Genomic DNA, 56853 nt, shown 5'->3' on the forward strand with positions numbered 1-56853 from the left:
ACCGCGCCTGGGACACCGGCCCGGTGTTCAGCGCCGACGGCAGGACCCTGTACTACCGCGCGATGAAGCGTCCGGGCTTCGAGGCCGACCGCTTCGGCCTGATGGCGCGCGACATGGTCACCGGCGCGACCCGCGAGATCGCGCCGGACTGGGACCGCAGCGCCGACGGCATCGTGTTGTCGGCCGATGGCCGCACGATCTACACCACCGCGCAGGACACCGGCCAGCATCCGCTGTTCGCGGTGGACATCGCCGACGGCAAGGTGACCCGCGTGGTCGGGGACGGCTCGGTGACCTCCTTCGACGTGGCCGGCGACACCGTGGCGATGACCCGCAACACGCTGCGCACGAACGACGTGCTGGTGGTGGCCTCGCTGCGCGAGCACGCCGAGACCTCCGCACAGCGCGCCGATGGCCAGCACGTGGCCGGCGCGCTGCGCGCGATCACGCCCGAGGCCGGCGACCTGCTCGGGGACGTGCGCTTCGGCGAGTTCGAACAGTTCACCTTCGCCGGCTGGAATGGCGAGACCGTGCACGGCTACGTGGTCAAGCCGTGGAACTACGAGGAAGGCAGGCAGTATCCGGTCGCGTTCCTGATCCACGGCGGCCCGCAGGGCAGCTTCGGCAACGGCTGGAGCTACCGCTGGAATCCGCAGACCTATGCGGGCCAGGGCTACGCGGTGGTGATGATCGACTTCCACGGTTCCACCGGCTACGGCCAGGCCTTCACCGATGCGATCAGCGGCGACTGGGGCGGCAAGCCGCTCGAGGACCTGCAGAAGGGCTGGGCCGCGGCGCAGCAGAAGTATCCGTTCCTGGACGGCGACAGGGCCTGCGCGCTGGGCGCCAGCTACGGCGGCTACATGATCAACTGGATCGCCGGCAACTGGTTCGACGAAGCCGGCAACGCGCCGTTCAAGTGCCTGGTCAACCACGACGGCGTGTTCGACACCCGCTCGATGGGCTACGTGACCGAGGAGCTGTGGTTCACCGAGTGGGAGAACCGCGGCACGCCGTTCCAGAATCCGGAAGGCTACGAGAAGTTCAACCCGGTCAACCACGTCGCCAAGTGGCGCGTGCCGATGCTGGTGGTGCAGGGCGAGAAGGACTACCGCGTGCCGGTGGACCAGGGCCTGTCCACGTTCACCGCGCTGCAGCGCAAGGGCATCGAATCGAAGCTGCTGTACTTCCCCGACGAGAACCACTGGGTGCTCAAGCCGCACAACAGCGTGCTCTGGCACGACACGGTCAACGCCTGGCTCAAGCAGCACATCGGCCAGTAACGGCGACACCATGCAGTCCGGGGCCGGCCCAGCGCCGGCCCCGTCGTTTCAAGCCCCTGGAGAACACCCCTCGATGGCGATCGAATCCACCGCTCCCGCCGATCCGGCCCTGATCAGCAACGACATCGTGCTGTTCGGCCTGATCGCCGCCACCCTCGGCCTGATCTTCTGGCTGTCCAGCGGCCCCACGCCGTTCTGGAAGAAGGTCTTCACCTGGGTGCCGGCGCTGCTGCTGTGCTACTTCGTGCCGGCGTTCTACAACACCGTCGGCCTGATCGACGGCGAGAACAACAGCCTCTACAACCCCATCGCCAGCCGCATCCTGCTGCCGGCGGCGCTGGTGCTGCTGACGTTGTCGGTGGACCTGAAGGGCATCCTCAAGCTCGGCCCGCGCCTGCTGTTCGTGTTCATCGCCGGCACGGTGGGCGTGGTGCTCGGCGCGATCGTCTCGTTCCAGATCATGGAATGGGTGCACCCGCCGGCGGTGGCCGGCGACACCTGGAAGGGCATGGCCGCGCTGTCGGGCAGCTGGATCGGCGGCGGCGCCAACATGGTCGCCATCCGCGAGGTCTACGGTGTCGACGCGACCCTGTTCGGCCAGTTCGCGGTGGTCGACGTGGCCTTCGCCAGCCTGTGGATGGCCACGCTGCTGTTCCTGGCCAACCGCTCGGCGCAGATCGATGCGCGCAGCGGCGCCGACACCCGGGCGCTGGACGAGATGAAGGAGCGCATCGCCGCCTACGAGGCGGCCAATGCGCGCATTCCCACGCTGACCGACCTGATGGTCATCATCGGCCTGGCGTTCGGCGTGGTCGCCGCCGCCCACGCCATCGCCGCGCCGCTGGCCGCCTGGTTCGGCGCCAACGTGGCCAATGCCGCGCAGTTCAGCCTGGACTCGGCGTTCGTCTGGGTGGTGGTGCTGTCGACCGCTGCCGGCCTGGGCTTGAGCTTCACCCGCGTGCGCAAGCTGGAAAGCGCGGGTGCCTCGAAGCTGGGCACGGTGTTCCTGTACTTCCTGATCGCCTGCATCGGCATGCAGATGGACTTCATGAAGCTGGCCAGCCGGCCGGAGCTGCTGGCCATCGGCGGCATCTGGATGGCGGTGCACGTGCTGGTGATCTGGGCGGCGGCGAAGATGGTCAAGGCGCCGATGTTCTATTTCGGCGTCGGCTCGATGGGCAACATCGGTGCGGCCGCCTCGGCGCCGGTGATCGCCGCCGCCTTCCATCCCAGCCTGGCGCCGGTGGGCGTGCTGCTGGGCACGGTCGGCTATGCGACCGGCACCCTGATCGCCTACGGTATCGGCCAGATCCTGAGGGTGATGGCCGGGCAGTAGGCCGGCCGACCGCGGCGCGCCGGCCCGATGCGGCGGCGCGTGGCGGGGATGCACGTTCCAGCATGTTCGTTGTGTTGTGTCCCCGCCACCGACCGAGCCCCACATGGCCGCACCTGCCGTAGAACCGTCCGCCGCACTGATCGACAACGACATCGTCCTGTTCGGCCTGATCGCCGCCACCCTGGCGGCGATCTTCTGGACCGCCGCGCGCCCTTCGGGTCCGTGGAAGCGCTTCTACGGCGTGGTCCCGCCGCTGCTGCTGTGCTATTTCATCCCCGGCCTCTACAACACGGCCGGGCTGATCGACGGGGCCTCCAGCGCGCTGTACAACCCGGTCGCCAGCCGCGTGCTGCTGCCGGCCGCGCTGGTGCTGCTGACCCTGACCATCGACCTGCGCGGCGTGCTGCGGCTGGGGCCGAAACTGCTGGCGATGTACGCCGGCGCCTCGCTGTCGGTGATGGCCGGCGCCTTCGTCGCGTTCTGGGCGATGCGCCTGATCCATCCGGAAACCGTGGCCGGCGACACCTGGGCCGGCATGGCCGCGCTGGCCGGCAGCTGGATCGGCGGCGGCGCCAACATGGTGGCGATGAAGGAGATCTTCGCGGTCGACGAGACCACCTTCGGCCAGTTCGTCGTGGTCGATGTCGGTGTCGGCTATGTGTGGATGGCGGTGCTGATCTTCCTGGCCGGGCGCGCGGCGGCGATCGATGCGCGCAGCGGCGCCGACACCCGGGCGATCGAGGAACTGCGCGCGCGGCTCGCCAGCTACCAGGCCCAGCACGAGCGGGTGACCAGCCTGACCGATCTGATCCTGATCGTCGGCCTGGCCTTCGGCGTGGTCGGCCTGGCGCATGCGCTGGCCGGACCGGCCTCGGCCTGGTTCGGCGCCAATGTCGACTGGGCGCGGCGGGTCAGCCTGCACGAACCCTTCGTCTGGGTGGTGGTGCTGTCGACGCTGGCCGGCCTGGCCCTGAGCTTCACCCGCGCCCGCACGCTGGACGGGGCGGGCGCCTCGAAGATCGGCACCCTGCTGCTCTACATCCTGATCGCCTGCATCGGCATGCAGATGGACATCCTCGCGCTGGCCGACCGGCCCTGGCTGCTGCTGCTCGGCCTGATCTGGATCGGCGTGCACATCGTGCTGCTGTGGGGGCTGGGCCGGCTGCTAAAAGTGCCGTTCTTCTATCTGGCGATGGGCTCGCAGAGCAACATCGGCGGGCCGGCCTCGGCGCCGGTGGTGGCCTCGGTGTTCCATCCGGCGCTGGCGCCGGTCGGCGCGCTGCTCGGCGCGCTCGGCTACGCGACCGGGACGGTGGCCGCGTATCTGGTGGGGATCGGTCTGCGGGCGATGGCGACCTAATAGCCACATCGACGCGACGGCGCAATCGGGGGATTCCCGACGCCGCATGCCGGAAACACGGCTGTAATGTGAATGGAATCACGTGCTTGCCGCGACATCGGTCGGGGCAGGCCGCATAATTCGCGCCCTCGGATCGGCGCGCATGCCATCCAACGCATGGAGTCGGGTGTGCAGCGCGATACGGTGCAGAAGGTGGTCAACGCGATGGGCGACGTGCAGCGCGAGCGCGCGCTGGTCGACCAGCAGGCCGTGGCCGCCGAATTCGCCCGCGCGGTCGAGCGCACGCCGGGCATCTCCATGCTGCTGCTGACCACGGCCGATGGCCGCGCGCTGGCCGACTGGTCGACCCTGAGCGCCGATCCGCGCCGCCTGTCGGCGATGACCAATTCCTTCCTGACGCTGGGCGAGACCGTGGCCAAGGAGCTCGGTCTGGCCTCGGCCGATTACGCGACCATCGCCACCCGGCAGGGCAACATGGTCCTGATCCGGATCGAGCACGCCCGGCCGCTGACGCTGGCGGCGATGGCGACCTTCGATACCAACGCCGCGGTGCTGCTGTTCGCCGCGCGCGACTGCGCCGCGCGCATCAAGGCGCTGCTGCCGGCCTGACGCCGGAACGCGCTGGTACGCAGGTGCGGCGCGGTACCCACTTCTTTTCAACCATAAGCAGGAAACGCAGGGCCATGGCAAAGCTGGATCTGGACGGACTGAAAGACATCGCCGGTTTCGTCGGCGCGGCGCTGGTCGACGGCGACAGCGGCATGGCGATGGCCATCACCGCCGGCGGTGTGCTGAACCTGGAAGTGGCCGCGGCCGGCAACTCCGACGTGCTGCGCGCCAAGCGCCGCGTTGCCCAGCAGCTGGGCCTGGACGACCGCATCGAGGACGTCCTGATCACGCTGGGCAAGCAGTACCACCTGATCCGCCCGCTGGAAAGCAACGAGCTGCTGTTCCTGTACGTGGTGCTGGATCGCGCGCGCGCCAACCTGGCGATGGCCCGCCACGAGCTGAAGTCGTTCGAGAAGACGCTGGACTTCAGCTGATCGCTGCTGCGCCCCGGCATCCGCAGGATGCCGGGCGCACTCCGCCTCCCCCCATCCGGTGACCGGAGGCCGCGACTGCGGCCTCCGACGCCCCTGCATGCATTCCGATGACCCGCCTGCCTCCGACCCGCGTGCGTATCGCCACCGCCGGCCTCGACCTGCTGTCCGCCACCCGGGTCAAGGTGGCGTGTTCGCTGCTGATGGCCGAACGCCTGGATGTCGAGCTGGTCGAATGGGATGCCACGCCGGTGTCGGCGCTGATCGCCCATGACGCGCAGCTCGCCGGCCGGTCGGCGATGGCCTGGGCCGAGCGCGAGGGGATCGCGGTGCTGGCGATCAGCCGCCAGCCCGCCGTAAGCGCGGTGCAGGTGCTGTCGCATGGCGCCACCGTGCGCGAGATCGCCGATGCGCTCAGGCCGCTGCTGCAGTCGGCCCCGCAACCGGCGCGCACCGCCCTCGAGGAGGGCCTGCGCCTGCCACCGCTGCTCGACCGCATGCGCCTGGACCGCCGTCACCCGCTGCCGGTGCTGATGGAAAACGGCCTGCTGCGCGTGGTGGTCGATGCCCGCAACGGCACGCTGCACATGCTGCGCCGCATGCCGCTCGAGCAACTGCTCGATGCGGCGGCGGATGCCAGCTGGTATGCGACCGAGCTGACGCTGGCAGAATGGGAGACCCGTTACCGCCCCGATGTCACCGTGTCGCATGTGATCGAAAGCCTGTGGTGGCAGCTCGCGGCACGCGAGCAGTGCGCCGTGCCCGGCCATGCCGAGGGGGCGCTGGCGCTGTCGGCCTGGCCGGACCTGGACCCGCTCACCGCCGATCCGCAGTGGCTGCTGGTGCTGGCCCATCTGCAGCAGAAGGCCTGGCTGCCCGGGGCGCTGTCCACCACGACCGGCATGCCGCTGGAGCTGGTGCGCAGGGTGATGGCGGTGCTGCGGTTCAGCGGGCTGTCGGTGGACGAGGTCGGCGCGGCACGCGTGCGTTCGCGCAGCCAGACGCCGGCGCAGGCGGGTTCCTTCCTGCGCGTCGCCAAGCGTTTCGGGATGAAGCTGCTGGGGTTGCAGCATGGATAACTACAGCAACAAGCTGGTGTTCGTCGGCAACATGGGCGCGGGCAAGTCGACCGCGATCCGTGCGATTTCCGACATCGAGCCGGTCAGCACCGACATGCCGATCAGCGCCGATGCCGACGCGATGGACGGCAAGACGCTGACCACGGTCGCGCTGGACTACAGCTCGGTCGAGCTGGAGGGCGGCGAGCTGCTGCACGTGTACGGCGTCCCCGGCCAGCGCTATCTCGACTTCATGTGGCCGATGGTCTGCGAAGGCGCGATGGGCATCGTGGTGCTGGTCAATGCCTGCGAGGGCATGGCCATCGACGGCGTCGCCGACCTGCTGCTGGAGTTCGGCCGGCTCGCACCAGATGCCAGCTTCGTGGTCGGCGTGACCCGCACCGACCTGGCGCCCACGTTCGAGCTGCTGCGCTTCCGCGATGGCCTGAAGGCGCGCGGCTTCACCGTGCCGGTGCTGAAGGTCGACGCGCGGCAGACGCTGCAGGTCGAGTTTCTGGTCAAGGCGCTGCTGTCGTGCCAGCACGCCGGCGCGCAGCTGCAGCAGGGTACTGTCCGCTGAGGGCGCGTCGCGTCGGGCGCGTCCACGTCCATGCCGGGCAGAAGGCGGATTCCTTCGGATGCCCGGCCGCCTCCGGGCGCTGAGTCGTTCGTCCGCTGCGGCCGTGCGCAACTGCCGGGCCGGCCATGCAGCGATGCCGACATCCGTGCCGTCGCGGAGCGGCGGTAGCCGCTGGGTGCCGGCAAAGGCATCAGCGGCCTGGTCCACCTGGTCCTGATCGACCGCTCTGCTTTCCGTGTATGGACGTTCTGGCGCGGGCAGGTCGGCGACGGTGCAGGTCCGATTCCTGCACCGTGCGGCCCCTCCGGCACGCGAGGCTCAGCGCGTCCATGCCTCGAAGTGCGTGGCCGCATGCGCGTCCCGGGTGGTGACGAGGTAATCGAACCCTTCCAGAAGGAAACGCGAGCCGGCCGGCAGCGTGGCGCGCTGCTTCACGGTGAGCCGGTAGCGGAGGTTGGTCAGCGGGATCAGGACGTAGCCGGTGGCGCCGATGCGTCCTTCGTCGATCCCGGCCGCTGCCAGCAGCGGGGCGATGCTCGTGTCCTTGTGAGGCACGACGACCGTTGCGTGCTCCTGCGTGGGATCGAGGCTGCGCATCTGTCCGGCCATCGGCATGAAGGCCACGTGCAGCGATGTCATGCCGTTGGCCGCGGCGAGACCGGGCAGCAGCGAGCCCAGGTCGTAGATCCCGGTCGCTGTCGTGCCGCGTCCCAGGTGGTTGGCGCCCATCTTGAGCAGCACGCGCGGCGCCGGACCGGCGGCCCTGTATGCATCGAGGAAGTATCTGCGCATCAGCGCCCCGCGCGCCTCGTTCGACGCACCGGAAGCGCCGGCGACGTTGAACCGGTAGATGCCGGCGCTCTCGGACAGGGCATCGATCACCGCGCCCGCCGCCGCGTCGTCGTGGTAGCGTGCCGACAGCGCCTGGAAGTCCGCCGGGGTCGCCGTCGGCAGCCACACGTCGCCAAGGGCCACCGGGGCCTGCGGCGCCGACGCGGGTGCGTCGCCGACGTCCTGGGCCAGGAGCGCGGCAGCGCCGACGAATTCCTGGTCGATGCCCCAGAGCCGCGGTGCACCATCCACATCGGGGAAGCCGGCGGCCAGGCGTGCGTCCTCGACGTAGCTGGTGAACGGCATCGACAGACGTGTCCCGGCCAGGCCGCGCGCGACGGCGTCGAGGCCGCCATCGCCCGGTGCCGACTGCAGGCGCCGGGCCAGCCAGCGCGCCGAGAACGGACCGATCTCGACGGCGTGGTGGAGCCGCGGATCGATGCGGCGCAGGTCGCGGGCCAGGGCCAGCCCAAACTCCGGCACGTCGGCGAAGCCGTGGCTCTCGCCCACGGCGACGAACTGCGCATTCGCCAGCTCCGCCCGCAGGCGCTCGCCGCCTGTGTCCGACAGTCCGTCAGGCGAGAAGGCGATGGGCAGGACCTCGACCGGGAAGGCGGACGTGGTGTCGCTCGCAGCGAGCGGGAACGTGCAGGCCAGCAGCAGGGGGGCAAGGAGAGCGAAGGTACGACGGATCCGGTTCATCGAGCGGTTCGTCCGAGGCATGGAAAGAAAAACACCCCGCGGCGCCTGTGGCGCGCGCGGGGCGCAAGGGGTACTGCAGTGGATCAGGAGCTCAGCAGCAGCGGAAGCCGCTCCTGCCGCCGAAGCGGGCTTCCTGGCGTTCGCGGAAGAACGTCTTGTAGTCCATCGGTTCGCGGTCCGGGTGCTTTTCCAGCATGTGCCGGACGTAGTTGTCGTAGTCCGGGATGCCGCAGCAGAGCCGGGCGGTCTGGACCAGCCTCCGCCACACACGCTTGTGTGTGGCGAAGTGGTCGAGCGGAACGAGCTGGTTGCCCATGTCGTCCGCCCCCGCCTTACAGCCAGGCCTTCTGCTGCTCGTCGCTCAGTGCGACGAACGGCGTTTCGCGGTCGGTCCGTGCCGGGCTACGACGCGCCTTGGCGATCGCGCGGACCGCATAGACCAGCACCGCCGCGACCACGATCAGGAACAGTACCGTCAGGCCGGTGTTGACGTAGCTGTTGATCACGACCTGCTTCATCTGGGCCATGGTCTTGGCCGCGCCGAGCAGTTCGCCGTTGGCGATCGCGGCCTGGTAGTGCCTGGCCTGGGCGATGAAGCCCACCGCCGGCTTGGGATCGAAGATCTTGATCAGGCCGGCGTAGGTGGTGCAGATCAGCAGCCAGATGGTCGGCACGATGGTGACCCAGGCGTAGCGGTCCTTCTTCATCTTGAACAGGACCACGGTGCACAGCATCAGGGCGATGCCGGCCAGCATCTGGTTGGCGATGCCGAACAGTGGCCACAGCGTGTTGATGCCGCCCAGCGGATCGACCACGCCCTGGTACAGGAAGTAGCCCCACAGCGCGACGCAGCCTGCGGTACCGATGACGTTGGCGCTCCACGAGTCGGTCTTGCGCAGCACCGGGATGAAGTTGCCCAGCAGGTCCTGCAGCATGAAGCGACCGGCGCGGGTACCGGCATCCACCGCGGTGAGGATGAACAGCGCTTCGAACAGGATCGCGAAGTGGTACCAGAACGCCATCATGCTGTCGCCGCCCGGCAGGGCGTCGTGCAGGATCACCGCGATACCGACCGCCAGCGTCGGCGCGCCACCGGCACGCGAGATGATGGTGTGTTCGCCGATCTGCTGCGCCTTGAGTTCCAGCGCCTCGGGCGTGATCACGAAGCCCATGTTGCTGACCGCGGCGGCGGCGCTGTGCACGTCGGTGCCGAGCACGGCGGCGGGGCTGTTCATCGCGAAGTAGATGCCCGGATCCAGGATCGAGGCCGCGACCAGCGCCATGATCGCCACGAACGACTCCATCAGCATGCCGCCGTAACCGATGTAGCGGGTGTGGGTCTCGTTGGCCAGCAGCTTGGGCGAGGTGCCCGAGCTGATCAGCGCATGGAAGCCCGAGACCGCGCCGCAGGCGATGGTGATGAACAGGAACGGGAACAGGTTGCCCTTCCAGACCGGGCCGTCGCCGGTGGAGGCGAACTCGGTCAGCGCCGGCATCTTCAGCGAGGTCACTTCCGGGCTGGCGATGACGATGCCGATGGCCAGGGCGACGATCACGCCGATCTTGAGGAAGGTCGAAAGATAGTCGCGCGGAGCGAGCAGCAGCCACACCGGCAGGACCGCGGCGACGAACCCGTAGCCGATCAGCATCCAGGTGATCTGGGTGCCGGTGAAGGTGAAGGCCGGGCCCCAGGTCGGATGTGCGCCGACCTTGCCGCCGAACCAGATCGCGGCCAGCAGCAGGATGATGCCGACGATCGAGATCTCGCCGATCTTTCCTGGCCGGATGTAGCGCATGTAGATGCCCATGAAGATCGCGATGGGCATCGTCGCGATCACCGTGAACATGCCCCACGGGCTTTCGGCCAGCGCCTTCACCACGATCATCGCCAGCACCGCGAGGATGATGATCATGATCAGGAACGCGCCGAACAGGGCGATGGTGCCGGCGACCGGCCCCATTTCCTCGCGGACCAGGTCGCCCAGCGAGCGGCCGTCGCGGCGGCTGGAGATGAACAGGACCATGAAGTCCTGCACCGCGCCCGCCAGCACCACGCCGGCGATCAGCCACAGCATGCCCGGGAGGTAGCCGAGCTGGGCGGCCAGGACCGGGCCGACCAGCGGACCGGCGCCGGCGATCGCGGCGAAGTGGTGTCCGAACAGGACGTGCTTGTTGGTCGGGACGAAGTCCAGACCGTCGTTGTGGATGTGCGCGGGCGTGGCGCGCCGCGGATCCAGGCCGAGCACGTTCCTGGCGATGTAGAGGCTGTAGTAGCGATAGGCGACCAGATAGATCGACACCGCCGCCACGACGATCCACAACGCGCTGATCTGTTCACCTTGGCGCAGTGCCACGGTGCCCAGACAGAACGCGCCGAGCAGCGCGAGGGCTGCCCAGCCGACTTGAGATAGAGCTTTCATGGGGACCTCCCGGGTGGGTTCGCCAAGGGTCGTCCCATGCGCGTGCGAGGTCAATGTACGCAGCGGCCGTGGCGCTAACACTTTGGTCGTATGTGCGACCGCAGCATTCCACGCACGCCCTGTCACATTCCCGTGAGCGGGCTCAGAGCCAGCGCGCGCGCTTGAACGCCCGGTACAGGCCCACGCAGACGCCGCCGACCAGCACGATCAGCACCGGGTAGGCCCAGACCGGCGCCAGTTCGGGCATGTGTTCGAAGTTCATCCCGTACCAGCTGGTGACCAGGGTCGGCGCCGCCAGCAGCGCCGCCCAGGCCCCCAGCCGCTTGACCGTCTCGCCCTGGGCCAGGGTCACCAGCGACAGGTTCACACTCAGCGCGGTACCGAGCATGTCGCGCAGGGTGTCGATGGCGTCGTTGATCCGCAGCACGTGGTCGTGCACGTCGCGCAGGTACACCCGCACGCCCTCCGGAATCAGCTGGCCCTGCAGCGCCTGGCTGCGCATCAGCGTCGCCAGCACGTCCTGCAGCGGCGACACCGCCACCCGCATGTAGGTCAGGTCGCGCTTGAGGTCGTACAGGCGCACCACGATCGCGCGGCGGTAGGTGTCGGAAAAGATGTCCCGCTCGAGCGTGCGCAGGGTGTCGCGGTGTTCGTCCACGATCGGCGCGTAGTTGTCGACGATGAAGTCCAGCACCGCGTACAGCGCCATCGCCGGACCCGCGCGCAGCAGTTCGGGCTCGCGCTCCATGCGTGCGCGGACCGGCGCGTACGACAGCGAGCCGCCATGGCGCACGGTCAACAGGAAGCGGGTGCCGAGGAAGGCATGGGTTTCGCCGTAGTGGATCTGGCCGTCGAGCATCTGCGCGGTGTGCACGGCGACGAACAGCGTGTCGCCGTAGGCCTCGACCTTGGGACGCTGGTGCGCGTTGCGCGCATCCTCGACCGCCAGATCGTGCAGGCCCAGTTCTTCCTGCAGCAGAGCCAGGATCGGGTTGGCCGGCTCGTACAGGCCGACCCAGGCGAAGCCGGGCGCGTTCTCGGCCAGCTTCTCGCTGAGCTGCTCGAGAGTCAGGTTTTCGCGTTTGCCGCGGTCGTCGTACCACGCGCAGGCGACGACGCAGGAAGGATTGGCGGGGACGGCCGGTGCATTCATCCGCCGCATCCTGCGCCGGATCGCCCGCGCGCGGCAAGCGGCGCTGCACCGCACCGGCGGCCAGGTGCGCTGCCGCGAGTGCGGACCGATGGCGCCGCGTCGCGATACCGCGGTGGAGTCGCTGCCGGCCGCCGGAGGAACCGCTCAGTCCACCACGCGCGCGCTGTCCGGAACGCGCTCGCGTGGCAGCCGGGTGCCGCACCAGGGGCAGAAGTCGATGCAGGCCAGCTCCGGCCCGGCCAGCCAGTAGACCAGCTGCTCCGGCCCCAGCCGTTCCACGCTGACCACCAGCGGCGGTGCGGGATCGTCGGCGGCGCGGAACATCGCCTGGCAGCAGTACTGGCGCGCGCGGGCCAGGTAGGCCACGTCGAGCGGGGCGAACTCGGTCGATCGCCAGCGCCCGCAGGCCGCACAACCCTGGACGTGGTGGATCGCGGCGCGGACGCGTGGATCAGGGAACGCGTCCTCGTCGATCTCGATGCAGTCTTCGAATGCCAGCTCGAAGATGCCGGTCCCTTCCTGCGCGCGTGCGGCCAGCAGGTGGCCACGTGCCGCCGTGCAGTGGGAATCCGGCGGCGACGGATGGCCGCTGCCGCCTGCGGTCACGTGCGACGACGGCCGAAGGCGAGGGCCAGTGCGGCGTGCAGCGGCAACAGCAGCGCGATCCACGGCAGGTTGTACTGCGGCTGCAGCGACAGCCATTGCAGGATCCAGCCCAGCGTGGCGATGCCGGCCACCACCCACAGCGCGATCCGGAACAGGCGGCCGGGCTGGCGCCCCCGCAGCAGCGCGATCGCGCCCGGCAGCAACAGCAGGCACAGCGGATCGAGCAGGCTCAGGTTGCGGTTGGCCCAGCCGGCCTCGTGCGCGGTGAACCCCCACAGGTACACCAGTACGGCGCCGCCGAGCCCGCACAGCAGCCACAGCGGCAGCGCGGCCGCGGCCACCGCACGCGGCGCGCGGCGCGCACCGACCAGGACCAGGGTGGCGCCCGCCAGGCCGGCAACCAGCCACGGCCACCAGCGGCGCGGTTGTTCGGACGGTTCGGCGGCGATGCGATGCGGCAGGAGTTCCTGCTCGGCCTGGACCAGCGGCCGGCCCTCGCTGTTGCGCGCCTCGCGCAGGCTGTCGGCCAGACGCATCGGCACGAAGGCTTCGTCCCAGCGCGACAGCGGCCGGTCGGCATAGGGCCCCAGGCCCAGATCGAAGCCCAACCACATCCAGGTCGCCGGCCGTGCCAGGCGGACCGCCTCGCTGCGGTAGGTGTTGCCGCGCGAGCGCCCGGCCAGCTGCGATTTCAATGCGCCGCCCATCGCCGCGTCGAGCGCGTCGCGCACCTGCGTGGCGCAGTTGGCGGTGAAGTACTCGTAGCGGTAGCGCGCGTTCTCGGGCCTGGCCCGTTCGGCCAGCGCGTCGGCCAGCGCCTGCGCCTGTGCGGTGGGCAGGTCCAGCCACTGCACGCTGACGCCACGGCCGGCATCGCGGTACTGGGCCAAATCCTGCTCGACCGGCAGCGCCACCAGGTAGTACTGCATGTCGCCGGCGACGAAGCGGCCGATGAAGTCCTCTTCGGTCGGGTCGAAATAGCCGAAGTTGTAGGACAGCGCGGTCCCGGTGTCCGGGTCGGCCACGACGATCGCGTCATGGCCGAAGCGCTCGAAGAACACCTCGCCCGGCTGCATCGTCAGCACCCCGATCCGCGGTGCGGCCGAGGCCGCGACCGCGTACAGCAGGGCGAACAGGAGCAGCAGCCAGCGCGATCCGCGCGCGCCGCGCGCCGCGCGGATCGCCGGCATCAATGCGCGTCCTGTGGATCGTGCGCGAGCACGCCGACCTGGAAGGCGATCACCCGGCGCGCGTCGGCCCGGATCACCCGGAACGCGAAGCGGCCCAGGGTCAGCTCCTCGCCGGTCTCGGGCAGGTGGCCGATCGCCTCGGTGACCAGGCCGCCGATGGTGTCGTACTCGTCGTCGGCGAAATCGGCGCCGAAGCGCTGGTTGAAGTCGCCGATCGGGGTCAGCGCGTCGACCACGAACTGGCCGTCGGCCTGGGCCGCGATCAGCGCGCTGTCGTCCTCGGCCTCGTCGTGCTCGTCGTCGATCTCGCCGACGATCTGCTCCAGCACGTCCTCGATGGTGACCAGGCCGGCGACGCCGCCGTACTCGTCCACGACGATCGCCATGTGGTTGCGCGAGAGCCGGAACTCCTTGAGCAGGACGTTGAGCTTCTTCGACTCCGGGATCAGCACCGCCGGGCGCAGCAGCGCGTGCACGTCGCCTGGCCCGTTGTCGGCGACAACGCCGCGCAGCAGATCCTTGGCCAGCAGGATGCCCAGGATCTCGTCGCGGTCCTCGCCGTGCACCGGGAAGCGCGAGTGGCCGGACTCGACCACCTGTTTCATCAGGTCGATGAAGCGCGCGTCGGCCGGCAGCGACACCATCTGCGAGCGCGAGACCATGACATCGCCCACGGTGAGCTCGGACACGGAGAGCGCGCCCTCCATCATCCGCAGCGTATCGGTGTCGATCAGGCCATCGCCCTGCGCATCGCGCATGATCGCGAGCAGGTCTTCGCGCGTGTCGGGCTCGCCGGAAAAGGCGGAACTGATCCGCTCCAGCCACGTGCGCCGGCGTTCGTGCGACTCCGGCGCGGAGGTACTACTGTCGTCTTCTGACATCCGTCTGTGGAAATGCGACCGGATCCCGGTCGTTGCCGGCAGTCTAGCGCGGTTGCCGCGCCGGGGGCGAGGCCGGGGCGTCCGGCTGGCCGGATGCGGCCTCGTCCGCCGCCTCGGGCGGTTCCAGCCCGTAGCTGCAGCCGGCCAGGGTCTTGCCGGGGTGGGAGTCGACGTTGGACACGTTGATCACCGCCGATTCCAGCCAGCCGGGCGTTCCATCCGGGCCGTCCACCTCGTCGGCGCGCACTTCCAGCCCGAACAGGGCCTTCTGCGGCGTATCCACGCCGGTTTCGAGCTTCAGCGCACGCGCCAGCGGCCGCGGGTCGGCCAGGTCCAGCACCGCCAGCACCGCGTCGCCGGCGAAGGCGATATGGTCGGTCTGCACGCCGTGCACGGTGATCGGCTGGTTGAGCCGGTACTCGAGCATGAACGGGTTGGCCTGCGGCTGCGGGCGCCAGCCCAGGGCGACGGCCTGCAGCGGGTCCTGCAGGACCGGGGTGAAGCGCATGAAGCTGGCGTAGCCCAGCCGGCATTCGATCAGCGCGGCCAGGTCGATCGCGGCGGGAGCGGGAGCGGCCTGTGCCGGCAGGGCGGCGGCGCAGAGCACGAGCACGGCGGCAGGCAGACGGCGCATCGGTTCAGCGCTCCCCGGCATAGGGGTCGTCGAGGCCGAGGTCGGCCAGGATCTCGCGTTCGAGCTGCTCCATCGCCTCGGCTTCCTTGTCGTCCTCGTGGTCCCAGCCCAGCAGGTGCAGCACGCCATGCACGGTCAGGTGCGCGTAGTGCGCGGCCAGTGCCTTGTCCTGCTCGGCCGCCTCGCGTGCCACCACAGGCGCGCAGATCACCAGGTCGCCGAGCAGCGGAAACTTCACGCCCTTGGGCAGGCCTTCCGGCAGTTCGGCCGGGAAGCTGAGCACGTTGGTCGCGTAGTCCTTGCCACGGTAATGGTGGTTCAGCGACCGCCCCTCCTTGGTGTCGACCAGGCGGATCGCCAGATCGGCCTCGCGGATGCGGCCCTTCAGCGCGGCCGCGACCCACTTGCGGAAGCTGACCGCGGCCGGCAGACCGGCGCGGGGCAGGGCGTAACTGACGGCGACATCGAGACGGACGGGGCCCTTGGTCATGGCGGCTTCCGGTGTTCAGGCAACAGAGGCGCACAGTATCGCTCCGCAGCCATCCCATCGCGACACCGGGCCATGCCCGGCATCGCCGGGCGGGCATCACGCCAGCGCGGGTCAGCCCTGTTCCTGCCGGGCCTGCTGCTCGCGCCGCTCGTAGGCGCTGACGATCTTCGCCACCAGCGGATGGCGGACCACGTCGCGGGCCTCGAAGAAGGTGAAGCTGACCCCGTCGACCCCGTTCAGTACCTCGATCGCGTCGCGCAGGCCGGACTTGATGTGCCTGGGCAGGTCGGTCTGGGTCAGGTCGCCGGTGACCACCGCGGTGGAGCCGAAGCCCAGCCGGGTCAGGAACATCTTCATCTGCTCGATGGTGGTGTTCTGCGCCTCGTCCAGGATCACGTACGCATCGTTGAGCGTGCGCCCGCGCATGTAGGCCAGCGGCGCGATCTCGATGACGTTCTTTTCCAGCAGCTTGACCACCTTCTCCACACCGAGCATCTCGTACAGGGCGTCGTACAGGGGGCGCAGGTAGGGATCGACCTTCTGGGTCAGGTCGCCGGGCAGGAAGCCGAGTTTCTCGCCGGCCTCCACCGCCGGGCGCACCAGGATCAGCCGCTGCACCCGCGACTCGTTCAGTGCCTCGACCGCGCTGGCCACCGCCAGGAAGGTCTTGCCGGTGCCGGCCGGACCGATGCCGAAATTGATGTCGTGGGTGGCGATCTGGTGCAGGTAGCGCGCCTGGTTCTCGCCGCGGCCGCGGATGGTGCCGCGACGGACCTTGATCGCCACGTCCTGGGCCGCGTACTCGCGGTGCGCGCTGCGCTCGACATTGGCATCGCCCAGGCGCAGGTGGATGGCGTGGCTGTCGAAGGTGGTGTCGGTGGTCTCGGCGTACAGCGCGTGCAGCAGGCGCTCGGCCTGCTCGGCGGCCTCGCGCGGGCCGGTCACCCGGAACACGTGGCCGCGGTTGGCGATCTCCACGCCCAGGCGCAGTTCGATCTGGCGCAGATGCGCATCGAACGGGCCGGCGAGGTTGGCGAGCCGTTCGGTGTCGGCCGGCTCGAGGGTGAAGTCTCGGTAGGGGAGTGCGCTCATGCGCCAATTCTAGTCGCCCGGAGTGAAGGCGGCTGCAGTGCGCGACGCCGGCCTGCGGCCCGCGGCAGGGCGCGGAGCGGGCGGTGTTCAGCGTTTGCTGCGGCAGGGGACTTCCCGGAACTCGTCGAAGCAGCGGCGGTTGTCGCGGATGCAGTTAGGGCAGTCGCGCCCGTGCGGCCGGGCGGTCGCCGGATCCAGGTCGTCGCGGCGGATGCCGCGGCTGTCGAAGACCTGCATGCGGTCGGCCGCGTACTGGCTGCTGATGATCCTGAACGAGGCGCGGTCGAGCGGCTCGATGCGGATGAAATGCTGGTCGTACACGCAGCGGTCGTCCACCAGCCAGCCGCGCTCGTGGCGGAGGCTGCCGGCATCGCAGACATCGTCGATGACGCGCAGTCCGTAGCGGTGGTCGGTGGGCGTGCCGATCGGCGAGAGCAGGCTGTAGCCGTACCTGGCGTCGCTGGCATGGGACGCGCTCAGCGGGCGGAAGCTGGCGCGGTCCGCCTCCTCGATCCTGGCCAGGTTGACCGGGCTGTAGACGCAGTGGCGGTCGGTGTACCAGCCATGGGCATCGGTCGCCAGCGATTCGATGGCGCACAACGGGCGCGGGGTGGCGCCGGAATAGGCGCGATGCCGGTCGATGCCGAACCGGCCCATGCGCCGGAACGAGGCCACGTCCGCACCGGGAACCAGGAGGGTCTGCGCGTAGACGTTGCGCCCGTCGTGCGCGTACTCGCTGCCATCGATGCGCTGCAGCGTCGCCGGTGCCGCGCCGGCGATGGGGCGGCCGCGGAAGTAGGCGCGGCTGCGATCGGCGGCGTACTCGCGGTCGATCCTGCGAAAGCTCGCCGGATCGGCGCCGTCGATCTTCTCGACGTTGAACCAGCCGGCCTGCCGGTAATAGACCGCATCCTTCTCGACGACGTAGTCGCCGCAGCCGCCGAGCAGCACCACGGCCAGCAGCATGAAGATCCGGCGAAGCAGCGTCATTCCCTGATTCCTGCGCGACGGCGGCCGCGGTCTGGCTGCCTTGCTCCGATCCTGCCCGAGCCGTGCTGTGGGGTCCATCCGATGGCGTCAGCACCGGTGTGGACGCTGTCCGTTCGATCCAGTGACTTGGCTGCGTCACTGGGGCCGGCAGAGAGCCGGCATTCGTGACACGGTGCATCCGGATCCGGGGCATGTCTGCTCCGCGGCGCGGGCCGTCACGCGATGTGCGGCCGGCCCCGCGCGCAGGCTCAGTCTTCGCTGGTCCTGATCCGTCCGCGCAGCGAGTTGGTCAGCGCCTCGGTGATCACCACGTCGACGAACTGGCCGATCAGGCGCGGGTGGCCGGGGAAGTTCACCGAGCGCATGTTCTCGGTCTTGCCGGTCAGCTCGTTCGGGTTCTTCTTCGACGGGCCCTCCACCAGCACCGACTGCACGCTGCCGACCATCCGCTGCGAGATGCCGGCCGCGTATTCGTTGATGTGCGTCTGCAGGCGCGACAGACGCGCGTGCTTTTCCGCGTCGCCGATCGTGTCTTCCAGGTCGGCGGCCGGCGTGCCGGGGCGACGCGAATAGATGAAGGAGAACGACTGGTCGAAGCCCACGTCCTCGATCAGCTTCATCGTCTTCTCGAAGTCGGCCTCGGTCTCGCCGGGGAAGCCGACGATGAAGTCCGAGCTGATCGAGATGTCCGGGCGCACCGCGCGCAGCTTGCGGATCTTGGATTTGAACTCCAGCGCGGTGTAGCCGCGCTTCATCGCCGACAGCACGCGGTCGCTGCCCGCCTGCACCGGCAGGTGCAGGAAGCTGGCCAGTTGCGGCACGTCGCGGTAGGCGTCCACCAGCGAATCGCTGAACTCCAGCGGGTGCGAGGTGGTGAATCGGATCCGGCCGACGCCGTCGATCTGGGCGATGGTGCGGATCAGCATGCCCAGGTCGGCGGTCTCGCCGTCCTCGCCGTACGGGCCGCGGTAGGCGTTGACGTTCTGGCCGAGCAGGTTGATCTCGCGCACGCCCTGCGCGGCGAGCTGGGCGACCTCGACCAGCACGTCCTCGAACGGGCGGCTGACCTCGGTGCCACGGGTGTAGGGCACCACGCAGAACGAGCAGTACTTCGAGCAGCCTTCCATGATCGACACGAACGCCGACGGGCCTTCGGCGCGGGGCTCGGGCAGGCGGTCGAACTTCTCGATCTCCGGGAAGCTGATGTCGACCTGCGGCCGGTTCTGCTCGCGCCGGGCGCGGATCAGCTCGGGCAGGCGGTGCAGGGTCTGCGGGCCGAACACCAGGTCCACGTACGGGGCGCGCTTGACGATGGCCTCGCCCTCCTGCGAAGCGACGCAGCCGCCGACGCCGATGATGACGTCGCGGCCACCGTTCTTCAGCGCCTTCCAGCGGCCGAGCTGGCTGAACACCTTCTCCTGCGCCTTCTCGCGGATCGAGCAGGTGTTGACCAGGACGACGTCGGCGTCCTCCGGGTCGTCGGTCAGCTCCAGGCCCTCGTGCTCGGCCAGTACGTCGGCCATCTTGGCCGAGTCGTACTCGTTCATCTGGCACCCGTGGGTCTTGATGTAGAGCTTGCCGCGGACGCTGCCTTCCGGCAGGCGGCGGGCCTGCCCGGGCAGCGGCAGCAGGGTGGTCTGGGAAGCGATGGCGGCGTCCGGAGCGGTCTCCGGCGTGGCGGTCATCCCGGTCATGGTGGTTAGTCCAGGCGGGCAAGGGGCGCGTAGTCTAGCGTCCGGCTTCCCGTCCGTGGAGCTTTTCCGCTTGTCGGACAATGGCTTGGCAAGGCCGCACGACTCTGGGACACTCCGCGCCATGAAGGGGATGCCGGGGATACTGCTCTTGTCGCTGCTGCTGGCGGGCGCCGCCGTGCCGGCAGCCGCCAGCACGCTGTATCGCTGCGTGGACGAACAGGGCGTCGCCAATTACGTCAACCGCCGCATCGCCGGCGCCGACTGTGCGGTGTTCAGCCGCTACACGCCGGACCGCCGGCAGTCGCCGGCACCGCGGGCCACTCCTGCGGCCGTGACCGCGGCCACGCCGGCCGAGCAGCCGGCCAGCCAGATGCGGGTCTCGCCCGCGCCACTGCCGCCGGGCCCGCTGAAGTCGCCCTCCAACGCGCCGCAACGTCGCGTCACCGGCCAGGTCTATGCCTACACCCGAGATGGCGTACGCCACTTCAGCAGCCGCCCGCCCGCAGGGCTGGCCAGCGGCGAGGTCCGCACGATCGCCTACAGCTTCATCGAGACCTGCTACGCCTGCGGGGTGCGGCCGGGCGTGAGCTTCGCGACGGTCCACCTCAATACCGACGCGTACCGCAACGAGATCGCCGCGGCGGCCCGCGAGTTCGGGGTGGAGGAGGCGGTGGTGCGGGCCATCATCCATGCCGAGTCCGCGTTCAACCCGACCGCGCTGTCGCATGCCGGCGCCCAGGGGCTGATGCAGCTGATGCCGCCGACCGCGCGCCGCTTCGGCGTCACCGACAGTTATGACGCAACGCAAAACATCCGCGGCGGCGTGCAGTACCTGGCCTGGCTGCTGCGTCGTTTCAACGGCGACCTGACCCTGGCGGCTGCCGGCTACAACGCCGGCGAAGGCGCGGTCGACCGGCACAAGGGCGTGCCCCCGTACAGCGAGACCCAGCGTTACGTGCAGCGGGTCGGGGTGCTGGCCGAACGCTATCGGGGCGTTCTTGCATCGGCGCACTGAGCATGCTGCGGAGGCCTTGCAAGGCTTGCAGCATGGTCAATTTGTGCCATTGTCCGCTGAACGAAGCTTCCCTTACACTTCTTTGGTCTTATGCGGCCGGGGACGACCGCAGGCAGCCAACGCTACCAATCTGAAGATTCTCGGAGTGCCGGATGGCAAACGATGAGGTCAAAGCGCCCGTGAACACGGGACGCCGCCGGTTCCTGACCGCGACCACAGTAGTGGTCGGGGCCGTAGGTGCCGGATTTGCCGCTGTTCCTTTCATCAAGTCTTGGAATCCCAGCGCACGGGCCAAGCTGGCCGGCGCGCCGGTGACGGCCGACATCAGTGCCCTGCAGGAAGGCCAGCGCCTGATCCTGGAGTGGCGTGGTCAGCCGATCTGGATCGTCAAGCGCTCCAAGGCGATCCTCGACGCACTGCCGACGCTGGACAGCCACCTGCGCGACCCCAAGTCGGAGAACGCGGACCAGCAGCCCGCCTACGTGCAGCAGGCCAACCCCGAGCTGCGCTCGATCAAGCCCGACATCTCGGTGCTGGTCGGCCTGTGCACGCATCTGGGCTGCTCGCCGGAAATGGCCGCGGAGATCAAGCCCGAGCCCTACGACCCGGAATGGAAGGGCGGGTACTTCTGCCCGTGCCACAAGTCGCGCTTCGACATGGCCGGGCGGGTGTTCCAGGGCGTGCCGGCGCCGACCAATCTGGTCGTGCCGCCGCACTACTACCAGGATGACAACACCATCGTCATCGGTGTCGATCCGCAGGGGGCTGCGTAAGCCATGGCGAACAACATCCTCATCAAGACCGCCAACGGCGTGATGGACTGGGTCAACGCTCGTGCACCGGCGCTCGCGCCGATGTACCGCAAGCACATGACCGAGTACTACGCGCCGAAGAACTTCAACATCTGGTACATCTTCGGCGTGCTGTCGATGGTGGTGCTGGTCAACCAGATCCTGACCGGCATCTTCCTGACGATGCACTTCAAACCGAGCGCGGCGGAAGCCTTCGCCTCGGTCGAGTACATCATGCGCGACGTGGAGTGGGGCTGGCTGATCCGGTACATGCACAGCACCGGCGCCTCGCTGTTCTTCATCGTGGTCTACATCCACATGTTCCGCGGCCTGATGTACGGCTCGTACCAGAAGCCACGCGAGCTGGTGTGGATCCTGGGCATGCTGATCTATCTGGTGCTGATGGCCGAGGCCTTCCTGGGCTACGTGCTGCCGTGGGGCCAGATGTCGTTCTGGGGCGCCAAGGTGATCATCTCGCTGTTCGGCGCGATCCCGGTGATCGGCAACGGCCTGACCGAGTGGATCATGGGCGACTACCTGCCCAGCGACGCCACCCTCAACCGCTTCTTCGCCCTGCACGTGATCGCGCTGCCGCTGGTGCTGCTGCTGCTGGTCGTGCTGCACCTGGGCGCGCTGCACGAGGTGGGTTCGAACAACCCGGACGGCGTGGAGATCAAGAAGGGCCCGAAGGGCAACCGCTGGTCGCCGACCGCCCCGGCCGATGGCGTGCCGTTCCACCCGTACTACACGGTCAAGGATGCGTTCTACGTCTGCTTCCTGCTGATCATCGGCGCCTTCATCATCTTCTTCGCGCCTGCGTTCGGCGGCTGGTTCCTCGAGCACGACAACTTCACCGAGGCCAACAAGCTGGTCACTCCCGAGCACATCAAGCCGGTGTGGTACTACACGCCGTACTACGCGATGCTGCGCGTGGTCCCCGACAAGCTCGGTGGCGTGCTGGTGATGTTCGGTGCGATCGCGATCCTGTTCCTGGTGCCGTGGCTGGACCGCGCCAAGGTCAAGTCGTACCGCTACCGCGGGCTGATGTCGAAGCTGCTGCTGGGCGTGTTCGCGGTGGCCTTCATCTGGCTGGGCAAGATCGGCGCCGGCCCGGGTACGGACCCGGTCGAGACCATCGTCGGCCGCTTCCTGACGCTCTACTACTTCCTTTTCTTCCTGACCATGCCGCTGTGGACCAAGCTGGACAGGACCAAGCCGGTGCCGGAACGGGTGACCACGCATGACTAAGAAATGGATTGCCCTGCTAGCCGCAGCTGCGACCGGGCTCCTGTTCTCCGCTGCCGCCCTGGCCGCGGCCGGCGGGCCGACCCAGCAGGCTGGCAACGACCTGTCCGACCGGGCCTCGCTGCAGCGCGGCGCCCAGCTGTACATGAACTACTGTTCCGGCTGCCACTCGGTGAAGTACCTGCGTTACTCGCGGATGGCCGAGGACCTGGGCCTGACCGAAGACGAGGTGATGACCAACCTCAACTTCACCGGTGCCAAGTTCGGCGAGCAGATCCACGTGGCGATGACGCCGGCCGAGGGCGAGAAATGGTTCGGCAAGATGCCGCCGGACCTGAGCCTGATCTCGCGCGTGCGCGGCAGCGACTGGGTCTATACCTACCTCAAGTCGTTCTACCTGGACGAGTCGCGGCCTCTGGGCTGGAACAACACCCTGTTCCCGAACGCCTCGATGCCCAACCCGCTGTGGGAGCTGCAGGGCCTGCAGCATGCCGAGTTCGGTGAGCCGGACGCGGCCACCGGCGAGCGCCATCCGGAGCGCCTGAAGGTGACCCAGGCCGGCCGTCTTTCGGCGGTCGAGTTCGATCAGGTCGCGCGCGACATCACCAACTTCCTCGAGTACGCCGGCGAGCCGGCCGCGCTCAAGCGCCAGGCGCTGGGCGTGTGGGTGATCCTGTTCCTGATCGGCCTGACCTTCCTGGCCTGGCTGCTCAAGCAGGAATACTGGAAGGACGTGCATTAAGAAGGGCCCCTGAGGCCGCGCTCCGCGAGGGGCGTGGCCTTTGTCGTTTGTGGGCGGCTGAACTATTGGCTTTTCGTTCGCGGAAATGCACACTCGGAACGTATGACGACCGCAGGCGAGGGGCCGGCGGCGTCGGGTGCGGCCGGCGGATTCCGGTCGTCGGAGGCCTAGATGGCAGCGAGTGTGCGCATGCGCAATACCTTGACGTTGTTCTCCTCGGTCGATGACGTGCTGTGTCATCGGGTCAGGCTGGTGCTGGCCGCCAAGGGCGTCACCTACGACCTGGTGCCGGTGGATCCGCAGAGTCCGCCCGAGGACCTGATGCATCTCAATCCGTACCACTCGGTGCCGACCCTGGTCGAGCGCGAGCTGGTGCTGTACGCCGCGTCGGTGGTCAGCGAGTACCTGGACGAGCGGTATCCGCATCCGCCGCTGATGCCGGTCGATCCGCTCTCCCGCGCGCGTCTGCGTCTGGCGATGCTGCGGATCGAGCACGACTGGGTGCCCCAGGTGCAGGCGATCCAGCTGGGCAACAAGCAGCAGGCCGAGGCCGGCCGCAAGCGGCTCAAGGAACTGCTGACCGAGTCGCTGCCGCTGTTCAAGGCAAGCAAGTTCTTCCTCAATCCGGAAATGAGCCTGGCCGACTGCGCGATGGCGCCGATCATCTGGCGGCTGCATGCGCTGGACGTGCCGCTGCCCAAGGACAGCAAGGCCATCGAGGACTACGGCAACCGGATCTTCCGCAATCCTGGTTTCATGCGCAGCCTGACCGACCAGGAAAAGCGGCTGCGCGACCTGCCGCCGCTCTGACGGCATCGCTTCAGGACCGGCTCCGGGTCCACGCCGTACACTGTGCGCATGACTGACCAGACCCCGCCGATGACGAGTTACCGCCCGTACCTGCTACGGGCGCTTGCCGAATGGATCAACGACAACGGCATGACGCCGCACATCCTGGTTGACGCGACGGTCGCCGGGGTGCAGGTGCCGGTCAGCGCCATCCATGAAGGGCGGGTCGTGCTGAACATCGCCGACCGTGCGGTGGTCGGGCTGCATATCGACAATGCCTGGATCGGCTTCACCGCACGTTTCGGTGGCGTAAGTCAACCGGTGAACGTGCCGGTCGGTGCGGTGCTGGCCGTGTATGCGCGCGAGACCGGGCAGGGCATGGTGCTGCCCGATGAGGGCATCCCGACCGGGACCCCGGGCGACGATCCGGATTCGCCCCCATCGGGTTCGCCGCCCGAGCAGCCGAGCGATCCGGGTGCAGGCAAGCGACCGCACCTGCGCGTGGTCAAGTAGCCGTACGACATCTGCGCATGGTCGCGATGATGGCGATCTCCTGACGTTCCGAAGACAGCCCCGGCATGCTGCGCGTGCCGGGGCTGTCCGTCGTACGACAGTCGTATTCCACTTCGCGGCCTGCGTGGCCGTGCGACGCGGGCAGCAAGAGTGTTCATCCGGCACGGAGTGTGGATGGGATGCCTGCATGCCTGACGCCGCGTGCATGCGATTCGAGGATCGGCCGCGCGCGGCAAGGCGGCCGGCTGGTCCCGTGCGCTTGGATTGAAATGGCGCACAGGCGCCGCGCGGAACTACTCGCGTCGTTCGAGCGGGATGATGCGTGCGCCCGAGGAGGGGCCGACGAAGCCGACGAGCTCGCCGCCACGCAGCACCAGCCGCCCGCTGTGGCGCTCGATGCCATCGCGGGAATAATCGAAACGGAAGCTGCGTTCCAGGCCCAGCCAGCCATCCTCGCGGCGGTACAGGCGCAACCCGCTCGCCTGCACGCTCTGGTCCAGCAGCTGCACGTCAGCGGCCACACAGGCATTGCGACCGAGCACTTCGGCACGCTCGGCCGCCGCGCGCGCGGCGTTCCAGAACGCGAAGGCGGCCGCACCGGCAATCATCAGCAGGATCAGACTGGGCATGCGCGCAGTCTAGGCGTCCGGTTGCGCGTGGGATAGAGGTTGCGGCGTTGGGTGGCGGCCGTCGGTGTCGCCCAGTCGTGGCTGGCCGCGGCGCATCTCCGCGCTGGTCGTTGCGGTCGTGTCAGGTGGCGGCTGGCGTGGTGCTGAGCGAGGCGCCGGAAGATGTCGGCCGCGCGCTGCGACCGGCGGGCCAGGCTGATCGCGCGTGGCACGACGCAGGCGCTGCAATGTCGGGGCCCGGTGCGGGCGGCTTCAGGGGCTCGAATGGCGAAGACCGATGCCGGGTCGGGGCCGGAGTTGCCAGCGGCTTACCGGGGGCGGATGGATCCAGGGACGTCGCTCGCTGTCGGAGCTGGTGCCGGCAGCGTCGTCGGCTCCGGCGCCGCCGGTGCGGAGGCCGGAGCGGCATGCTCGGCTGACGTTGTTGGCTCCGGCGTCGACGGCGGGATGTCCAGCAGTTTGAGCAGGGCCGCCCAGTCGCGGCGGTTGAAGCTGCAGCCCGCCGCGTTGCCGGGCCGGCATTCCGTCGTATCGAGGTCCTCCATGCCGCTGCCGTCCGGATACCCCGTCGTGGCGCCAGGAAGCGCGAAGACCTCCGGTTGCAGGCGGCCGCTGCGGTCCAGCGGCAGCTTGCGCATGGTGACGGCGTTGAGCACGTTGCCGCCGATCAGGTACAGCAGACGGTCGCCGCCTGGATTGGCCGCGACGACGATGTCGCAGTGCGATTGCCATGCTGCCGGCGACTGCCCGTCCAGCGCGGCGCGCAGGCCGCTGCCGCCTCGCACGGGACCAGCGCCACGCAGGTGGCAGAGCAGGTCGCCGGGCGCGGCTTTCTCCTGGGCCGGATCGGCAAAGCGGTAAGGTCCCGTGGGCGGCGTGCGGTACGCGCGGGCGATGTAGTCCATGTGGCGCGCCGAGCGGGTGAACGTGGTCAGGCCGGCATCACGCATCACCCAGGACACGAACGCCGCCGACCATGGGGTATCGATCAGGAACGCCCGGCAGTCGCTGTCGGTGGCGCGCTCGCCGTGCGGGGCCAGGCAGCTGGCGGCTCCCGGCGTCCCCTCGCTGGCCATCGGTTGCAGGGTGCCGCTGTCGCGCCAGTACATCGCCACGCGCTGCCAGGCCGGCTGGTCGCCGGCGTCGAGCCGGACGCGCTCGGCCTCGGTGACGCCCAGGCTGGCCAGGCGGCCGTCCGCATCGATGAAGGGACGGCGCCAGAGCAGATGCTCGCGACACGCACTGCGCACGATCGCCGCTGCCTGCGCGCTGACCCCATGGCGGGGTGGCAGGTCGCAGACTTCGTGGGCATGTCCGAGATCGGGGATTGCGGCGAGGGCCAGCACGAACAGACATGCAGTACGAACAGGACGCATGGATCTTCCACCGTGGGGCTGTCCGGAGCTTAGCGACGGGCGGTGGAAGCAGCGTGATCCGTGCTGGGGCCACGTGCTGGACAGCCCGCAGTCGAGCGCGCGCCAGCGCCCCGGCGTTGCGTGCGCGCTTCAGGCGTTCGGCCGCTTGAGCGAGTGGGGGCGCATCGACGACGTCCGGCAGACGTGGTGGCCTACCGTGTACGACGGCTTCGACCTTGCAGATCAGCGACACGCCCGCAGCAGTCGTGGAGCGGTCAGACGGCGCGGGCAGCGCGCGTTGAAGGCGGTCTGGCGGTGACCCGCCTCATCGCATTGCCGCGCCGGTCGGACCGGTGCGGCGGCAACGACGTGGCTGCGGTCAGGCCGGTGGCGGTCCCAGTTTCATCGACAGATCGATGGCCTGGACGTGCTTGGTCAGGCCGCCGATCGACACGTAATCGACTCCGTCCTCCGCGATCGCGCGCAGGCCTTCCAGCCCCACGCTGCCGGAGACTTCGAGCGGGATGCGACCCTGCCACGGGGCCGCGCGGGCGATCGCCACCGCCTGACGGCGGTCGTCGGCGGAGAAATCGTCGATCAGGATCCGGTCACAGCCGGCCTCCAGCGCCTCGCGCAGCTGATCGAGCGTTTCGACCTCGACCACCAGCGGCAACCCGGGCTGCGCGGTGCGTGCGGCGGCGATGGCCGCGGCGACCGAGCCGGCCACGCGGATGTGGTTTTCCTTGAGCATCACCGTGTCGTACAGGCCGATCCGGTGGTTGTGGCCGCCGCCGGCCAGCACCGCGTACTTCTGCGCCAGGCGCAGGCCGGGCAGGGTCTTGCGGGTGTCGAGGATGCGTGTGCCGGTGCCTTCAACGGCGGCGACATGGCGGGCCGTCGCCGTCGCGGTCGCCGACAGCGTCTGCAGGAAATTCAGGCCGGTGCGCTCGGCACTGACCAGGGCGCGGCTGCGGCCACGCAGCAGCGCCAGCACGGTGCCGGCGCGGACGTGGTCGCCCTCATTGACCTGCCAGTCGATGATCACGTCGGGATCCAGTGCGCGATGGCAGGCATCGAACCACGGGCGTCCGGCGATCACCGCATCCTGCTTGCACAGCAGGTAGGCCCGCTCGGGGACGTCGGGCAGCAGGGCGGCGGTGACGTCGCCGCTGCCGAGGTCCTCGGCCAGGGCACGGCGGACGTCGGCCTCGACCTGGTGTGGATCCGGGACGGGCAGGGCGGCCGGCGACACGGGTCAGGCGGGCGGGAAGTCGGCGATCTGGGCGGTGGCGATCGCCTCCTCGACCAGCAGCACCGGGATGCCGTCGTCGACCCGGTAGACCTGGCGACGGTCGCGGGTGACCAGCGCTTCGCGCAGCGCATCGCGCTGTGGCTGGCCGTCGCCACGCAGGACCTGGCCGGCGGCGATGGCGCGGTTCAGCGCCTCCAGGCCACGGGAATCCAGCAGCGCCAGCGGTTGGCGGGTGTCGGGCGAGCACAGCAGGTCGAGCAGCTTGCGGTCCATGGGTCCGGTCGTATCGCGGGTCAAGGCGGCTAGAATACGGCCTTGTCACCGAGGACGGCCATGCCAGCCCAGCCCAACACGCCCGCGAATCCCCTGATCGGTCTGGTCATGGGCTCACGTTCCGACTGGGACACCATGCAGCACGCCGCGCAGAAGCTCGATGCGCTGGGCGTGCCCTACGAGGTCCGCGTGGTCTCGGCGCACCGCACCCCGGATGTGCTGTTCGACTATGCCGCCACGGCGCAGTCGCGCGGCCTGCGCGCGATCATCGCCGGTGCCGGCGGTGCGGCCCACCTGCCGGGCATGCTGGCCTCCAAGACCGCGGTGCCGGTGCTGGGCGTGCCGGTGCAGAGCAAGGCGCTGAACGGCATGGACTCGCTGCTGTCGATCGTGCAGATGCCGGCCGGCATTCCGGTGGCCACCTTCGCGATCGGCAATGCCGGCGCGGCCAACGCCGGCCTGTTCGCCGGCGCGCTGCTGGCCGCCGACCATCCGGCCATCGCCTCCGCACTGGATGCGTTCCGCCAGCGCCAGACCGACGACGTGATGGCGCACGACGATCCGCGTCAGTAAGCAGGGGATGACGGTGAACGCGACGACACGCCCCACGGTGGGGATCCTTGGCGGTGGCCAGCTGGCGCGCATGCTCGCGCTGTCCGGCGTGCCGCTCGGTCTGCGCTTCCTGGTGCTGGATCCGGCCGAAGACGCCTGCGCCGGCGATGCCGCGCCGTTGCTGCGTGGTGGTTTCGACGAAGCCGACGCCCTGGCGCGCTTCGCCGAAGCGGTCGACGTGGCCACCTTCGATTTCGAGAACGTGCCTGCGGCCAGTGCCGCGCAGCTGTCGGCGCGCGTGCCTGTGTATCCGAACCCGGATGCGCTGGCCGTGGCCCAGGACCGGCTGGCCGAGAAGACGCTGTTCCGCGAACTCGGCATTCCGGTGCCGGCGTTCGCCGCGATCGATGACCGCGCCGGGCTGGACGCCGCGCTGGATGCGGTCGGCGTGCCCTGCATCGTCAAGACCCGCCGGCTGGGTTACGACGGCAAGGGCCAGTTCCGGATCCGCTCGCGCGCCGATGCCGATGCGGCCTGGGAGGCACTTGGTGCGCAGGCGGCCACGGTCGGCCTGATCGCCGAGGCCTTCGTGCCGTTCGATCGCGAAGTCAGCGTGGTTGCCGTGCGCGGCCGCGATGGTGAGTTCCGTGCCTGGCCGCTGACCCAGAACTGGCATGTCGACGGCGTGCTGTCGGCCAGCCTGGCGCCCGCACCGGCCGATGCAGCGCTGCAGGAGCGGGCGATCGTGCATGCGCGGGCGTTGGCGGAGCGTCTGGATTACGTCGGCGTGTTCGCGCTGGAGCTGTTTTGCCGCGGCGAAGAACTGCTGGCCAACGAGATGGCGCCGCGCGTGCACAACTCCGGCCACTGGACCATCGAGGGTGCCGAAACCTCGCAGTTCGAGAACCATCTGCGCGCCGTGCTCGGCCTACCGCTGGGCAGCACCGCGATGCGCGGCCACGCCTGCATGCTGAACTGGATCGGCGCGATGCCCGATGCCGCGCCGATGCTGGCCGAAGCCGGCGGGCACTGGCACGACTACGGCAAGCAGCCGCGCGACGGCCGCAAGGTCGGCCATGCCACGCTGCGCGCCGATACGCCGCAGGCGCTGGCCGATGCGCTGGAACGGGTTGGCGCTGCGCTGGGGCGCCAGGATCAGGTGGCACCACCGGCGGCGGTGCTGCGCGGCGCATGAGTGACCGACGGGGCGCGTGCGCCCCGTCGCTATCGTCATAGAAGGTGAGGCCTGACCTGGGATCGGGTCAGCGCAGACGCTTGTTGGCGGCGTTCCAGTCGACCACGGCCCACCAGGCTTTCAGGTAGTCGCCGCGGGCGTTCTGCCGGTCCAGATAGTACGCGTGTTCCCACAGGTCGCAGGCCAGCACCGGCACGTCGCTTCCGGTCAATGGCGTGCCCGCGTTCGGGGTGACGACCAGGCCCAGGCTGCCGTCGGCGCGCTGCACCAGCCAGATCCAGCCGGAGCCGGTCAGGCCGAGCGCCATCCGCTCGAACTCCTCGCGGAAGCGCGGGAGGTCGCCGAACTGCCCGACGATCAACGTGGCGATCCGTCCGCTGGGATCGCCACCGCCGCGCGGCATCATGCAGTTCCAGTAGAAGGCATGGTTCCAGGCCTGCGCCGCCTCCTCGAACAGCCGGCCGCTGGCACGGCGCACGATCTCCTCGAGCGGCAGCTCGTCCAGGCCCGAGCCCGGCAGCAGGCGGTTGAGCGCCTCCACGTGCCCGCCATGGTGCCCGCGGTAGTGCAGTTCCACGGTCGCGCGCGACAGGTGCGGTTCCAGCGCAGCAGGGGAGTACGGCAGGTCGGGCAGTGCGATCGGCATGGATTCCTCGGACGGGCGTCGGCGCGGCGACGCACAGGGCTTACAATTGCGGTTTCAGTGTAGCCGACGACGTGCCCTGGCCCGTCGTCCAGGAGAGTGGCGATGGCGGTGATGGAGCGGATCCAGGCCGAAGTGGAACAGCATGCGATCGTGCTGTTCATGAAGGGGACGCCGGCGTATCCGATGTGCGGCTTCTCCGGGCGTGCGGTGCAGGCGCTGCAGGCCGCCGGCGCGGCCCAGCTGCACACGATCAACGTGCTCGAGGAGCCGGAAATCCGCGCCAACCTCGCGCGCTATTCGAACTGGCCTACCTTCCCCCAGCTGTTCCTCCATGGCGAGCTGATCGGCGGCTGCGAGATCACGCTCGAGCTGCTCGAGTCCGGCGAACTGCAGCGCATGGTGAGCGAGGCGCAGTCGCAATGAACCTGCTCGATCTGCCGGTTGCGGCGCCGCGCCCGCTGGCCGGGCGCGTGATCCTGGTCACCGGCGCCTACGGTGGGTTGGGCGGCGCGGCCGCCCGCGCCTGTGCCGAGTCCGGCGCGACCCTGGTGCTGCTCGGGCGCAAACTGCCCAAGCTCAATCGCGTCTATGACGCGGTTGCGCAGGCCGGCGGGGCCGAGCCGCTGCTGTACCCGCTCGATCTCGAGGGCGCCTCGCCGGACGATTACGCGGAGCTGGCTGATCGTCTCGGTACAGAGCTCGGGCGACTTGACGGCATCCTGCACTGTGCGGCGGAGTTCCGGGGGCTGACGCCGCTGGAGCACGTCGATCCGGCCGCGTTCGCGCGCGCCATCCATGTGAACCTGACCGCGCCCTGGTGGCTGGTCCAGGCCTGCCTGCCGCTGCTGCGGCAGGCCGACGATGCCGCCGTGGTGCTGGCGGTCGACGATCCGGTCCGGGTGGGGCAGGCGTACTGGGGCGGTTATGGCGTGGCCCAGCATGGCCTGTGCGCCCTGGTCGGCATGCTGGCGGCGGAGCTGGCCGGCGGCCAGGTCCGCGTGAGCGGGCTGCGGCCCGGGCCGATGCGCACGCCGCTGCGGGCCAAGGCCTACGCCGACGACCAGGACCGCGAGGCGCGTGCGCCGGCCGATTACGCTGCCGCCTGTGTCACCCTGCTGTCATCTTCGGGCGCCGAGCACCGCGGCACCATCTGGCAGCCCGTGCCGTGACCATCCTCTCGGCGGCCCTGCTGCTGTTCCTGATCCTGGATCCGCTCGGCAACGTGCCGGTCTTCCTCAGCGTGCTCAAGCCGCTGCCGCCCAAGCGGCAACGGATCGTCATCGCCCGCGAGCTGCTGATCGCGCTGGGCGTGCTGATGGCCTTCCTGTGGGGGGGCAAGTTCGCGCTGGAACTGATGCACCTGCGCCAGGAGTCGGTGGCGATCGCCGGCGGCATCGTCCTGTTCCTGATCGGCATCCGGATGATCTTTCCCCGTCCCGAGGGGCTGATGGGCGAAATCCCGGATGGCGAGCCCTTCATCGTTCCGCTTGCGATCCCGCTGGTGGCCGGCCCGTCCGGCATGGCCGCAGTGATGCTGATGGGCAGCAACGAGCCCGATCGCCTGGGCGAGTGGAGCCTGGCGCTGCTGCTTGCCTGGGGAGCGACCGCGGCGATCCTGATGGCTTCGCCGCTGCTCTACCGGCTGCTGGGCCGGCGTGCGCTGACCGCCGTGGAGCGGCTCATGGGCATGCTGCTGGTCGCGATCTCGGTGCAGATGCTGCTGGACGGCCTGTCGACCTACCTGGCCGGGATGGCCCGCTGACCGGCAACAGTCTCGACGTTGCTGCGTCGCAATAATTATTTGTCATGTGTCGGTCACACACCGACACTAACATGTTAACCTGATGTTAACCCCTGTGATCGGTTCCCGCAGGGCAGCCATTCGTTTGCCGCCCGTTCAGGGCATGTCGCATTCAACGCCATCCTTACAGCCACGAGGCTTATTGTCATGACCGATTCCCGTCGACTCCGGATGTCCAAACTCACCCTGGGTTTGGTCGCCGCACTCGCCGCCGCCCCCGCCTTCGCCCAGAGCACGTCTGCCGGCGTCGGCGGTACTGTCCTCTCCAACAGCGGCCAGCCCGTTGTCGGCGCCGAAGTCGTCATCACGCACACCGAGTCGGGCACGGTCAGCCGCGCCACCACCGATGCTGCCGGCCGTTACAACGCGCGCGGCCTGCGCGTCGGCGGTCCGTACACCATCACCATCACCAAGCCGGGTGAGGGCACCAAGACCGAGGAAGGCGTTTACCTGACCTTGGCGCAGACGGCCACCGTCAATGCGGCGCTCACGGGCGACATCGCCACGCTTGAGACGGTGACCGCGGTCGGCTTTGCCGGCGGCTCGGAGGTGTTCAGCGCGACCAAGATGGGTGCGGGCACCAGCGTCGACCGCCAGACCATCGAGGCGCTGCCCTCTGCTGGCGGCAACATCCAGGATTACATCCGTCTCGATCCGCGCATCGCGCAGACCAACAAGGCCGAGGGCACCATTTCCGCCGGCGGTCAGAATCCGCGCTACAACGCGATCCGCGTCGACGGTGTTTCGGTCAGCGATACCTTCGGCTTGGAAGCCAACAACCTGCCGACCCAGCGTCAGCCGGTGGCGATGGAGGCTCTGGAGGCGATCAATGTCGACCTGTCCAGCTACGATGTGACGATCACCGGTGCCACCGGCGCCGTCGTGGACGTGGTGACCAAGTCGGGCACCAACGAGTTCCATGGTTCGGTCTACGGCATGTACCGTGACGGCGACTGGTTCGGTGACGACCCGACCGGCAAGGTGTTCAACGGATTCGAGAAGGAGCAGACCTACGGTGTGACCTTCGGTGGCCCGCTGGTGAAGGACAAGCTGTTCTTCTTCGCCAACTACGAAAAGCAGGAATGGAAGGCCCCCGGCGCGAGCCTGGCCGACAGTGCGCTGGGTACAGGCGCCATCAGTCAGGCCCAGGTCGATGAGGCGATCCGCCTTGCGCAGAGCGAGCATGGCATCGACATCGGCGGCACCGGCAATGTCGATGGCAGCACGACCCTGGAGGAGTACGCGTTCAAGGTTGACTGGAACATCACCGACAACCACCGCGCCAGCCTGCGTTACAGCAAGGTCGAGCAGAGCCAGCTGCGTACGCCGAACACCAGCGGCACGATCATCAGCCTGAGTTCGTCGTACTACCAGCAGGAAAAGACCATCGAGAACTATGTCGCGCAGCTGTTCAGCGACTGGTCCGACATCTTCTCCACCGAGCTGAAAGCGTCGTATCGCGATTACGCCTCGACTCGCGTCACCCCGTACGACCTGGCCAACGTTCGCATCTATTTCGACGGCACCGTCGATGCGCCGACCGGTGCGTACATCCAGTTCGGTCCGGACATCAGCACGCCGATGAACGCGCTGGCGACCAAGACCAAGACCGCCTACGGTGCCGGCGTGCTGACGCTGGGCAACCATGACATCAAGTTCGGTGCCGATTACAGCACCAACGAGGTGTACAACATGTTCAACCAGTATCTGTACGGTGCGTACAGCTTCTACGGGCTGGACAATTTCGCCAACGGCTACTGGAGCAACTACCAGCTCAACATGCCGCGCGTTGGTCTCGAGTACAACGACATCGCCGGCAACTTCGAGTACCAGGAGCTGGGTTTCTTCATCCAGGACACGTGGTACGTCAACAACAACCTGACGCTGAACTTCGGCCTGCGCGCCGACAAGCCTGACGTCAAGGGTGCGCCGGTGTTCAACGCCACCGCGCAGCAGGCGTTCGGTTTCGACAACAGCAACGTGCTGGGCAAGGACGAGTACCTGATCCAGCCGCGCTTCGGCTTCAACTACACCTTCGACAGCGACCGCCCGACCCAGCTGCGCGGTGGTATCGGCCTGTTCCGCGGCGTTTCCCCGCAGGTGTGGATCAGCAACGCGTTCAGCAACACCGGCGCGGCACTGTCTGCCTATGGTCAGTACGGTATCGAGGATGACGTCAATCCGGGCAACTACCCGTACGAGCCGATCGGTAGTGGCCAGGTGCGCCCGGGTGGCAGCACCAACAATGGTGCGATGACGGTCAACATGGTCAGCCCGGATTTCGAGCAGCCTTCGATCTGGAAGGCGAACCTGGCGTTCGATCATGAGCTGCCCTGGTACGGCATCGTCGCATCGGCGGAACTGTTGCTGACCAAGAACAAGACCGGTCTGGTCTACAAGCACCTGAACATCGGCGAGTCGCTGGTCACCGGTCAGGATGGCCGCGAGATCTACTACAACCCGAACCGTGTCGGCCGCAGCTGGACCACCGCGACCAACCGTTACAACCGCGACACCCGCTTTGAGCAGGTGTATCTGCTCGACAACGAGGATGGCGGCAAGAGCCAGCAGTTCACCGTTGCGTTGCAGCGGCCGTGGATGGAGGGCAGTGACTGGTCGTGGAATGTCGGCTACACCTACACCAACGCCGATCAGATCAGCGACATGACGTCCTCGACGGCCAACTCGACCTGGCGCTACAACTACAACTTCCAAGCGAACGCGGCCGAGATCGGAACCTCCCGTTACGAGATCAAGGACCGTCTGACCGCGAGCCTGAACTGGCGCCATGCGTTCTTCGGTGATTACAAGACCTCCGTTGGCGTGTTCTATGAAGGCCGTACTGGTCGTCCGTACAGCTTCGTGTTCCGCAACGATGCCAACGGCGACAGCTACAGCTTCAACGACCTGTTCTACGTGCCTAGCGGCCCGGGCGACGTGCTGTTCGGTTCGCTGAGCAGCGCGGGCGTGTTCACCGCCGATCCGGCGATGGAGCAGGCCTTCTTCGATTACCTCGAGCGCAATCCGGAGCTGGGTCGCTATGCAGGTGGCGTGACCCCGCGCAACGGCGCGCGCGGCGAGTGGATCAACAGCTTCGACGTGCGCATCAGCCAGGAGCTGCCCGGCTTCTTCAAGGGGCACAAGTCGGAAATCTGGCTGGACGTCATGAACGTGGGTAACCTCATCAACAAGGATTGGGGCCATATCTACGACTACGGCTTCTTCGCCAACAAGGGCATCGCCTCGGCTGTGGGCATGTACCAGGGCAAGTACGTCTACTCGTTCAACGAGGCGAGCATCGACAGGCCTGCCGTGCAGAACACCCGCGACAGCATCGACCAGGGTGTCTCCCAGTGGTCGCTGCAGCTGGGCTTCCGCTACAAGTTCTGATGCCGGTCAGGATCAGTACGTGACATGAGCGACGGCCGGGGAAACCCGGCCGTTTCTTTTTGTGGGGCGGTGCACCCGGCATGGGGCTGGGGTACAGTCGCCGACCGGCACGACACGCAGGATGAGAAGACATGAGCGAGAAGGTTTCCAGCACGCTGCCGGTACAGGACGCACGCATCTACCCGCGTGGCGGCCTGGACGTGCTGTCGAGGAAGGAAGTGGCGCGGCTGCGCGATGCGTCCAGCGGTGGCATGCATGAGCTGCTGCGCCGCTGCGCGCTGGCGGTGCTGACCAGCGGCAGCGCCAGCGACGATCCGCGCGCGGCGCGCGACCTGTACCCGGACTTCGACATCCAGGTCACCCAGCAGGACCGCGGCGTCCGCATCGATCTGGTCAACGCGCCGGCGATGGCCTTCGTCGAGGGCGAGATCATCCGCGGCGTGGCCGAGCTGCTGTTCGCCACCGTGCGCGACCTGGCCTGGACCGCGATCGAGCTGGGCGAGGACGGCGCGACCGACCTGTCCACCTCGCCGGGCGTCACCGATGCGGTGTTCGGCCTGCTGCGCAACGCGCGCGCGCTGCACCCGGCCGACCCGAACCTGGTGGTGTGCTGGGGCGGGCATTCGATCTCGCGCGACGAGTACATCTACACCAAGCAGGTCGGCTACGAGCTGGGACTGCGCGGGCTGGACATCTGCACCGGCTGCGGCCCGGGCGCGATGAAGGGCCCGATGAAGGGCGCCACCATCGCCCACGCCAAGCAGCGCAAGCGCACCAACCGCTACATCGGCATCACCGAGCCGGGGATCATCGCCGCCGAGTCGCCGAACCCGATCGTCAACGAGCTGGTGATCATGCCGGACATCGAGAAGCGCCTGGAGGCCTTCGTCCGCATGGCCCACGGCATCATCGTGTTCCCGGGCGGCGTCGGTACCGCGGAGGAGATCCTGTACCTGCTGGGCATCCTGCTGCGCGAGGAGAACGCCGAGCTGCCGTTCCCGCTGATCCTGACCGGCCCGACCATCGCCGCGCCGTACTTCGAGCAGATCGACCGTTTCCTGAAGCTGACCCTGGGCGAGGCGGCGACCTCGCGCTACGAGATCGTCATCGGCGACCCGGTGGCGGTGGCCAAGAAGATGGTGGCCGGCATCAAGCGGGTGCGCGAGTCGCGCATCGCGCACAAGGATTCGTTCTACTTCAACTGGTCGCTGGACATTCCGCTGGCCTTCCAGCAGCCCTTCGTGCCGACCCACGAGGCGATGGCCGCGCTGGACCTGCACCATGGCAGGCCGGCGTCGGCACTGGCGGCCGACCTGCGCAGGGCGTTCTCCGGCATCGTCGCGGGCAACGTCAAGGAAGACGGCATGCGCCGGATCGAGCAGCATGGTCCGTTCGAGATCCATGGCGCACCGGACATGATGCAGGCGCTGGACGAGCTGCTGCGGGGCTTCGTCGCCCAGCGCCGGATGAAGATCGCCGGCGAGTACCGGCCCTGCTATCGCGTGGTCGCATAACGGGATCGGCGCGCGGCGGCGGGCACGGCCCCGCGCCAGGGCAGGGCCAGCCGGCAGGGGGAGCGGCGGTGGTCCGCCCCTCCGTCCCGTTCGACCGTTCATCCCGTCGCCGCTTGCGCGCCGGGACGGCGGGGCTAGGCTTCCGGTCGAGCCTAGGGGAACGCCCGCATGCCGTCACGCCGCCGCCAACGTGGATTCACCCTCATCGAGCTGATGGTGACGGTCGCTGTTGCCGCGCTGCTGCTGAGCCTGGGTCTGCCCAGCTTCCAGCAGGCGATGCGTTCCAATCGCGTCGCCACCACCAGCAACGAGCTGATGGCGTCGCTGGCGCTGGCCCGTGCGGAGGCACTGAAGGGGCTGGGTCCGGCGGGCATCTGCCGGACCGAGGATGGCGAGACCTGCGCCGACGGCACCGACTGGTCGGTCGGCTGGCTGGTCTGGCGGCAGGAGCGGAGCGCCGACGGCGTCACGCTGGTGCCGGTGCGCTACGTCCAGAGCGTGGGCCGCATGTCGGTCACCGGCCCCGTGGGTGGTCTGGATTTCACCGTGCAGGGGCGTTCGGCCGACGGCGATCAGAGCATCGACATCGCACCGAATGATGCCGAAGCGCCAGCACGCTGCCTGTCGGTCAACGTGACCGGGCAGGCCCGGCTGTCGAAGGAGGCCTGCGCATGAGTGGCCGACGCTTCAGTGGGCGTGTTCACCAGCAGGGCGTCAGCCTGGTCGAGGTCATGATCGCGATCCTGGTGATGGGCGTCGGCATGCTGGGGTTCGCGCTGCTGCAGACGATGAACGTGCGCTTCACCCAGAGCGCGAACCACCGCACCCAGGCCACCAACCTCGCGTACGACATGCTGGACCAGATGCGGGTCAACCGCCTGGCCGCGGCGCAGTACGCCGGGAACTACACGGCGTCGACCGACCTCGACGACTGCGAGCCGGATGATGCCGTCGGTGCGACCGCGTTCGCCAGCGTGTGGCAGTGTCGGCTGGGCGCGGCCCTGGGCGGCGGCGCCAGCGCCACGGTGTCCTACGACGACGGCGAGGCGACGGTGGCGATCACATGGGGCGACGAGCGCTGGAACGACGAGGACGGAGATGGTGCAGTGAGCGCGGCAGAGAAGAACCAGACCTTCGAGGTCGGGAGTCGCCTGTGAAGCGTTCGATGCCCCAGGCGATGCGAGGGCTCTCGCTGGTCGAACTGATGGTCGCGCTGGTCATCGGCACCATCCTCGTCCTTGGCATGGTCCAGGTGTTCGCCGCATCCCGGGCGGCCTACCAGCTGTCCGAGGGCATGGGCCGGGTCCAGGAGAACGGCCGCTTTGCAATGGACTTCCTGCAGCGCGACATCCGCATGGCCGGCCACTTCGGCTGCGTGAACGACCAGGCCAGGCTGCTTGGCAACAATGCCTTCAGGTCGCATTTCGACGCCGACGGCGTGCTGGATTTCGCGCGGTCGATCGAGGGCTACGACGATGCCTCGCCGACCGGCCTGACGCTGTCGCCGACACGTGTGGCGGGTACGGACAGTCTCGTGCTGCGCTTTCTGCGTGGGAATGGCGTGCCGGTCACGGCCATCGACGCCGCAACGCTCAGCGTGGAAATCGACCCGGACAAGTGGGGGGCGCTGACCGATGGCGGCGTCGCCTCGCCGCAGTTGTTCGGCATCGCAGACTGCACCTACGCGGATGTTTTCGCGGCGGACAGCACGAACTCGGGCGCGGGGCAGGTGGTGGCGCCGGCCGCGGTCGACGATCTCGCGCTTTATGGCACAAATCCCGGTGGCGGTCCGGCGCTGCTGTACCGCGCCGAGGCACTGGTCTACTACATCGGGATCGGTGCGGGGGGGCAGCCATCGCTGTGGCGTGCGCGGATTGCCGCCGATGGCTCGACCAGCAGCGAGGAGCTGGTCGAGGGCATCGAGAACATGCAGCTGCGTTATGGCATGGACCAGAACGCGGCATCGGACCCGACCGGCTTCATCGCGGAGCAGGGCGATGCCGGTGATGTGGGGACGACCGCCGCGGATTGGCGCCGGGTCGGCCAGGTGCAGGTGGCGCTGCTGGCGGTCAGTCCGAATCCGGCGACCGCCGTTGCGGCCGAAGCCGCTCCGCGGCTGTTCGGCGAGGCGCAGACGGTGCCGTCCGACGGCCGGTACCGCGCCGTGTACGAAACCTCGATCGCGCTGCGCAACCGTCTCTATGGCAACTGAGCGATGACCATGCCCACGCCAAGAAACACCCTGTCCACGGCCCGGCGGCAGCGCGGGGCGGCGCTGTATGTCGCGCTGATCATGATCGTGCTGCTGGCGTTGATCGGCATCGTCGGCATGCAGGTGGCGGGACTGCAGGAGCGGATGGCCGCCAACTACCGCAATACCAATCTGGCCTTCCAGGCAGCCGAAGCCGATGTGCGTGGTCGCGAGTGTTTCGTCGAGGGGCTGGTGAACCGGACCGGCACCTGTGCCGACCAGACCGTCGATGTGGAGCAGACCTGCGATGACGGGTTCGATCCGACCACGTGGGCCAATGCGTTGTCGACTGATGTGCCCCAGGTCAACCGTGTGCGGGTCCGCGCGATCGGCGCCTGCATCTCCGGCAACAGCAGCCTTGCGCAGGGCAGGGCACCGGCGAGCGAAGACCCCAACCCGGTTTTCCAGATCACCATTTACGCGACCAACGAGGCGGCGAACGCCAACGCGGCGGTCGACACCATCTTCAGGCCCTGAGGCATCCCCATGGCGACCCGTCGCATCAAGCTGCTCGCCCTCGCCGTACTCGCGGCCGCCGGCGGTCTCGGCTACCACCTGCTCACGGCGACGGCGCAGACCGCACCGCCGGAACTGGCGCAGGCGCCGCTGAACGTGACGCGTACCATCCCGACATCCTTCATCATGGCGCTCGATGATTCCGGTTCGATGATCTGGGAGACGCTGAACAATACGCGTGACGGCGTTTACGTCTGGAGGGACAACAGGTTCTACAACACCTCCGGAACGGCACACGGTTACTCCGATACGAACAACGACGCCTTCCGCTTCTATTACAGTTTCCCGGTTGGTAACCGCGGCGACAACAAGTCCGCCTTCCCGCCGATCAATGCCTTCGGTTTCGCGCGCTCGCCCGACATCAACAGCGCGTATTTCGACCCTAGGTTGAGTTATGAGCCGTGGAAGAACGGCGACGGCTCGGACTATCTGGCGCGGATCGATCCGGCATCGGCTCCCATCGACCCGCGCCCGACGGGTTCGAACAACAAGATGACCGGTACGCTGAACCTGACCGCCGACATCGAACGCAACGACAACGACTACTGGCGTTTCCAGGTGCACTCCGGGATGGTGCTGCCGGTGGGCACGGTGGTACGGGGTACCTGCAACAGCACGCCCGGCCTCCCCGGCGGGACGAACAACAACTGGCGCACGCTCACAGCATCGACCCGCATCGACCAGTCTTGCAGGCTTGCGTTCCGTTACTACCCGGCGACGTTCTTCCTGCGCGACAGGGCATCGCTGCCCGCGACTTACGGTTACACGGCCGATCCGGTCGAAGTGACCAATCCTGCGGGAGGCGCCCCCGGTACGCTGTACAAGTACGAGATCAAGCTGGCGAACTTCGGCGGCAACCAGGCCGCCTACGATTCGGCCATGCAGAATTTCGCGAACTGGTTCAGCTATTACCGCACCCGGCGCGAGGGTCTGATCGGTTCGGTGACCAATGCGCTCAACAGCGTGTCGCGGATGCGGGTCGGCTGGTTCCGGATCAACAACCGCAACGAAGTGGCGATGCGCGACATGTCCGATGCGGCGCAGCGCACGGTCCTGTTCTCCGAAATCCACCAGATGCGTGCAAGCGACTCCACGCCGAACCGGCGCGCCGTCCAGCACATGGGCCAACAGTTCAAGCGCACCAACGCGGGGGCGCCGGTCCAGTATTCGTGCCAGAAGAATGCGGGCATGCTGTTCACCGACGGCTACATCAACGACGACGCCAGCCCCAGTGTCGGTGGCAATCTGGACGGAACACGCATGCCTACCGCGCCATTCGCCGACAGCGTCAGCAACACGATGGCCGACATCGTCGTGCCGTACTACCTGGACAGCCTGCGGCCCGATCTTGAGAGCAACAGCGTGCCGGTGCCGGCGCAGTGCTCGAGCGACAATCCGGATCCGCGTCTGGATTGCCAGACCAACCTGCACATGAACTTCTACGGCATCACGCTGGGTACCCGAGGCCGCCTGTTCGACGTGAGCTACGTGGCGGACGCGAACAACCCGTCCATCGTCACGCCGGATCCGTTCGTCTCGCCCCCGACTTGGCACACCGATCGGGAGAACCTCACGCCGAACGCCGTCGACGAAATGTGGCATGCCACGCTGAATGCGCGTGGCGCGATGATCAACGCCCGTTCGCCGGCCGCGGTCACCGAGGCGATGAAGCGGATCCTGGCCTCGGTCGGTGAGGGCACCACGCCCTCCGGCAGCATCGCGCTGACCGGCGCGCGTATCGGTGCGGGTTCGCTCAGCGTCGTGCCGTCCTACACCGCGGAGGCGCAGGGCGACTCGCCTCCGACCGACTGGTATGGCGAACTGGTCGCGAGCCGGGCGTCGTCCAATGCCCTGAGCGGTCAGGTCACCCTGACCGAGGCGTGGCGTGCCAATGCGCAGTTGCCGGCGCATGCGAGCCGGAACATCCTGTTCGGACGGACGGGCAGTTCGGTGCGGCCAACCGTGGCCGAGTTCACCGCCAGCAATCTCCAGGCAGCGGGCATCGGCCTGGAGGACCTGTGTGCCGGCCCGCTCGCCCCGTCCCGCTGCGCATCGAGCATCAATGGCCTTGGAGTGTCGCTGGACGATGCAGTGAGCTACCTGCGCGGCAACAGGGCGCTGGAGGGCAGCAGGCTGCGTTCGAGAACGAAGCTGCTGGGCGACATCGTCAATTCCACGCCCGTGGTGACCGCGGGGGCGGTGATCCAGGAATCGCCTGTCGTCCGGACGGTCGATGATTACGGATACCGCGCACTCGGTGGGGACCTGGCGTCGAGCTATGCGACCTATCTCGCCAACAAGCGGACGTCCGGACGGCAGATGGTGTACGTCGGTGCCAACGACGGCATGCTGCATGCGTTCGATGGCGCGACGGGTGCCGAGGTCTTCGCCTACATGCCGGCCACGGCCTTGGGGCATCTGGGCAATCTCCTGTTCCGCTACGATCCCGCCGATGGCGCAGCCCAGCGCTTCGAGCACCGTTACTACGTCGATGGGCCGGTCACGATCTCCGATGCCTTCATCGGCGGAGAGTGGCGCACGGTGATGGTGGGAACCGCCGGCGCCGGTGGACGCAGCGTGTTCGCCCTGGATGTCACCGACCCCGAGGACGTCGAGGTGCTCTGGGAGATCAACGACCTGATCACCGGCGCCGATTCCATCTCCGGCAACATCGGCCATGTCCTGGGCAAGCCGATCATCGTGCCTGTTGGAACCGGTGCCGACACATCCTGGAAGGTGGTCTTCGGAAACGGCTACAACAGCCGCTCGCATGACGCCGCCCTGTTCGTGGTAAATCTCGAGGACGGCACGGCGACGACCATCGTGGCGAGCGAGACCTCCAGCGATGCGTCCGCGCATAACGGCCTGGGCAACATCGTCGTCGTGGACCGTCAGCGTCGCAATGCGGCAGGCAACGCCTGGACCATGGGCAGCGACGGGCGTGCCGATACGGTCTATGCAGGAGATCGCAACGGGGCGCTGTGGAAGTTCGACCTGAACACGGAAACGGTGGCGTTCGACGGGGTGCCGTTGTTCGTCGCCGCGTCGGGTAGCGGCGATAATGCCGTGCGCCAGCCAATCATGGGAGGGCTGGATGCCGCCGCCGGCCCGGGCACCGCCACGATGGTGTATTTCGGCACGGGCAGCTACTCGTTCGTCGGCGATGACGCCAACAACGCGCAGCAGACGTTCTACGCGATCATCGACCGGGGCGCGCCGGTCGCTGGGCGCGCCGACCTGCTCGAACAGACCGTCGGCAGCGACTCGGCCGGCTATCGTGCGAGCAGCACCAATTCGATCTCCGCGTTGAACGATGGCTGGTACATCGATCTTCCTTCGGGAGAGCGTTTCGTCGGCAATCCCCGTGTGGAGAGCGGCATCGTGTTCTTCCCCGCCTATCAGCCGGGCACGCAGGGGGGCGACATCTGCGGCCTGGGCGGCGAGAACTGGCTCTATGGACTCAATGCCTTGACCGGTGGGGCCGCGCTGACGAATGTCAGGGTCGGCTCCCCAAGCGGCAGTTCGCCCGACAGCACGACGGGCGCGATCAAGCTCGATACCTCGGGTACCGCACCTGTAACGGACGTGGCAGCCATGACCACGCCCCGGGTGTCGCCGCTGGCGAGCGGAACCGATCCCGACGATCTCGAGGACGCGCTGGCCGCCCGGTGCTCCATGGTGATCCAAGCCCCCGGATCGGAGCCCTTGTATCTGCCCCGACCATGTGGACGCCAGTCCTGGCGACAGGTGCAATGACCATGCGCGCGCTCCATCCAATCGTCCGCACCCGGGAATCAGGAATGAAATCCACTCATGGCTTCACGCTCATCGAGCTGATGATCGTGGTGGCGGTGGTCGCCATCCTGGCCGCCATCGCCTATCCGTCCTACCAGGAGCAGGTGCGCAAGTCGCGCCGGGCGCAGGCCAAGGCGGACCTGATCGAGTACGCGCAGGCGGCCGAACGCTACTTCACGGTCAACAACACCTACGTGGACTTCGAGCTGCCGACGGACAAGTCGCCACGGGAGGGGACTGCCAGCCACTATGGGCTGACGCCAGCCGGCAAGTTCGACACCGCGGACACCTTCACCATCACCGCCACGCCGCAGGGGGGGCAGACGGCCGACCGCTGCGGCAACCTGACCATCACCAATACCGGCCGCAAGGGCAAGACCGGCAGCGCGGATCTGTCCGAATGCTGGTGATCGTGGAAATTTTTCACTGAGGCTTGCCATCCCCGAAGAAATGCTCATACAATGCGCACCCCGCCCGAATAGCTCAGCCGGTTAGAGCACTTGACTGTTAATCAGGGGGTCGTTGGTTCGAGTCCAACTTCGGGCGCCAGATTCAAAGCAGAAGGCCGCGAGCAATCGCGGCCTTCTGCTTTTTCCGGAATGGGGCGGATCGTCGGGTCAGGCGCAGGGCGTCGGTGTCCGCGGACGTGCGCTGCGCACTCTGCCGACGTTGTTGACCACCACCTCGCCGCGCACGCTGCCGGCGATGCAGATCCTGACCGTCAGGTTGGTCCCGCCGCTGCGTCCGTCCGGCTGGAAACGGATCCGGGGCCTGCCGGCCGAGGACTGGATCCTGACCGATGCATGGGTCGGGCGATGCTGCTCCGCCAGGACGTCGCCCGGCGTGCGTGGCTGACTGCCGCCGGTGGGGTCGCGGTACATCAGCCAGCCCTGACTCCAGTCCGCGTCCGTGCGGCAGCGGCCGTCGCCGCGGGAGGGGCAGACCGTCACCGGCGTCCGGCGCATGATCGCGGTGTTGCGGGCCTGGGCGAACTGGGCGCTGACCAGATGCAGGGCCGTCGCCGTGCGCTGGCGCTCGATGACGTCCCGGAACCCTGGCAGCGCCAGCCCGAGCAGCAGGGCCAGCACCGCCAGGGCGATCAGCAATTCGACCAGGGTGAATCCCGGCGCATCCTTGCGCATGTGCGAATCCTTTCGCACGGGAAGTAGGGTCAGGATGCGCGTCCGGCACGGGCCGCGCGATCGGCGGGCCTCCCGGTGCCGTGTAGGAAAGCGCCCGCTGACCGGGTCAGGCAGGCGCCACGGCCGCCGTGAGATGCCGACACGGTCTGGATGCGTGCCCTGTCTATACTGGGCGGTCCCCCGATGCGGTGCCGCGCATGAGCGAGCAGTTCGAGCTGGTGTCCCCGTATTCGCCCGCAGGCGACCAGCCACAGGCGATCGAAAAGCTGGTGGCCGGCTTCGAGGCCGGCCTGGCCAGGCAGGTGATGCTGGGCGTCACCGGCTCCGGCAAGACCTACACGGTGGCCAACGTGGTCCAGCAGGTGCAGAAGCCGACCCTGGTGATGGCGCCGAACAAGACCCTGGCGGCGCAGCTGTATGGCGAATTCAAGGCGTTCTTCCCGAACAACGCGGTCGAGTACTTCGTCAGCTACTACGACTACTACCAGCCGGAGGCCTACGTTCCGTCCAGCGACACCTTCATCGAGAAGGACAGCTCGATCAACGACCACATCGAGCAGATGCGGCTGGCGGCGACCAAGGCGCTGCTGTCGCGGCGCGACGTGCTGGTGGTGGCGACGGTGTCGGCCATCTACGGCCTCGGTGCGCCCGAAGATTACCTCTCGCTGCGCCTGATCCTGTCGCGCGGCGAGCGCATCGACCAGCGCGAGCTGCTGCGCCACCTGACCCAGCTGCAGTACACGCGCAACGAGTACGAGCTGCAGCGCGGCACCTTCCGCGTGCGCGGCGAGGTGGTGGACGTGCATCCGGCCGAAAGCGACGACGAGGCGGTGCGGATCGAGCTGTTCGATGGCGAGATCGAGAACATCGCCGTGTTCGATCCGCTGACCGGCGAGGTGCTGCGCCGGATCCCGCGCTACACGATCTACCCGAAGACCCACTACGCGACCACGCGCGAGCGCGTGCTCGGCGCGGTCGAGACGATCAAGGCCGAGCTGAAGGACCGTCTGGAGCAGCTGTATTCGCAGAACAAGCTGGTCGAGGCGCAGCGTCTGGCGCAGCGCACCCAGTTCGATCTGGAGATGATGGCCGAGGTGGGCTTCTGTTCGGGCATCGAGAACTACTCGCGCCACCTGACCGGGCACGCGCCGGGCTCGCCGCCGCCGACCCTGTTCGACTACCTGCCGGCCGACGCGCTGCTGGTGATCGACGAATCGCATGTGACCATTCCGCAGATCGGCGCGATGTACAAGGGCGACCGCTCGCGCAAGGAGACGCTGGTCGAGTTCGGCTTCCGCCTGCCGTCCGCGCTGGACAACCGGCCGTTGAAGTTCGAGGAGTGGGAGGAGCGTGCGCCGCGTGCGATCTACGTGTCGGCCACGCCTGGTCCGTACGAACTGCGCGAGGCCGGCGACGAAATCACCGAGCTGGTCGTGCGTCCGACCGGCCTGGTCGATCCGCGCATCGAGATCCGCCCGGTCGCGACCCAGGTCGACGACCTGATGGGCGAGATCAACAAGCGCGTGGCGCTGGGCGACCGCGTGCTGGTCACCACGCTGACCAAGCGCATGGCCGAGAACCTCACCGACTACCTGTCCGAACACGGCATCCGCGTGCGCTACCTGCATTCGGACGTGGACACGGTCGAGCGAGTGGAGATCATCCGCGATCTGCGTCTGGGCAAGTTCGACGTGCTGGTCGGCATCAACCTGCTGCGCGAGGGCCTGGACATGCCCGAGGTGTCGCTGGTGGCGATCCTCGACGCCGACAAGGAAGGCTTCCTGCGCTCGACCGGCTCGCTGATCCAGACCATCGGCCGCGCCGCGCGCAACCTGCGCGGCACCGCGATCCTGTACGCGGACAGCATCACGAAGTCGATGAAGGCGGCGATCGACGAAACCGACCGCCGCCGCGAGAAGCAGGAGGAGTACAACGCCGCGCACGGCATCGTGCCCAAGGCGATCGTGCGCGAGATCATGGACGTGATGGAGGGCGCGCGTGCCGAGCCGGCCGAGGGCAAAGGCAAGGGCGGCAAGAAGGGCGTGCGCAAGGTCGCCGAGGAGCGCCAGGATTACGCGACGATGGACCCGGCCAAGGCCGCGGTCCGGCTCAAGGAACTGGAGCAGCGCATGTACCAGCACGCCCGCGACCTGGAGTTCGAGGATGCCGCCCGCCTGCGCGACGAGATCCGCAAGCTCAAGGACGCCGTCCGCTGAGCTGTCCCGTGGAGGGGGAGGCCGGCGGCCATGAACTATTTCGCGTGGGGGAGTTGCCGGACGGGCGGGGACGGGTTAAGATTCGCGCCCTTGCTGAGGCGCAGTCCTCGCAACGATGGGCGGTTAGCTCAGCGGTAGAGCACTACCTTGACATGGTAGGGGTCACAGGTTCGAACCCTGTACCGCCCACCACTCCAACGCCTGAAACCGGGCAGCGGGGTGGCACGATGGAAGGCCGGCCCATGCGCCGGCCTTTTTCGTTTGTGCGGTCTGTCGTCGTCAGGGCGGCGTCCTGATGCCTATCTCACTGCCCGCACGCGGCGTTGACCAGTCGAGGCGTCCCCGTGCCCAGCGTCACGCGCGTGAGGTGACGGCACCCGGTTTCGCCTTGATTCCAGACGGGCGCAATGGTTTGCTTGCACACGACTCCCGATACTCCCCGGTCGCCGCTCGACGGATGCGGCGCTGGAGACGCGCGACCCGCTGGGATGGGGCCGTCGGGCGAGGGATACGGATGGCATCGCGAGGAACGGCGTGACCGAGGACATCACCAGGCTCCTGCACTCCTGGCGCAGCGGCGACGCCGATGCCGGCGAGCTGCTGTTCGACGAAGTCTACGGGGCGCTGCGCGGCATGGCGGTGGCCCGCCTGGGAAGTGGCCGTGACGATGTGACCCTGCGCCCGACCTCGCTGGTGCACGAGGCACTGCTGCGGATGATGGGGCGCGAGGTGGGGTTCGCCGATCGCGCGCATTTCTTCGCACTGGCCGCGCTGAAGATGCGCGCGGTCCTGGTCGACCACGCGCGCGCCAACCTGGCCGCCAAGCGGGGCGGAGGGGCGATCAACCTGACCCTGTCGCATGTCGATGCGCTCGACGGGCGGGTGGTCGACGATGTCGGTGATTGCGATGTGCTTGCGCTGCACCAGGCGCTGGTCCGGCTGAGCGAGCACGATCACCGCGCCGGACGGGCCGTGGAGATGGCGTATTTCGGCGGCATGTCGCACGAGGAGATCGCACTGGTGCTGGAGGTCTCGGTCCCCACCGTCGATCGCGACCTGCGCTTCGCCAAGGCCTGGCTCAACCGGCAGTTGGCCTGATCCATGCGGCGGATGCACATCTCGGGGGAGAGACGATGGAAGGGGAACGCTGGCACCAGTTGCGCGCGTTGTTCGATGCGGTGTGCGACCTGCCGCCGGATACGTGGCGTGGGGAACTCGAACGGCTGACCGCCGACCCTCAGCTGGTCCGCGACACGCTGGACCTGCTCGAGGCGCAGACCGCGGTCCTGCAGCGGGCGCGGACGCCGCTCGACGGCATGCTGGCGCGGATGGCTGCACCCGAACTGGAGCCAGGCGATCTGCTCGGTCCCTGGCGGCTGACCGAGCGCGTGGCGTCCGGCGGCATGGGCGTGGTCTACGCCGCCCAGCGTGACGACGGGCTGTATGAGCGCAAGGTGGCCGTCAAGCTGCTGCGCGGGCTTTCGGATCCCCAGACCACGCAGCGACTGGCCGTCGAGCGGCGGATCCTGGCCAGCCTGCAGCACCCCAACATCGCCCGGCTGTACGACGGCGGGACCACCGCCGCCGGGCTGCCCTATCTGGTGATGGAGTTCGTGGACGGCCAGCCACTGGATACGTGGTGCCGTGCGCGGCAGCTCGACCTGCGCCAGCGTCTGGCCCTGTTCGTGAAGGTCTGCCGGGCCGTGCAGGCGGCTCATGCGCATCTGGTGGTCCACTGCGATCTCAAGCCCGGCAACATCCTGGTCCGCGCCGAGGATGGCGAGCCGATGCTGCTGGATTTCGGCATCTCGCGCCTGCTCGACGACGGCAGCGACGGCGAGCACGGCCTGTTCTGCACGCCGGCCTATGCCGCGCCGGAGACGCTGGCCGGTGGCACGGTCGGCGTCGCCGGCGACGTCTTCAGCCTGGGGGTGATCCTGGTCGAGCTGCTGGCCGACCGGCGCGTCGAGCGTGGCCTGGCCGACAGTGCCCGGCCGGTCGTGGCGCCGAGCGACTGGGTGTCCGCCGGCTGCGCCTGGCGCAGGAGACTGCGTGGCGACCTGGATGCGATCGCACGCCGCGCCTGCTCGCCGCTGCCGACCGGCCGCTATGGTTCGGTCGAGGCGCTGGCCGATGATGTGCAGCGCTACCTCGATCATCGTGCCGTCGCGGCGCGGCAGGGGGCCAGGCTCTATCGGATCGGGCGCGTGCTGCGCAGGCACTGGCAGGCCGCGAGCGCCGCCGGGCTGGTGCTGATGCTGTGTGGCGGCTTCGTCTGGCGCTTGGGCGAGGAGCGCAGCCAGGCCCGGCATGAAGCGCAGGTGGCCGAGCAGGTCGGCCAGTTCCTGCTGGCGGCGTTCGATGCGGCCGACCCGCGCAAGCGTGGCAAGGGCGAGGTCGAGGCGACGGCGCGTGAGGTGCTCGACGCTGGCGCGGCCAGGATCGCGACCGAGCTGGCAGACTCGCCCGGCATGCGCGCCCGCGTCCAGCATGTGATCGGTCAGGCGTACATGAACATCGGCCAGCGGCAGCGTGCTGAAGACCTGCTGCGCGTTGCGGCCGATTCATTGCTGTCGCCCGAGGTCGACCGGCCACTCGAGGCAGTGGACGCCCTGAACGAGCTGCGCACCTTGCTGGCCAACGGGAGCCATGGCGAGGAGGCCGAGCAGGTGGCGCGACGTGCGCTGGGCGTGGTCGAGCGGCAGCCGCCGGGCGAGCAGGCGATGGTCATGCGCGCGCGCGCGTTCAACTCGCTGGGCCTGGCGCTCATGGAGCAGGAGCGCTTCCAGCCAGCGCTGGAAGCGTTCGAGGAGTCACTGCGGCTGCGCGAGGGAACATCCGACTGGGGGCGGCGACAGGCCGTCGTGCTGAACAATATCGGCCTGCTTTATCGCCGCTGGGACCGGCTGGAGCAGTCGCAGGAGGTCCTGGAGCGCGCGTTGGCGTTGAAGGTGGAGCTGCATGGCCTGGCGTCCTATGAGGTCTGGACCACGCGGCACGTGTTGTCGCTGACCGTATCCGGGCAGGGGCGCCTGCGCGATGCCGAAGCGTTGCAGAAGCAGAACCTGGCGCTGGCACTGGACCTGTTCGGCGAGGACAGCGACAACACCGCCACGGTCTACAACGAACTGGCCGGCATCAACCAGGACCTGGGCGACTATCACGCCGCATCGGCCTACTACGCGCGCGCACTGGAAATCCAGGCGCGCGCGCTGGGCGAGGACAGCGTCGATTACGCGGTGACACTGAACAATTCCGCCGGCCTGGAGGAGTGGCGTGGCGACGCGGAGCGTGCGATCTCGATGTACCGGCGCTCGTTCGGCATACGCACCGCCAGACTGGGGCCCGATGCCGGCCCGAGTCTGCGTGCAGGCGCCAACCTCGGGCGCGCGCTAATGCGGGCAGGCCGTCTGGAGGAGGCCAGGCCGTTGCTCGCGCATGCCGCGGAGGTCTGGTCCACGCGTCTGGAGCCCGATGCATCGGACATGCTGATCACGCGGATGGGGCAGGCCGAGTGGGAGATGCGCTCGGCGCGCTTCAGCCAGGCGCAGGCCGCGCTGGATGCACTGCAGCCCTTGCTGGAGGGCAAGCCGCCGCAGCTGCGGATGCGTCACCAGGCGCTGCTTGCCGAGCTGCTGCAGCGGCAGGGGCGCAGCCCCGAGGCTGCCGACGCCTGGCAGCGGACCATGTCGATGGCCGAGGCGCAGTTCGGTGTCGACACGATTTCCACGGCACGACATCGCATGCCGCTGGCCGAGGCGCTGTTCGATGCGGGGCGCCCGGACGAGGCCCGCGAGCAGTTGCAGCTTGCAGCGCCACCACTGCGTGAGCAGTTGGTTCCGGGTGCCGAGTTGCTGACGCGGATGCAGCAACTGGAGGCGCGGCTCCGCACGGGCTGAGGCAATGCGGGGGTCTGGCGTCCGCTGGCGCCGTGGTGCTTCCTGTCGGTCTGTGTCCGGCAGTGCATCCGGTGTGCGAGTCCCGCACCTCGGCTGGACAGCGCCGGTTTCTGCGCACGGCGCCAGTGCCTGGAGTGGATCCGCGCGTTTTCGCCGTTGGGTTGCTGGCGAACTCCCGTGTCGGAGATCTGCAGCGGAGCGTCCATTGGCGCCGGTGTCACGCAATCATGTCGGCGTGGCGATGCTCCGCCATCCGTCCGATGTTGACGACCGTGCCAATGAGGCGCCTGCCGCGGCGCCGCGTTGTCTGCGGCGTTCAGGCGTGCCGGCGCAACGGTCGATGGTACTCAGGCATAGCGACCAGGTCGCAGTGAAACCAGGGCGGCCCTGGCCTCCAGCCGCGCCGGAAGCGGTCCAGGCGCGGCGATGTCGGGGCGGTGCAGCAGCGGCTCGCCGGGATCAGACTTCCAGCGATGCCAGGTCGCCCTTGGTCTCCAGCCACTGCTTGCGGTCGCTCGCGCGCTTCTTCGCCAGCAGCATGTCCATCAGTGCCTGGGTCTGCTCGCCGTCGTCGACGGTCAGCTGGACCAGGCGGCGGGTATCGGGATGGATCGCCGATTCGCGCAGCTGCTCGGGATTCATCTCGCCCAGGCCCTTGAAGCGGGTCACGTTGACCTGGCCCTTGAGCTTCTCGCGCGCGATCTTCTCCAGCAGCAGGCGCTTTTCCTCTTCGTCCAGCGCGTAGAACACCTGCTTGCCCACGTCCACGCGGAACAGCGGCGGCATCGCCACGAACACGTGGCCGGCCGCGACCAGCGCCGGGAAGTGGCGCAGGAACAGCGCGCTGAGCAGGGTGGCGATGTGCAGGCCGTCGGAGTCGGCATCGGCCAGGATCACGACCTTGCCGTAGCGCAGGCCGGTGATGTCGTCCTTGCCCGGGTCACAGCCGATGGCGATGGCCAGGTTGTGCACTTCCTCGGAGGCCAGCACGGTGGTGCTGGCGACTTCCCAGGTGTTCAGGATCTTGCCGCGCAGCGGCAGGATCGCCTGGAAATCCTTGTCGCGGGCCTGCTTGGCGCTGCCGCCGGCCGAGTCGCCCTCGACCAGGAAAAGCTCGGTGCGCGATAGGTCCTGGCTGATGCAGTCGGCCAGCTTGCCGGGCAGGGCAGGGCCCTGGGTGACCTTCTTGCGGACGACCTGCTTTTCGGTCTTCAGGCGCGCGCTGGCGCGGTCGATCGCGATCTGCGCGATCTTCTCGCCCAGGTCCACGTGCTGGTTCAGCCACAGGCTGAAGGCGTCGTGCGCGGCGCCTTCGATGAAGCCGGCGGCCTGGCGCGAGGACAGGCGTTCCTTGGTCTGGCCGCTGAACTGCGGGTCGGTCATCTTCAGCGACAGCACGAAGGCGACGCGGTCCCACACGTCTTCCGGCGCCAGCTTGACGCCGCGCGGCAGCAGGTTGCGGAAGTCGCAGAACTCGCGCAGCGCATCGGTCAGTCCCGAGCGCAGGCCGTTGACGTGGGTGCCGTGCTGGGCGGTGGGAATCAGGTTGACGTAGCTCTCCTGCACCAGTTCGCCTTCGGCGATCCAGGACACGGCCCAGTCGACGACCTCGGTGTCCTTCTTCAGCGTGCCGACGAACAGTTCCGGCGGCAGCAGCTCACGCCCGGCCAGTTCGCCGCGCAGGTAGTCGCGCAGGCCGTCCTCGAAGTACCAGGTGTCGCGCTCGCCGGTGGCCTCGTCGACCAGGGTCACGTTCAGGCCGGGGCAGAGCACGGCCTTGGCCCGCAGCAGGTGGCGCAGCGCCCGCGCATTGATCTTCGGCGTGTCGAAATACTTCGGATCCGGCCAGAAGCGCACCTTGGTGCCGGTGTTCTTCTTGCCGACCGAGCCGATGACTTCCAGCGGAGTGGCGCGATCGCCGTCGCGGAAGGTGATCAGGTGTTCGCTGCCTTCGCGCTTGATCCGTACCTCGACCAGATTCGACAGCGCATTGACCACGCTGACGCCCACGCCATGCAGGCCGCCGCTGAAGGTGTAGTTCTTGTTGCTGAACTTGCCGCCGGCATGCAGCCGGGTCAGGATCAGTTCCACGCCCGGGATCTTCTCCTCGGGATGGATGTCCACCGGCATGCCGCGGCCGTCGTCGGAGACCTCGCAGCTGCCGTCCTTGAACAGCGTCACCTCGATCGCCTTGGCGTGGCCGGCCAGCGCCTCGTCGACCGCGTTGTCGATCACTTCCTGGGCCAGATGGTTGGGCCGGGCCGTATCGGTGTACATGCCGGGCCGGCGCTTGACCGGGTCAAGGCCGGAGAGGACTTCGATGTCGGCGGCGTTGTAACGGCTGCTCATGGATCTGTCTGGATAGCTCGCGGAACGACGCGGGAGTGTGCCGCCTGGAGCGCTTTTTTGCACGTTGCCGGTGTTCAGGGCCGCGCAGGCTGGCGGGGCGTATAACGGACGCTGGAAGGGTGGGCGTGCCGCCCCCGTTCCGACCGCCGGACCCGATGTGGAGGATGACCATGAACCGACGCCTGATCTGGATCGCCGCGACCGCCGCTGTGGGTGTGCTGGCCGCGATGCCGCTGCTGGCCCAGAACCGCCAGGGACAGCCCCAGCAGTCTGCCGGCCAGGGCCAGAAGCTCGACGAGCACAAGGCCCAGGAGCAGCGCGAGCGCGATGCTGATGCCGAGCGCGCCAAGCGCCGCGAGGCCGCGCGTGCCGGTCGCGATGGCCGCGACAAGTCGCAGCCCAAGCAGGAAGAAGAGGAGCGGGACCCGCGCTGAGCGGGCCCGCGACGGCCGCCGGACCCGCTGTCCGGCGGTCACCGGAACGGGTCGTATCGCGACCGTGGCTTGGGCAATCCGGGCGCAGCCGCTAGACTATGGCTTTCCGGGAGACCGTTCCCATGACCCCCCTGATTTTCGTTACCGGCGGCGTCGTGTCCTCGCTTGGCAAGGGCATCGCGGCCGCTTCGCTTGCGTCCATCCTCGAAGCCCGTGGCCTGAAGGTCACGATGATGAAGCTGGACCCGTACATCAACGTGGACCCGGGCACGATGAGTCCGTTCCAGCACGGCGAGGTCTACGTCACCGACGACGGTGCCGAGACCGACCTGGACCTGGGCCACTACGAGCGCTTCGTCCGTACCCGCCTGAGCCGGAAGAATTCGGTCACCACCGGCCGGATCTACGAGAGCGTGATCCGCCAGGAGCGCCGCGGCGACTACCTGGGTGCCACCGTCCAGGTGATTCCGCACATCACCGACGAGATCAAGCGCAGCATCGACGAGGCCACCGCCGGTTACGACGTCGGCCTGGTCGAGATCGGCGGCACCGTCGGCGACATCGAGTCGCTGCCGTTCCTGGAGGCGATCCGCCAGGTCCGCGCCGAGCGCGGCCCGGAGAAGGCGCTGTTCATGCATCTGACGCTGGTGCCGTACATCGCGGCCGCCGGCGAGCTGAAGACCAAGCCGACCCAGCATTCGGTCAAGGAGCTGCGTTCGATCGGCATCCAGCCCGACGTGCTGCTGTGCCGTGGCGAGCATCCGCTGCCGGACGGCGAGGTCCGCAAGATCGCGCTGTTCACCAACGTGCCCGAGCGCGCGGTGATTTCGGTGCAGGACGTGGACGTGCTGTACAAGCTGCCGCTGCAGCTGCATGCACAGGGGCTGGATACGCTGGTCGTCGATCGCCTGCGCCTGCCGGCGGGCAATGCGCCCGACCTGCACGAGTGGGAGGCGGCGGTCGACGCGACCCTGCACCCGGTCGACGAGGTCACCATCGCCGTGGTCGGCAAGTACGTCGACCACAAGGACGCGTACAAGTCGGTCGGCGAGGCGCTCAAGCATGGCGGTCTGCGCCAGCGCACCAAGGTCAACCTGAAGTGGCTCGAATCGCAGGACATCGAGCAGGGCGCCGAGGCGCTGCTGGGCGATGTCGACGGCATCCTGGTGCCGGGCGGTTTCGGCGACCGCGGGTTCGAGGGCAAGGTCCAGACCGCGCGTTTCGCCCGCGAGCACGGCGTGCCGTACTTCGGCATCTGCTATGGCATGCAGGCGGCGGTGGTCGACTATGCGCGCCATGTGGCCGGCCTGGACGGCGCCAACAGCACCGAGAACGACAAGCAGTGCCCGCACCCGGTGATCGGCCTGATCACCGAATGGCGCACCAGCACGGGCGAAGTCGAGAAGCGCGACGAGAAGTCCGACCTGGGCGGCACGATGCGCCTGGGACTGCAGGAGCAGCGGCTGAAGCCGGGCACGCTGGCGCGTGAACTGTACGGGAAGGATGTGGTGGCCGAGCGCCACCGCCACCGCTACGAGTTCAACAACCGCTACCGCACCCAGCTTGAGGACGCCGGTCTGGTGATCGCGGCCAAGTCGATGGACGACACGCTGGTGGAAATGGTCGAACTGCCGCGCGACGCGCATCCGTGGTTCCTGGCCTGCCAGGCGCACCCGGAATTCCTGTCCACGCCGCGCGATGGTCATCCGCTGTTCGTCGGCTTCATCCGCGCCGCGCGGGAGCGCAAGGCCAACGACGGCCAGGTCGGCGGCAAGCTGCTGAAGGAAGCACGCGCGTGAGCCCCGCCGCCTCGCAGGTCCCGGAGGCGGTTGCGCCAGGCGCTGCTTGAAAGGCGGGCGATGCCGGAGCGGTTGGAAACACCGCAGGCTGCCCGCACGTTCGTCCCACCCGCTCCGATGGAGCGGGACTCAATGACAACAGGTGACGTGATGAAGCTCTGTGGATTCGAAGTCGGGCTGGACCAGCCGCTGTTCCTGATCGCCGGCCCGTGCGTGATCGAGTCGATGCAGCTGCAGCTCGACGTCGCCGGCCAGCTGAAGGAGATCACCGGCCGGCTCGGGATCAACTTCATCTTCAAGTCCAGCTTCGACAAGGCCAACCGCACCTCGGGCACCAGCTTCCGCGGGCCGGGTCTGGAAGAGGGCTTGAAGGTGCTGGACGCGGTGAAGAAGCAGATCGGCGTGCCGGTGCTGACCGACGTGCACGAATACACGCCGATGAACGAGGTCGCCGCCGTCGTCGACGTGCTGCAGACCCCGGCCTTCCTCGTACGCCAGACCGACTTCATCAGGAACGTCTGCTCGGCCGGCAAGCCGGTCAACATCAAGAAGGGCCAGTTCCTGTCGCCGTGGGACATGAAGCCTGTGGTCGACAAGGCGAAGTCGACCGGCAACGAGCAGATCATGGTCTGCGAGCGCGGTGCGAGCTTCGGCTACAACAACCTGGTCAGCGACATGCGCTCGCTGTCGGTGATGCGCGAGACCGGCTGCCCTGTGGTGTTCGACGCGACGCATTCGGTGCAATTGCCGGGCGGGCAGGGCGGCAGTTCCGGCGGCCAGCGCGAGTTCGTGCCGGTGCTGGCGCGCGCAGCGGTGGCGGTGGGCGTGGCCGGCGTGTTCGCCGAGACCCACCCGGATCCGTCCAAGGCGCTGTCCGACGGCCCCAATGCCTGGCCGCTGGCGAAGATGGAGGCGCTGCTGGAAACGCTGCTGCAGCTCGATTCGATCACCAAGAAGAACGGTTTCCTGGAACAGGCGCTGTAATCCGCCGACGCAGGCAACGGTGTACCGGAAGGGCCGCTCGATGAGCGGCCCTTTCCGTATCTGCCGTCGCCTGGACTGACGGCGGCGAATGCCGCTGCTGCTGGTGATCGCCTGCATCGCAGATGTCGTCGGGACATCCGGGACAGTCCCGGCGGCGTGTGGCAGGCGTTGCTTTCAGCGGCAACCACGGCGGGTGCACGGAACACGAACGCGCGGGTACGAACCCGCGGCAGCGCGCCCCGCTTCCGTTAAACTCCGGTCCGACCTCATTCAACCCGGACAGGCATCCACGCCCATGACCAGCATCGCCAAGATCCACGCCCGCGAGATCCTCGATTCCCGCGGCAATCCCACCCTGGAAGCCGAAGTCACCCTGGCCGACGGTTCGTTCGGCCGCGCCGCGGTGCCGTCCGGCGCCTCGACCGG

The 56853-nt window shown here is 68.3% G+C and carries 52 protein-coding genes and 2 tRNA genes (2 of these 54 only partly in view); 35 read left to right on the forward strand and 19 right to left on the reverse strand.

The window, feature by feature from the left end:
* From IB242_RS02245 to IB242_RS02275, 7 genes are all read left to right on the forward strand, one after another.
* Positions 1-1283: the 3' portion of a S9 family peptidase gene (locus IB242_RS02245; RefSeq protein WP_192275563.1), read on the forward strand. It extends 889 nt beyond the left edge of the window; the window shows 1283 of its 2172 coding nt (coding positions 890-2172); its start codon lies beyond the left edge, outside the window; the stop codon is at positions 1281-1283.
* 73 nt (positions 1284-1356) lie between these two features.
* Positions 1357-2619 (forward strand): DUF819 family protein, encoded by a 1263-nt coding sequence (locus IB242_RS02250; RefSeq protein WP_192275564.1) that lies wholly within the window; start codon positions 1357-1359, stop codon positions 2617-2619.
* Between the two features lie 103 nt (positions 2620-2722).
* Positions 2723-3979, forward strand: a complete 1257-nt coding sequence (locus IB242_RS02255) for a DUF819 family protein (protein ID WP_192275565.1) — start codon at positions 2723-2725, stop codon at positions 3977-3979.
* 168 nt (positions 3980-4147) lie between these two features.
* A complete protein-coding gene (locus IB242_RS02260) occupies positions 4148-4588 on the forward strand; it encodes a roadblock/LC7 domain-containing protein (RefSeq protein WP_192275566.1) in 441 nt (146 codons plus the stop codon).
* Between the two features lie 74 nt (positions 4589-4662).
* Positions 4663-5022, forward strand: a complete 360-nt coding sequence (locus IB242_RS02265; protein WP_192275567.1) for a roadblock/LC7 domain-containing protein — start codon at positions 4663-4665, stop codon at positions 5020-5022.
* Between the two features lie 107 nt (positions 5023-5129).
* Complete coding sequence (locus IB242_RS02270; protein WP_192275568.1) at positions 5130-6098, forward strand: hypothetical protein; 969 nt, start codon at positions 5130-5132, stop codon at positions 6096-6098.
* A complete protein-coding gene (locus IB242_RS02275; protein WP_192275569.1) occupies positions 6091-6657 on the forward strand; it encodes a GTPase in 567 nt (188 codons plus the stop codon). The genes IB242_RS02270 and IB242_RS02275 overlap by 8 nt, the downstream gene beginning before the upstream one ends.
* A gap of 318 nt (positions 6658-6975) precedes the next feature.
* Here the strand turns inward: IB242_RS02275 and IB242_RS02280 are convergent, their stop codons facing one another.
* The 12 genes from IB242_RS02280 to miaB all read right to left on the reverse strand — a co-directional run bounded on the left by IB242_RS02280 (position 6976) and on the right by miaB (position 19340).
* A complete protein-coding gene (locus IB242_RS02280; RefSeq protein WP_192275570.1) occupies positions 6976-8190 on the reverse strand; it encodes a hypothetical protein in 1215 nt (404 codons plus the stop codon).
* A 91-nt stretch (positions 8191-8281) separates the two neighbouring features.
* Positions 8282-8506 (reverse strand): CstA-like transporter-associated (seleno)protein, encoded by a 225-nt coding sequence (locus IB242_RS02285; protein ID WP_192275571.1) that lies wholly within the window; start codon positions 8504-8506, stop codon positions 8282-8284.
* A gap of 16 nt (positions 8507-8522) precedes the next feature.
* On the reverse strand, positions 8523-10610 hold the full coding sequence (locus tag IB242_RS02290) for a carbon starvation CstA family protein (protein ID WP_192275572.1): 2088 nt from the start codon (positions 10608-10610) through the stop codon (positions 8523-8525).
* Between the two features lie 142 nt (positions 10611-10752).
* A complete protein-coding gene (locus tag IB242_RS02295; RefSeq protein ID WP_192275573.1) occupies positions 10753-11763 on the reverse strand; it encodes a magnesium and cobalt transport protein CorA in 1011 nt (336 codons plus the stop codon).
* 144 nt (positions 11764-11907) lie between these two features.
* Positions 11908-12369, reverse strand: coding sequence for a hypothetical protein (locus IB242_RS02300; RefSeq protein ID WP_192275574.1), 462 nt, complete (start codon positions 12367-12369; stop codon positions 11908-11910).
* On the reverse strand, positions 12366-13559 hold the full coding sequence (locus tag IB242_RS02305) for a DUF4105 domain-containing protein (RefSeq protein WP_192275575.1): 1194 nt from the start codon (positions 13557-13559) through the stop codon (positions 12366-12368). The genes IB242_RS02300 and IB242_RS02305 overlap by 4 nt, the downstream gene beginning before the upstream one ends.
* A complete protein-coding gene (locus tag IB242_RS02310) occupies positions 13559-14440 on the reverse strand; it encodes a transporter associated domain-containing protein (protein ID WP_192275576.1) in 882 nt (293 codons plus the stop codon). Before IB242_RS02310 ends, IB242_RS02305 begins: the two co-directional genes overlap by 1 nt.
* Before the next feature lie 43 nt (positions 14441-14483).
* A complete protein-coding gene (locus tag IB242_RS02315; protein WP_192275577.1) occupies positions 14484-15074 on the reverse strand; it encodes a hypothetical protein in 591 nt (196 codons plus the stop codon).
* Between the two features lie 4 nt (positions 15075-15078).
* Entirely contained in the window at positions 15079-15564 is a 486-nt protein-coding gene (gene ybeY / locus IB242_RS02320) for an rRNA maturation RNase YbeY (RefSeq protein WP_192275578.1), read from the reverse strand.
* A 111-nt stretch (positions 15565-15675) separates the two neighbouring features.
* Positions 15676-16656: a PhoH family protein gene (locus tag IB242_RS02325; protein ID WP_192275579.1), complete on the reverse strand. Its 981-nt coding sequence runs from the start codon at positions 16654-16656 to the stop codon at positions 15676-15678.
* 87 nt (positions 16657-16743) lie between these two features.
* Complete coding sequence (locus IB242_RS02330) at positions 16744-17646, reverse strand: DKNYY domain-containing protein (RefSeq protein WP_192275580.1); 903 nt, start codon at positions 17644-17646, stop codon at positions 16744-16746.
* Positions 17647-17894: 248 nt separating this feature from the next.
* Positions 17895-19340, reverse strand: a complete 1446-nt coding sequence (miaB, locus tag IB242_RS02335; RefSeq protein WP_225539964.1) for a tRNA (N6-isopentenyl adenosine(37)-C2)-methylthiotransferase MiaB — start codon at positions 19338-19340, stop codon at positions 17895-17897.
* A gap of 121 nt (positions 19341-19461) precedes the next feature.
* Between miaB and IB242_RS02340 the strand changes: the two genes are divergently transcribed.
* From IB242_RS02340 to IB242_RS02365, 6 genes are all read left to right on the forward strand, one after another.
* Entirely contained in the window at positions 19462-20355 is an 894-nt protein-coding gene (locus tag IB242_RS02340; protein ID WP_192275581.1) for a lytic transglycosylase domain-containing protein, read from the forward strand.
* Between the two features lie 152 nt (positions 20356-20507).
* A complete protein-coding gene (petA, locus tag IB242_RS02345; RefSeq protein WP_192275582.1) occupies positions 20508-21128 on the forward strand; it encodes a ubiquinol-cytochrome c reductase iron-sulfur subunit in 621 nt (206 codons plus the stop codon).
* A 3-nt stretch (positions 21129-21131) separates the two neighbouring features.
* Complete coding sequence (locus IB242_RS02350; RefSeq protein WP_192275583.1) at positions 21132-22394, forward strand: cytochrome bc complex cytochrome b subunit; 1263 nt, start codon at positions 21132-21134, stop codon at positions 22392-22394.
* On the forward strand, positions 22387-23133 hold the full coding sequence (locus IB242_RS02355; protein ID WP_192275584.1) for a cytochrome c1: 747 nt from the start codon (positions 22387-22389) through the stop codon (positions 23131-23133). The genes IB242_RS02350 and IB242_RS02355 overlap by 8 nt, the downstream gene beginning before the upstream one ends.
* A 171-nt stretch (positions 23134-23304) precedes the next feature.
* Positions 23305-23943 carry a glutathione S-transferase N-terminal domain-containing protein gene (locus IB242_RS02360; RefSeq protein WP_192275585.1) on the forward strand — a complete coding sequence of 213 codons (639 nt, stop codon included), beginning with the start codon at positions 23305-23307 and terminating at the stop codon, positions 23941-23943.
* 48 nt (positions 23944-23991) lie between these two features.
* Positions 23992-24435, forward strand: a complete 444-nt coding sequence (locus IB242_RS02365; protein WP_192275586.1) for a ClpXP protease specificity-enhancing factor — start codon at positions 23992-23994, stop codon at positions 24433-24435.
* Positions 24436-24728: 293 nt separating this feature from the next.
* On the opposite strand, the gene IB242_RS02370 is transcribed toward IB242_RS02365, so the two are convergent.
* The 4 genes from IB242_RS02370 to IB242_RS02385 form a co-directional block, all read right to left on the reverse strand.
* Positions 24729-25064, reverse strand: coding sequence for a DUF3301 domain-containing protein (locus IB242_RS02370; protein WP_192275587.1), 336 nt, complete (start codon positions 25062-25064; stop codon positions 24729-24731).
* Positions 25065-25372: 308 nt separating this feature from the next.
* Entirely contained in the window at positions 25373-26440 is a 1068-nt protein-coding gene (locus tag IB242_RS02375; RefSeq protein ID WP_192275588.1) for a DUF2272 domain-containing protein, read from the reverse strand.
* A gap of 358 nt (positions 26441-26798) precedes the next feature.
* Positions 26799-27671, reverse strand: a complete 873-nt coding sequence (gene nadC / locus IB242_RS02380) for a carboxylating nicotinate-nucleotide diphosphorylase (protein WP_192275589.1) — start codon at positions 27669-27671, stop codon at positions 26799-26801.
* Positions 27672-27674: 3 nt separating this feature from the next.
* Positions 27675-27944, reverse strand: coding sequence for a Trm112 family protein (locus IB242_RS02385; protein ID WP_192275590.1), 270 nt, complete (start codon positions 27942-27944; stop codon positions 27675-27677).
* Positions 27945-28004: 60 nt separating this feature from the next.
* On the opposite strand from IB242_RS02385, the gene purE reads away from it, so the two are divergent.
* On the forward strand, positions 28005-28517 hold the full coding sequence (gene purE, locus IB242_RS02390) for a 5-(carboxyamino)imidazole ribonucleotide mutase (protein WP_192275591.1): 513 nt from the start codon (positions 28005-28007) through the stop codon (positions 28515-28517).
* A 13-nt stretch (positions 28518-28530) separates the two neighbouring features.
* Positions 28531-29691, forward strand: coding sequence for a 5-(carboxyamino)imidazole ribonucleotide synthase (locus IB242_RS02395; protein ID WP_343237070.1), 1161 nt, complete (start codon positions 28531-28533; stop codon positions 29689-29691).
* A 67-nt stretch (positions 29692-29758) separates the two neighbouring features.
* Here IB242_RS02395 and IB242_RS02400 read toward each other — a convergent pair whose 3' ends face one another.
* Positions 29759-30337, reverse strand: a complete 579-nt coding sequence (locus tag IB242_RS02400) for a superoxide dismutase (RefSeq protein ID WP_192275593.1) — start codon at positions 30335-30337, stop codon at positions 29759-29761.
* 102 nt (positions 30338-30439) lie between these two features.
* Here IB242_RS02400 and grxD point away from each other — a divergent pair, with 102 nt between their 5' ends.
* The 12 genes from grxD (at position 30440) to IB242_RS02460 (ending at position 44153) form a co-directional block, all read left to right on the forward strand.
* Positions 30440-30760 (forward strand): Grx4 family monothiol glutaredoxin, encoded by a 321-nt coding sequence (grxD, locus tag IB242_RS02405; RefSeq protein ID WP_192275594.1) that lies wholly within the window; start codon positions 30440-30442, stop codon positions 30758-30760.
* Positions 30757-31506: an SDR family NAD(P)-dependent oxidoreductase gene (locus IB242_RS02410; RefSeq protein ID WP_192275595.1), complete on the forward strand. Its 750-nt coding sequence runs from the start codon at positions 30757-30759 to the stop codon at positions 31504-31506. The genes grxD and IB242_RS02410 overlap by 4 nt, the downstream gene beginning before the upstream one ends.
* Entirely contained in the window at positions 31503-32099 is a 597-nt protein-coding gene (locus IB242_RS02415; protein ID WP_192275596.1) for a YhgN family NAAT transporter, read from the forward strand. The genes IB242_RS02410 and IB242_RS02415 overlap by 4 nt, the downstream gene beginning before the upstream one ends.
* 210 nt (positions 32100-32309) lie before the next feature.
* Positions 32310-35528: a carboxypeptidase regulatory-like domain-containing protein gene (locus tag IB242_RS02420; RefSeq protein WP_192275597.1), complete on the forward strand. Its 3219-nt coding sequence runs from the start codon at positions 32310-32312 to the stop codon at positions 35526-35528.
* A 131-nt stretch (positions 35529-35659) separates the two neighbouring features.
* The gene (gene ppnN, locus IB242_RS02425; protein ID WP_192275598.1) at positions 35660-37042 is read left to right on the forward strand and encodes a nucleotide 5'-monophosphate nucleosidase PpnN; all 1383 of its coding nucleotides are present in this window, start codon (positions 35660-35662) and stop codon (positions 37040-37042) included.
* Positions 37043-37210: 168 nt separating this feature from the next.
* Positions 37211-37717, forward strand: coding sequence for a GspH/FimT family pseudopilin (locus IB242_RS02430; RefSeq protein ID WP_192275599.1), 507 nt, complete (start codon positions 37211-37213; stop codon positions 37715-37717).
* Positions 37714-38199, forward strand: coding sequence for a type IV pilus modification protein PilV (gene pilV, locus IB242_RS02435; RefSeq protein ID WP_192275600.1), 486 nt, complete (start codon positions 37714-37716; stop codon positions 38197-38199). The genes IB242_RS02430 and pilV overlap by 4 nt, the downstream gene beginning before the upstream one ends.
* A 20-nt stretch (positions 38200-38219) precedes the next feature.
* Entirely contained in the window at positions 38220-39254 is a 1035-nt protein-coding gene (locus IB242_RS02440) for a PilW family protein (RefSeq protein WP_192277639.1), read from the forward strand.
* A 3-nt stretch (positions 39255-39257) separates the two neighbouring features.
* Positions 39258-39770, forward strand: coding sequence for a PilX N-terminal domain-containing pilus assembly protein (locus IB242_RS02445; RefSeq protein ID WP_343237071.1), 513 nt, complete (start codon positions 39258-39260; stop codon positions 39768-39770).
* A gap of 9 nt (positions 39771-39779) precedes the next feature.
* Positions 39780-43565 carry a PilC/PilY family type IV pilus protein gene (locus IB242_RS02450; RefSeq protein ID WP_192275601.1) on the forward strand — a complete coding sequence of 1262 codons (3786 nt, stop codon included), beginning with the start codon at positions 39780-39782 and terminating at the stop codon, positions 43563-43565.
* 44 nt (positions 43566-43609) lie between these two features.
* On the forward strand, positions 43610-44014 hold the full coding sequence (locus IB242_RS02455) for a type IV pilin protein (protein ID WP_192275602.1): 405 nt from the start codon (positions 43610-43612) through the stop codon (positions 44012-44014).
* 62 nt (positions 44015-44076) lie between these two features.
* Positions 44077-44153 (forward strand) — tRNA-Asn (locus IB242_RS02460).
* 68 nt (positions 44154-44221) lie between these two features.
* Here the strand turns inward: IB242_RS02460 and IB242_RS02465 are convergent.
* On the reverse strand, positions 44222-44746 hold the full coding sequence (locus tag IB242_RS02465; RefSeq protein ID WP_192275603.1) for a GspH/FimT family pseudopilin: 525 nt from the start codon (positions 44744-44746) through the stop codon (positions 44222-44224).
* A gap of 197 nt (positions 44747-44943) precedes the next feature.
* On the opposite strand from IB242_RS02465, the gene uvrB reads away from it, so the two are divergent.
* The 4 genes from uvrB (at position 44944) to IB242_RS02485 (ending at position 50861) form a co-directional block, all read left to right on the forward strand.
* Complete coding sequence (gene uvrB, locus IB242_RS02470) at positions 44944-46962, forward strand: excinuclease ABC subunit UvrB (RefSeq protein WP_192275604.1); 2019 nt, start codon at positions 44944-44946, stop codon at positions 46960-46962.
* Between the two features lie 117 nt (positions 46963-47079).
* A tRNA-Val gene (locus IB242_RS02475) sits at positions 47080-47154 on the forward strand.
* Positions 47155-47496: 342 nt separating this feature from the next.
* Positions 47497-48060 (forward strand): ECF-type sigma factor, encoded by a 564-nt coding sequence (locus tag IB242_RS02480; RefSeq protein WP_192275605.1) that lies wholly within the window; start codon positions 47497-47499, stop codon positions 48058-48060.
* Between the two features lie 35 nt (positions 48061-48095).
* Positions 48096-50861: a tetratricopeptide repeat-containing serine/threonine-protein kinase gene (locus IB242_RS02485; protein WP_192275606.1), complete on the forward strand. Its 2766-nt coding sequence runs from the start codon at positions 48096-48098 to the stop codon at positions 50859-50861.
* A gap of 459 nt (positions 50862-51320) precedes the next feature.
* Here IB242_RS02485 and parE read toward each other — a convergent pair whose 3' ends face one another.
* On the reverse strand, positions 51321-53210 hold the full coding sequence (gene parE / locus IB242_RS02490) for a DNA topoisomerase IV subunit B (protein WP_192275607.1): 1890 nt from the start codon (positions 53208-53210) through the stop codon (positions 51321-51323).
* 170 nt (positions 53211-53380) lie between these two features.
* Here parE and IB242_RS02495 point away from each other — a divergent pair, with 170 nt between their 5' ends.
* The 4 genes from IB242_RS02495 to eno all read left to right on the forward strand — a co-directional run.
* Positions 53381-53644, forward strand: coding sequence for a hypothetical protein (locus IB242_RS02495; protein ID WP_192275608.1), 264 nt, complete (start codon positions 53381-53383; stop codon positions 53642-53644).
* A 122-nt stretch (positions 53645-53766) separates the two neighbouring features.
* Positions 53767-55443: a CTP synthase gene (locus tag IB242_RS02500; protein WP_192275609.1), complete on the forward strand. Its 1677-nt coding sequence runs from the start codon at positions 53767-53769 to the stop codon at positions 55441-55443.
* 150 nt (positions 55444-55593) lie between these two features.
* Positions 55594-56427 carry a 3-deoxy-8-phosphooctulonate synthase gene (gene kdsA / locus IB242_RS02505; protein WP_192277643.1) on the forward strand — a complete coding sequence of 278 codons (834 nt, stop codon included), beginning with the start codon at positions 55594-55596 and terminating at the stop codon, positions 56425-56427.
* Between the two features lie 295 nt (positions 56428-56722).
* Positions 56723-56853: the 5' portion of a phosphopyruvate hydratase gene (gene eno / locus IB242_RS02510; RefSeq protein WP_192275610.1), read on the forward strand. Its footprint extends 1162 nt past the window's final position; only the first 131 of its 1293 coding nucleotides appear in the window; its start codon is at positions 56723-56725; the stop codon falls past the right edge of the window.

Origin of the sequence: Xanthomonas sp. XNM01 (assembly GCF_014851915.1) — a bacterium.
Taxonomy (GTDB): Bacteria; Pseudomonadota; Gammaproteobacteria; order Xanthomonadales; family Xanthomonadaceae; genus Pseudoxanthomonas.

Excerpts from the sequence above, each read along its gene's own strand:
- IB242_RS02420 (WP_192275597.1), top strand. The coding sequence starts at position 32,310 with ATGTCCAAACTCACCCTGGGTTTGGTCGCCGCACTCGCCGCCGCCCCC.
- IB242_RS02385 (WP_192275590.1), bottom strand. The coding sequence starts at position 27,944 with ATGGACCGCAAGCTGCTCGACCTGCTGTGCTCGCCCGACACCCGCCAA.
- IB242_RS02280 (WP_192275570.1), bottom strand. The coding sequence starts at position 8,190 with ATGAACCGGATCCGTCGTACCTTCGCTCTCCTTGCCCCCCTGCTGCTG.
- purE (WP_192275591.1), top strand. The coding sequence starts at position 28,005 with ATGCCAGCCCAGCCCAACACGCCCGCGAATCCCCTGATCGGTCTGGTC.
- IB242_RS02450 (WP_192275601.1), top strand. The coding sequence starts at position 39,780 with ATGGCGACCCGTCGCATCAAGCTGCTCGCCCTCGCCGTACTCGCGGCC.
- IB242_RS02255 (WP_192275565.1), top strand. The coding sequence starts at position 2,723 with ATGGCCGCACCTGCCGTAGAACCGTCCGCCGCACTGATCGACAACGAC.
- IB242_RS02270 (WP_192275568.1), top strand. The coding sequence starts at position 5,130 with ATGACCCGCCTGCCTCCGACCCGCGTGCGTATCGCCACCGCCGGCCTC.
- parE (WP_192275607.1), bottom strand. The coding sequence starts at position 53,210 with ATGAGCAGCCGTTACAACGCCGCCGACATCGAAGTCCTCTCCGGCCTT.
- IB242_RS02485 (WP_192275606.1), top strand. The coding sequence starts at position 48,096 with ATGGAAGGGGAACGCTGGCACCAGTTGCGCGCGTTGTTCGATGCGGTG.
- petA (WP_192275582.1), top strand. The coding sequence starts at position 20,508 with ATGGCAAACGATGAGGTCAAAGCGCCCGTGAACACGGGACGCCGCCGG.
- IB242_RS02285 (WP_192275571.1), bottom strand. The coding sequence starts at position 8,506 with ATGGGCAACCAGCTCGTTCCGCTCGACCACTTCGCCACACACAAGCGT.
- IB242_RS02370 (WP_192275587.1), bottom strand. The coding sequence starts at position 25,064 with ATGCCCAGTCTGATCCTGCTGATGATTGCCGGTGCGGCCGCCTTCGCG.
- IB242_RS02410 (WP_192275595.1), top strand. The coding sequence starts at position 30,757 with ATGAACCTGCTCGATCTGCCGGTTGCGGCGCCGCGCCCGCTGGCCGGG.
- IB242_RS02290 (WP_192275572.1), bottom strand. The coding sequence starts at position 10,610 with ATGAAAGCTCTATCTCAAGTCGGCTGGGCAGCCCTCGCGCTGCTCGGC.
- IB242_RS02315 (WP_192275577.1), bottom strand. The coding sequence starts at position 15,074 with ATGCGCCGTCTGCCTGCCGCCGTGCTCGTGCTCTGCGCCGCCGCCCTG.
- IB242_RS02445 (WP_343237071.1), top strand. The coding sequence starts at position 39,258 with ATGACCATGCCCACGCCAAGAAACACCCTGTCCACGGCCCGGCGGCAG.
- kdsA (WP_192277643.1), top strand. The coding sequence starts at position 55,594 with ATGAAGCTCTGTGGATTCGAAGTCGGGCTGGACCAGCCGCTGTTCCTG.
- IB242_RS02430 (WP_192275599.1), top strand. The coding sequence starts at position 37,211 with ATGCCGTCACGCCGCCGCCAACGTGGATTCACCCTCATCGAGCTGATG.
- IB242_RS02360 (WP_192275585.1), top strand. The coding sequence starts at position 23,305 with ATGGCAGCGAGTGTGCGCATGCGCAATACCTTGACGTTGTTCTCCTCG.
- uvrB (WP_192275604.1), top strand. The coding sequence starts at position 44,944 with ATGAGCGAGCAGTTCGAGCTGGTGTCCCCGTATTCGCCCGCAGGCGAC.
- ppnN (WP_192275598.1), top strand. The coding sequence starts at position 35,660 with ATGAGCGAGAAGGTTTCCAGCACGCTGCCGGTACAGGACGCACGCATC.
- IB242_RS02295 (WP_192275573.1), bottom strand. The coding sequence starts at position 11,763 with ATGAATGCACCGGCCGTCCCCGCCAATCCTTCCTGCGTCGTCGCCTGC.
- IB242_RS02305 (WP_192275575.1), bottom strand. The coding sequence starts at position 13,559 with ATGCCGGCGATCCGCGCGGCGCGCGGCGCGCGCGGATCGCGCTGGCTG.
- IB242_RS02340 (WP_192275581.1), top strand. The coding sequence starts at position 19,462 with ATGAAGGGGATGCCGGGGATACTGCTCTTGTCGCTGCTGCTGGCGGGC.
- IB242_RS02355 (WP_192275584.1), top strand. The coding sequence starts at position 22,387 with ATGACTAAGAAATGGATTGCCCTGCTAGCCGCAGCTGCGACCGGGCTC.
- IB242_RS02465 (WP_192275603.1), bottom strand. The coding sequence starts at position 44,746 with ATGCGCAAGGATGCGCCGGGATTCACCCTGGTCGAATTGCTGATCGCC.
- IB242_RS02455 (WP_192275602.1), top strand. The coding sequence starts at position 43,610 with ATGAAATCCACTCATGGCTTCACGCTCATCGAGCTGATGATCGTGGTG.
- IB242_RS02500 (WP_192275609.1), top strand. The coding sequence starts at position 53,767 with ATGACCCCCCTGATTTTCGTTACCGGCGGCGTCGTGTCCTCGCTTGGC.
- IB242_RS02365 (WP_192275586.1), top strand. The coding sequence starts at position 23,992 with ATGACTGACCAGACCCCGCCGATGACGAGTTACCGCCCGTACCTGCTA.
- miaB (WP_225539964.1), bottom strand. The coding sequence starts at position 19,340 with ATGACCGGGATGACCGCCACGCCGGAGACCGCTCCGGACGCCGCCATC.
- pilV (WP_192275600.1), top strand. The coding sequence starts at position 37,714 with ATGAGTGGCCGACGCTTCAGTGGGCGTGTTCACCAGCAGGGCGTCAGC.
- IB242_RS02325 (WP_192275579.1), bottom strand. The coding sequence starts at position 16,656 with ATGAGCGCACTCCCCTACCGAGACTTCACCCTCGAGCCGGCCGACACC.
- IB242_RS02275 (WP_192275569.1), top strand. The coding sequence starts at position 6,091 with ATGGATAACTACAGCAACAAGCTGGTGTTCGTCGGCAACATGGGCGCG.
- IB242_RS02440 (WP_192277639.1), top strand. The coding sequence starts at position 38,220 with ATGCGAGGGCTCTCGCTGGTCGAACTGATGGTCGCGCTGGTCATCGGC.
- ybeY (WP_192275578.1), bottom strand. The coding sequence starts at position 15,564 with ATGACCAAGGGCCCCGTCCGTCTCGATGTCGCCGTCAGTTACGCCCTG.
- IB242_RS02400 (WP_192275593.1), bottom strand. The coding sequence starts at position 30,337 with ATGCCGATCGCACTGCCCGACCTGCCGTACTCCCCTGCTGCGCTGGAA.
- IB242_RS02495 (WP_192275608.1), top strand. The coding sequence starts at position 53,381 with ATGAACCGACGCCTGATCTGGATCGCCGCGACCGCCGCTGTGGGTGTG.
- IB242_RS02330 (WP_192275580.1), bottom strand. The coding sequence starts at position 17,646 with ATGACGCTGCTTCGCCGGATCTTCATGCTGCTGGCCGTGGTGCTGCTC.
- IB242_RS02375 (WP_192275588.1), bottom strand. The coding sequence starts at position 26,440 with ATGCGTCCTGTTCGTACTGCATGTCTGTTCGTGCTGGCCCTCGCCGCA.
- IB242_RS02310 (WP_192275576.1), bottom strand. The coding sequence starts at position 14,440 with ATGTCAGAAGACGACAGTAGTACCTCCGCGCCGGAGTCGCACGAACGC.
- grxD (WP_192275594.1), top strand. The coding sequence starts at position 30,440 with ATGGCGGTGATGGAGCGGATCCAGGCCGAAGTGGAACAGCATGCGATC.
- IB242_RS02265 (WP_192275567.1), top strand. The coding sequence starts at position 4,663 with ATGGCAAAGCTGGATCTGGACGGACTGAAAGACATCGCCGGTTTCGTC.
- IB242_RS02250 (WP_192275564.1), top strand. The coding sequence starts at position 1,357 with ATGGCGATCGAATCCACCGCTCCCGCCGATCCGGCCCTGATCAGCAAC.
- IB242_RS02350 (WP_192275583.1), top strand. The coding sequence starts at position 21,132 with ATGGCGAACAACATCCTCATCAAGACCGCCAACGGCGTGATGGACTGG.